This window comes from Pseudomonas sp. K2I15, from assembly GCF_002204795.1.
GTDB lineage: Bacteria > Pseudomonadota > Gammaproteobacteria > Pseudomonadales > Pseudomonadaceae > Aquipseudomonas.
The window spans coordinates 1-52,418 of record NZ_NIXO01000045.1; the positions used below are offsets into that span (position 1 = coordinate 1).

Here is a 52,418-nt window from a genome sequence, read left to right on the forward strand (position 1 = left end):
GCACTGCGGGTGGGCGGGGATTGGAGGGCGGCTTCGATCAGGTCGCCTTCGCTGCGACCGCTGACCGAGATATCGCCATTGTTCAACGTCAGGTGGAATTCGCCGTCGCCCAGCGCCAGGCTCAAGGCTGCGCCGAGGGCAATGGTGGCGTGGCCGCAAAACGCGACTTCGGCGTCTGGTGCGAAGTACCGCACACGCCAGCCATCACCCTGTGGGCAGGCGAATACGGTTTCCGAAAACCCGACTTCATGGGCGATACGCTGCATTTCTGCAGCGTCCGGCAAGTTGTCACCGATCCATACGCCTGCCGGATTACCGCCCTGGTTACCGTCACAAAATGCAGAAATCTTAAGCACGTCCAAAGTCATTCGGGTAACCCTTCCTTAACGGTTCAGTGAGCGGCGATGCTATCCAGCTACAGAGGCGCCAGCAACACCTGCGTCACCCGCCGCTCCTCAACCGCAGCCACGGTCAGGCGCCAGCCTTCATGTTCCAGGCTGTCACCCACCACCGGCAGGCGATCCAGCAGGCTCATCACCAGGCCGGCGAGGGTCTGGTAATCCTCCGTCGCCATCGCCTTGAAGCCAGTGCGCTGACGAATCAGGTTAAGGTTCAAGGCACCGTTGACCCGGAAACCGCCCTCCTCCTCGACGATATCCGGCCCTTCGACTTCACTCGCGTCCGGCAACTCACCGGCGATGGACTCCAGGATGTCGGTCATGCTCAACACCCCGATAAAGTCGCCGAATTCGTTGATCACGAAGGCAATGTGGGTCGATTCCTGGCGCATCTGCTCCAGGGCGTTGAGGATCGAAAAACTCTCCAGCAGGTTGATTGCGCGGCGCGCCAGGTGCTCCAGGTTTGGCTCGTTACCGGCCAGGTATTCCTTGAGCAACTCCTTCTTGTGCACGAAACCCAATGGCTCGTCGACAGCACCGTTGCGGATCAATGGCAGCCGCGAGTAAGACGAATGCATCAGTTTCAGGCGGATAGTGTCGGGATCGTCCGACAGATCTATATAGTCGACCTTGGCCCGGGGCGTCATCAGGGTGCGGATCGGCCGTTCGGCCAGTTGCAGCACACCACTGATCATCACCCGCTCACGCCGGTCAAACAGCGGCCCGCCGTTGGCATCGGGGTTGTCCAGCAGGTCGGCCACCTCTTCGCCCACCTCTTCCACCGCCAGGTTGCGACCGCCGAGCAAGCGCATCACCGCGTGGGCCGTGCGCTCACGCATCGGCCGCGTGCCCTGGGCCGACTTCTTGCGGCGCGCCCGGGCGATCTGGTTGAACACCTCGATCAGGATCGAAAAACCAATAGCCGCGTACAGGTAACCTTTAGGAATGTGGAAACCCAAGCCTTCGGCGGTCAGGGCAAAACCGATCATCATCAAGAAGCCCAGGCACAGCATGATCACCGTCGGGTGGGCGTTGACGAAACGGGTCAGCGGCTTGCTGGCAATGATCATCAGGCCGATGGAAATGATCACCGCGATCATCATCACCGCCAGCTCATCCACCATGCCCACGGCGGTAATCACCGCGTCGAGGGAGAACACCGCATCGAGCACCACAATCTGCGCGACGATCGGCCAGAACATCGCATAGGCGACATTGCCAGTGCGCTCGGTGACATGGCCTTCAAGACGCTCATGCAACTCCATGGTGGCCTTGAACAACAGGAACACACCACCAAACAGCATGATCAAGTCACGGCCCGAGAAGCTCTTGTCGAACACCTCGAACAGCGGCTGCGTCAGGGTCACCAACCACGAAATACTTGCCAGCAAGCCCAGGCGCATCAGCAATGCCAGGGACAAACCGATCAAGCGCGCACGGTCACGCTGCTCCGGCGGCAGCTTGTCCGCCAGGATCGCAATAAACACCAGGTTGTCGATGCCCAGCACCAGCTCCAGCACAATCAAAGTCAACAGGCCGAGCCAGGCCGTTGGATCCGCTAACCATTCCATTTTTCAGTATCTCTTCAGTTTTTCAGAATGCCGGGCACGGCAACGCACGGTCGAGGGACCGGGTAAGGGTAGGCAATCGGAAGACGGGGTGCTTGGCCTGGAGGCAGGCGATCAGCGGGAACGGCGGCAGTGAATGTCTTGGGGAAAGACGACTGGGAGGCTCCGAGAGGGTGTTCATGTAGGTCCTGTTGTCGAAAAAGGACTTGAATCGTACAGGCGAAACGACAATTTCCTACAATGCAAAACTATTACAAGATCTGTAACAGGTAGCGTGTCGACGTAATAGGGCGCCGGATGCGGCCCACGTCGCCTAAATAGAAGCACACCCTGCTTCTGTAGGAGCGAGCTTGCTCGCGATGGGCGTAAACGATGACCCGGGAAGCCTGACACCCAACGGCGCCCTCAGGTTTTTCGCGAGCACGCTCGCTCCTACAGTAAATAGTAAGCGGCTTTAATCAGCACAGCGTCCGCTGCAGCGCCTTTTTCCACTCGCTGTAACGCGCATCCATGGCCGGGTCCACAACCGGCTCAAACCGCTCCCGCTGTCGTTCCAGCCCCACCAACGCCGCATCACTGGCCCAAACCCCCAACGCCCGGCCCGCCAAATGCGCAGCCCCCAACGCCGACACCTCCGGCGACAGGCTACGCACCACCGGCCGCTGCAACAGGTCTGCCAAAAACTGCATCAACCAGCGATTGCGCGTGGCGCCGCCGTCCACCCACAGCTCTTTCAACGGGCTGCCAATATCCTGCTGCATGGCCTCGAACACATCCCGAATCTGGTAGCCGATGGACTCCAGCGAAGCCCGCAAAATATGCGCGCCCGACGTGGCTTCAGTCAGGCCACAGATCAACCCACGCGCGTCCGCCTTCCAATGCGGCGCCCCCAGCCCGGACAGCGCTGGCACGAAGTACACGCCACCATTGTCGGGCAGTTGCGCCGCCTGTTCGGTCAGCGCATCCAGCGACTCACCCGCCACCAGCCGCGAAGCCCATTGCACCGCCGCGCCGGTGTGCACGATGTTGCCTTCCATGCCGTAGGTCGGTGCCGAGCCGTCATGCCACGCCAACGTGGTCGACAAACCGTGGGTGGACGCGATCGGCCCGCTCATCGGCGTCATTAATGAAGAGCCGGTGCCCAACGTTGCCTTGACCAAACCAGGCGCAAACCCGCCCTGCCCGTACAACGCAGCATGAGAGTCACCGATCATCGACATCACCGGAACCCCGGCAGGCAAACGCCCGAAACCTTTGGTCTCGGCAAAGAACCCGGCACTCGGTTGGATCGGGGCCAACGCCGCCGCCGGGATGGCGAACAGGCCTAGCAGCTCTGGGTCCCAGGCGCAGGTGTGCAGGTTGAACAGTTGCGTACGTGCCGCGTTGGAATAATCGGTGGCGAATACACCACTGAGTTTCCACAGCAACCAGCTATCGACGGTGCCCAGGCAGATTTCACCGGCAGCCGCCCGCGCATGGCCGTTTTCAAGGTTGTCGAGAATCCAGCGAAACTTACCCGCCGAAAACATCGGGTCCAGGGCCAGCCCGGTCTTGGCGAGGATGGTCGCTTCATGCCCTTGCTCATGCAGTTGCGTGCACAGCGCCGTGGAGCGCCGGCATTGCCAACTGATGCACGGCGACAATGGTTCACCGGTCTGCCGGTCCCAGGCCACCACCGATTCACGCTGGTTACTGATGGCCAAGGCCGTGACAGGCCGATCAACCTGAGCCAGGCATTCGTCAATGGCAGCCAGGGTGTTCACCCAGATCTGCAATGGGTCCTGCTCGGAGAACCCGGCCTGGGGATGGCTGATGCTCAAAGCCCGTGAGCCTCGGGCGATCACTTGGCCCAGCTCGTTGACCAGCACCGCCTTGGCGTTGCTGGTGCCTTCGTCTATCGCCAGGATCAGCGGAGTATTTTCAGTCATGTGATTCACCGCAACCGAGTGGCGGCCGCCACAATCCCAGCCGCGTCGATGTTATGCAAGGCGCGGGTCGGTTCGCGAGCGCCGGCTGCGGCGTATTCGCCATCGCCGATACCCAGGCGGATTAGCTGGATGCCAAGCCCGGCCTCGGCCAGCACTTCGGCCACCAGGCTACCGAGGCCGCCATTGATGTTGTGCTCTTCTACGGTGATCACCCCGCCCGTGACGCTGAGGGCACTGAGCAACACGTCACGCTGCAACGGCCGGATCGACGACAGGTTGATCACTTGCGCCTCAATGCCCTGCCCAGCCAACACGCGGGCGGCGTCCACGGCTTCATGCACCACCGAGCCCAGCGCGACGATGCTGACGTCTGTTCCCTGGCGCAGCACATCGACTTGCCCCGGCAAAAAGCGATATTCCGCGCCGTGCACGTCTGGCAAAGCTTTGCCATCCAGCCGGATATACACGGGGCCCACGTAACGCAGGGCGTAATCGACAATCTGCCGGCATTCAATAGCGTCGGCCGGGGCAAAAATCTGCACGTTGCCAAAACCGCGCATCACTGAGATGTCATCAAGGCTGTGGTGCGTGCTGGCCAGCGGACCGTAGCTGGTGCCGGCATTCAGGCCGAACATCTTCACGTTGGCCTGGTTGTAGCAAACGTCGACCTTGATCTGCTCATTTGCCCGGGAGATCAAAAACGGTGCGGCATTGCACGTCGCCGCAATCTTGCCGCCCAACGCCAGCCCGGCCGCCACACTGACCAGTGACTGTTCGGCAATGCCGACGTTGATCAACCGCTCGGGAAAACGCTTCACAAACGGCCCGATCTTGGCCGTGGAGGTGGAGTCGCTGACCACCGGCACCACGTCGAGCCCGGCATCGACCGCCGCAATAAAGGCTTCCACCATGACGCTCGCCAAATGTTCACTCGCCATGACTCAACTCCTCCAGTGCTGCGTTGATTTCATCACCCTTGGGCACGCGGTGGTGCCATTCGGGGCGGGCTTCGATAAATGACACGCCTTTGCCTTTGATGGTGTGGGCGATCAGTACCTGAGGGGCGCCAGTCTTGGTCTGCATGGTTTCCAGGGCTTCGATCAACTGGCCGACGTCGTTACCGTCGCACTCGCTGACGCTGAAGCCGAAGGCGGCCCATTTCACGTCCAGCGGGTCCAGGGGCATGATCTCGGCGGTCAACCCGGCCAGTTGCAGCTTGTTCTTGTCGACGATCACAAACAGGTTATCCAGGCCGTATTTGGCGGCGGCCATGGCCGCCTCCCAGTTGGAGCCTTCTGCCAGTTCACCATCGCCGGTCAGCACATAAATGCGCTTTTTGCTGCCGGACATTTTCGCCGCCAACGCCAACCCCACTGCTACGGGCAAGCCGTGGCCGAGGGCGCCGGTGTTGAGTTCGATGCCGGGGGTTTTCTGCCGCACCGGGTGGCCCGGCAGGTGGGAGTTGAAGTGCTGGTAGGTGGCCAACCATTCCTCGGGGATATAGCCGGCTTGCGCCAGGCAGCAATACAACCCGCCCACGCCATGGCCCTTACTCTGGATGTAGATATCGCGCTCGGGGTCTTCGGTACGTTCCGGGCCGGTGTTGAGGATGCGGAAGTACAAGGTGGCGAGGATGTCGGTTTCCGAGAGGTCGGCGCCGGTGTGGCCGCCGGCCGGTGAGTCGGCGTTCAAGCGGATCACGTGGCGCCGGATCAGGCGGGCCTGTTCTTTGATCTGGCGGGCATCGTACTGGAAAGCATTCATGCAGCGGCTCCTTTGAGGCTGACCACGCGAGGTGAAAGTGTCCAAGGCTGCCTTTTGAATATTTATTCAGCCATGACAATATATTTCTATTTAGACGCCGATCCAGCAGCAGGTCAAGGGAGCGAACGGTTGAAAATGAAATAAAAGTGTGAAATACCCCTCGGACAGACGGCGAAAAACCCGCACGCGCTCGTCTATCGCGCAGGTTTCAGGCACGCAAAAGTGCGGTTTTAAGAGGATTCAAGAAAATTAAAGCGCTTGACTTTGACACCGTGCCACTAGAATCTGAATTAACAGTCAGGCATGCATAAATATTCAAAGCCCTTGACGAACTCCAAAAAAAATAAATCAGGAGAACAATGTGGACGCCAAAGCCTCTGTCCATCACCCGGCCGACCTCAAGCCGACCCGCCGCCCGCGCTTGGTGAAACTGCTTCCCAGCAATATCGGCGGCCCGCTGATTGGCCTCGTGCTGCTGGTGCTGGTCTTCTCCTTCAGTTCCGAATTCTTTTTCTCCCTGCGCAACGGCCTGAACATTCTGGATCAAGTCACCGTGCTGGGCATTCTCGCCATCGGCATGACCGCCGTGATTGTGATCGGCGGAATCGACTTGTCGGTGGGCTCGGTGCTCGCCTTCTCCATGATGATGCTCGGCTGGCTGTATCAGGACCAGGCGGTGCCGCTGGGCCTGGCGATTCCCATCTCCATCGGCACCGGCATGCTCGCCGGCCTGGTGTCGGGCGGGCTGATTACCTACGCCAAGCTGCCACCGTTTATTGCCACGCTGACCATGATGTCGGTGGCCCGCGGCCTGGCGAATATCCTCACCGAAGGCCGGCAGATTGTCGGCTTCCCCGACTGGTTCACCAGCCTGGCCACGGTGCGCCACTTCGGCTTTCTGTCGGCCACTGTCGGGTTGTTTTTGGTAATGCTGGTGGTGGCCTGGGTGTTCCTGCGCTTTCGCGCCGGCGGTCGCAACCTCTATGCGATTGGCGGCAGCCCGGAAGTGGCGCGGCTGTCAGGCATCAAGGTGCGGGCGATTACCTTGTGGGTGTACGCCATCAGCGGCGCCCTCGCCGGCATCGCCGCCGTGACCCTGGCCGCCCGCCTCGACTCCTCACAACCGAGTGCCGGCCTGAGCCTGGAACTGGACGCCATCGCCGCCGTAGTGATCGGCGGCGCCAGCCTGAGCGGCGGCGTGGGCAGTATCGGCGGCACCCTGGTGGGTGTGCTGATCATTGGCGTACTGCGCAACGGCCTGAACCTGCTGGGCGTATCGCCCTTTATTCAACAAGTGGTGATCGGCGTGGTCATCGCCCTCGCCGTGACCATCGACACCCTGCGACGCCGCTCCAGCACTGCCCGTTAAACCTGTTCGACAGTTGACACCCTCCAACAATAAAACCAGGAGTCACCGACATGTTCAGCACCAAGAAACTGCTACTGGCCACCGCCCTCGCCGCCGCCACTTTAGCCACCGCCGGCACCACCTGGGCCAAGGACCTGACCATCGGCCTCGCCGTGGCCAACCTGCAGGCCGACTTCTTTAACCAGATCAAGCAATCGGTGGAAGCCGAGGGCAAGGCCAAGGGGATCAAAGTGATCACCGTGGACGCCCAGGGCAATTCCTCGACCCAGGTCAGCCAGATTGAAGACCTGATCACCCGCCAGATCGACGTACTCATCTACATCCCGGCCGGCGCCACTGCCGCCGGTGTGCCGGTAAAAGCCGCCAAGGCTGCCGGCATTCCAGTGATCGCCGTAGACCGCAACGCCCCCGACGCACCGGGCGATACCTTTATCGCCAGCGACAGCGTGGCCGGTGCCAAGGCCCTGGCTGAATATGTAGGCAAGATCACCGACGGCAAGGGCCGCATCGCGGTGCTGCAAGGCCAGTTGGGCACCACCCCGGAAATCGACCGCGCCAAGGGTTTCCAGGAAGGCCTTAAAGCTTTTCCCGGCCTGAAGATCGTTGCCGAACAACCGGCTGAATGGGCCCAGGACAAAGGCTTCGCCGTGGCCCAGGACCTGCTCCAGCGTGACCCGAATATCACCGTGTTCTTCGGCCGTGCCGATGCCATGGCGTTGGGCGCAGCCCAGGCCGTCAAGGTCGGCAACCTGGACCATAAGGTGGTCGTGGTGGGCTTCGACGGCGACGTTGCCGGGCTCAAGGCTGTGGAAAGCGGCGTACTCAACGCAACCATGACCCAACAGACCCAGAAAATGGGGCGACTGGCCGTGGCGTCGGCAATTGACCTGAAGGCCGGCAAAGATGTGCCCAAGGAGCAACTGCTGCCTACCGTGCTGACCACCAAAGACAACGTTGCGCCTTTCCTGCAACAGCACCCGTAAGCCCCGGAGGTCGCCATGCAAGCAGCTCTGGATAATCGCCAGGCGCAACCGGAAACGGTGCTGTGCCTGCGCAATATCGGCAAGGCTTATGGCCCGGTGCAGGTGCTGTCGCAGATCAACGTCGACATTCGCCCTGGCGAAGTGTTGGCGTTGCTCGGGGAGAACGGCGCGGGCAAGTCGACGCTGTCGTCGATCATTGCCGGCCTGGTGCAACCCGAGCCAGGCGGCAGCATGACCTGGCTAGGCGAGCCTTACGCACCGGCTTCACCGGGCGCTGCACTGGGCGCCGGTATTGGCCTGATCCACCAGGAAATCCGCCTGCTGCCGCAACTGTCGATTGCCGAAAACATCTTCGTCGGCCGCCTGCCCATGCGTCACGGGCGGGTCGACCGCGAGTACATCGAGGCCCAGGCGCAGAAGCAACTTGAGCGCCTGGGCTTGAAGGTGCCCGCCTCACGCAAGGTTGAAGGTTTGAGCGTTGCGGCCCAGCAGTTGGTGGAGATTGCCAAGGCGCTGACCCTGAATGCACAACTGCTGATCCTCGACGAACCCACCGCCGCACTGGGTGGCGAGGAAACCGAGCTGCTGTTCCAGCAGGTCGAGCGGCTCAAGGCCGAAGGCGTGTCGTTCATTTACATCAGCCATCGCCTGGAAGAAATCGCGCGCATCGCCGACCGGATCCTGGTGCTGCGCGACGGTCGCCAGATCGCCCTGCACGCCAGCGCCCAAGTGCCGGTGCGTGAACTGGTAGAGCAAATGGTCGGGCGCAGCCTGGAGCGGATTTTCCCCGCCCTGCAACCACCGCAAGCGCGGGTGATGTTGCAGGTCAAAGGCCTCTCCTGCCGGGAATTTGCCTTGCACGGCATCGATTTCAGCGTGCGTGCTGGCGAGGTGTTCGGCATCGCCGGCGTGGTGGGCGCAGGCCGTACCGAGCTGGTGCGCACCATTGCCGGCGCAGCCCAGGACATCAAGGGCCATATGCTGCTGGACGGTGAAATCCGTCGCCTGCGCTCCCCTTGCGAAGCGATCCAGGCCGGTGTGGTGCTGGTGCCCGAAGACCGCAAGCAACAAGGCGTGGTGGTCGAGCATCGCATCGAAGACAACATGATGTACGGCAACACCGACCTGCTGGACAAGCGCGGCTGGGTGCTGCCCGGCCGCCTGCGGGAATTCGCCCAGGCTGCCGCGACGCGCCTCGGTGTGAAAGGCGCGCCGCAGCAACGCATCTCCAGCTTGTCCGGCGGCAATCAACAAAAAGTGATCATTGCCAAATGGCTGGCCCGCAACCCCAAAGTGTTCATTCTGGATGAGCCGACCCGAGGCATCGACGTTGGCGCCCGTGCGGCGATTTATGAAGTGATTGCAGATCTCGCGGCCAATGGCATGGCGGTGATTGTGGTCAGTTCCGACCTGGATGAAGTGCTGGGCCTGTCACACCGGGTGATGGTGATGAGCCGTGGACGGCAGATGGGGATTCTGGAGCGAGGTGCGGCCACCCCGGTTTCAGTGATGGAAATGGCTACGGCTTAACTAATTCGACGTGGAGCAACCCATGCAACTTTTCAGTCTCAAAAACCAGGTCGCCTTCGTCACCGGCGCCGGCAGCGGCATCGGCCAGGCCATTGCGGTCGGCCTGGCCGAAGCCGGGGCCGATGTGGCCTGCTTCGACCTGCCCGGCAGCCCGGGTATCCGCAGCACCGTAGAACGCATCGAGACCCTGGGCCGCCGTGGCTTGGCGTTGGCCGGCACGGTCACCGACCGCAACGCCCTTGACGCTGCCATTGCCCGCACCGAAAAAGTCCTGGGCGACCTCAGCGTGGCCGTCAACTGTGCCGGTATCGCCAATGCCCAGGCCGCCGAAGACCTCGAACTGCAACGCTGGCAATCCACCCTCGACATCAACCTCACCGGGGTCTTCCTCAGCTGCCAGGCACAGGCCGCCGTGATGCTGCCTCGGGGCAAAGGTGCCATCGTCAACATCGCCTCGATGTCCGGCAGCATCGTCAACCGTGGCCTGCTGCAAGCCCACTACAACACCTCCAAGGCCGGGGTGATTCACCTGAGCAAGAGCCTGGCAATGGAATGGGCCGACAAGGGCCTGCGCGTCAATTGCATCAGCCCTGGCTACACCGCCACGCCGATGAACTCGCGCCCGGAAGTGGCCGACCAGGTGAAGATTTTCGAGCAGACCACGCCCATGGGCCGCATGGCCAGCGTTGAAGAAATGGTTGGCCCGGCGATTTTCCTGGTCAGCCAGGCGTCGTCTTTCTGCACGGGCATCGACCTGTTGGTCGATGGCGGTTTTGTGTGCTGGTAACTCACTGGAGCGCTTTAAATGTCTCAACGATTCAGCGGTAAAACCATCGTGATCACCGGCGCCTGCCGTGGCATCGGCGCCGGCATTGCCGAGCGCTTCGCCCAGGAAGGCGCCAACCTGGTAATGGCCTCCAATGACCTGGAGCGCGTGACCTTCACCGCCGGGCAGCTTGCCAAGGAGTACTCGGTCAACACCTTGGCCCTGGCTATCGACGTGACCTGCGAAAGCGATATCGAGAGGCTCTACAGCGAGGCCCATGCACGTTTTGGCAGCATCGACGTGTCGGTACAGAACGCCGGCATCATCACCATCGACCATTTCGACAAGATGCCCCGCGCCGACTTCGACAAGGTGCTGCAGGTGAACACCACCGGCGTGTGGCTCGGTTGCCGGGAAGCGGCCAAGTACATGGTCAAGCAAGGCAGCGGCCGGTTGATCAACACCTCCTCCGGCCAGGGCCGCCAGGGTTTCATCTACACCCCGCACTACGCCGCCAGCAAAATGGGCGTGATCGGCATCACCCAAAGCCTGGCGCTGGAACTGGCGCGGCACAACATCACGGTCAACGCGTTCTGCCCCGGCATCATTGAAAGCGAAATGTGGGACTACAACGACCGGGTGTGGGGCGAAATCCTCAGCACCGACGAAAAACGCTACGGCAAGGGCGAGCTGATGGCCGAATGGGTCAAGAACATCCCCCTGCGCCGCGCCGGCAAGCCTTCGGATGTAGCAGGCCTGGTGGCGTTCCTGGCCTCGGACGACGCGGCTTACCTGACAGGGCAAGCGATCAATATCGACGGTGGCCTGATCATGTCGTAACGAGCGGCGCCGGTTTGGTATCCTCACCGGCTATTGATGTCATTGACTGAGACCGTCATGAGCCAGATCGAAGAACAACGGCTGATCACCAAGATCGCCAGCCTCTATTACGAAGAAGGTCTCAAGCAGTCCGAGATTTCCGAACAGCTGGATTTGTCCCAATCGTTTATCAGCCGCGCCCTGCGCCGGGCGCTGCAGGAAGGCGTGGTGAAGATCACCGTCATGCGCCTGCAGGGCCTGCACCTGGAGCTGGAAACCCAGTTGCAGCGCCGCTATGGCGTGCGCCGGGTGATCGTGGTCGAGGCCACCGAACCGGGCGTTGATGAGAGCATCAAGCAAGCCATCGGCTCGGCCGCCGCGCACTACCTGGAAACCAGCCTGTCGCCCCAGGACCACATCGGCATTTCGTCGTGGAGCAGCACCATTCGCGCCATGGTCGGGCACCTGCACGCCCAGCCCGGTAAACAGGGCGCCCAGGAAGTCGTGCAACTGCTCGGCGGCGTCGGCAACAAAGGTGCGTTTGAAGCGACCCTGCTGACCCAGCGCCTGGCCACCCTGCTCAACTGCCCGGCGTTCCTGCTGCCGTCCCAAAGCATTGAGCAATCGGTGGAGAGCAAGCAGCGCATCATCGAGATGGAAGAGGTCAAGGAGGTGCTCAACCGCTTTGACAGCATCACCCTGGCGATCGTCGGGATTGGCGACCTGGAACCCTCGCAACTGCTGCGCAACAGCGGCAACTACTACACCGAAGACATGCTGCGCCTGCTGGCCGAGCGCGGCGCGGTGGGCGACATCTGCCTGCGCTACTTCGACGCCGAAGGGCGCCCGGTACTGGAAGAAGACGAGGAATTCGTGGTGTCTGTGGCCCTGCCAAAACTGCGCTCGATCCAACGGGTGCTGGGCCTGGCGGGCGGCCCGAGCAAGGTGCAGGCGATTCGCGGCGCGCTCAAGGGCGGCTATCTGGACATTTTGATCACAGATCTGGACACCGCCCAGGCGTTAAATACACCTGGGTAACCTGATAGCCAGCAGTGCCTTCAGGTTTTTCGCGAGCAAGCTCGCTCCTACAGAGGGGCGCGCGTCACACCCTGCCCAAACCGATAAATCGCCAGGCAATACCCGATCAACGCCACCGCCGCCAGCAACCCGCCCGCCGCACCGATCCAGGCAAAACCGAAGTGGCTGCCCACCCAACTGCCCATCAACGCCCCGCCGCCAATGCCGATGTTGTAGATCCCGGAAAACATCGCCATGGCCACATCCGTGGCATCCGGCGCCAGCACCAGCACCTTCGATTGCAGCGCCAGGCCAAAGCCCATGATGGCCATGCCCCAGAACACGCTCAGGGTCACCAGGTACGACACCTCGCCACTCAACGGCAACAACAACGCCAGGCACAGCGCCAGGATAGTCACGGCGGTGATCAGAAAACGATGCGGGTTAAAGCGGTGCACCAGGCTGAACAGCAGCGAACCAATGATGCCCGCGCCGCCGAACACCAACAGGATCAGGGTCACTGTGTTGCCACTCATGCCCGCGACGCCTTCAATGAAGGGTTCGACGTAGCTGTAGGCGGTGAACTGCGCCGTCACCACCATCGCCGTCAGCACATACAACGCCACCAGCGCCGGACGCTTGAACAGCAGCGGCAAACTGCGCAACGAACCGGAGTTCTGGCTCGGCAGCAGCGGCAAGGTGCGCGCCAGCCAGAACACCAGCCCGGCGGCAAACGCGCCGATCACCAAAAAGGTGGTGCGCCAGCCCATGGCTTCGCCCAGCAGGCGGCCCAGCGGAATGCCCAGCACCATTGCCAGCGAAGTACCGGTAGCCAGCAAGCCGAGGGCCTGCACCTGCTTGCCCTCCGGCGCCAGACGCACGGCGAGCGAGGCGGTAATCGACCAGAACAACGCATGGGACAGCGCAATACCCACCCGGCTGAGCATCAGAATGCCAAAGCTGGTGGCCACGCTGGACAGGATATGGCTGGCGATAAACATGCCGAACAGCACGATCAACAGCTTGCGCCGCTCGACGTTGCGGGTCAGCAGCATCACCGGCAGCGAGGTCAGGGACACGATCCACGCATAGATGGTCAGCATCAGGCCGACGCTGGCGATGGGCATGTCGAAGCTCGCGCCGATGGCGCTCAGCAGGCCGACTGGCACAAATTCGGTGGTATTGAACACAAAAGCGGCCAACGCGAGGGCGAAGACCGGTTGCCAGTTGGCTTGAGGTGTTGCGGCGCAAATGCTCATTTACAGGTCGTCGTACTCTTTCGCGCGCGGGTCTTGCCGGCCCGATGCCAGCGTTTGAGCCGCGTCCGAAAAATAGTAACACGCCCGTTTACGGATCGACTTGCCCCATCAGCTCGGGAATCGATTCCGGACGCTTGGCATAACGCTGGGCCAACGCCGCACACACCATCAACTGGATTTGGTGAAACAGCATCAGCGGCAAAATCAACACGCCCATGCTCGCCCCGGCGAACAGCACCTGGGCCATTGGCACACCGGTGGCCAGGCTTTTCTTGGAGCCGCAGAACAGAATGGTGATCCGGTCTTCCTGGCTGAAACCAAAGGCCTTGCCCAGCACCGTGGATGCCACCAGCACCAGCGCCAGCAACACACAGCACGCTACCACCAGGCCGCCCAGTTCCCACAACGGGATCTGATGCCAGATGCCTTCGTTGACCGCTTCGCTGAACGCACCGTAGACCACCAGCAGGATCGAGCCCTGGTCGACGAACTTCAGCCAGGATTTGTTGCGCCCCACCCACTCACCGATCCAGCGGCGGGCGATTTGCCCGGCGACGAACGGCAGCAACAGTTGCACGCTGATTTTCAGGATCGCGTCGACCGTCGAGCCGCCGTCGCCATGGACGTTAAGCAGCAAGGTCACCAGCAACGGCGTGAGGAAGATCCCGAACAGGCTCGACGCCGCCGCGCTGCAAATCGCCGCCGGGATGTTGCCGCGGGCCAGCGAGGTAAAGGCAATCGCCGACTGCACGGTGGCGGGCAACGCACACAAATAGAGCATGCCCATGTACAGGTCTTTGCCGATCAGCGGCGACAGCACCGGCTTGAGCGCCAGGCCCAGCAGCGGGAACAGCACGAAGGTCAGGCTGAACACCAGCAGGTGCAAGCGCCAATGGCCCGCGCCGGCGACGATGGCCTGGCGCGACAGCTTGGCGCCATGCAGGAAAAACAGCAGCGCGATGGCCAGGTTAGTCACCCAGCCAAAGGCCACGGCGGTCTGGCCGCTGGCGGGCAGCAGGGACGCCAGGAGCACCGTGGCCACCAGGGTCAGGGTGAAGTTGTCAGGTAAAAAGCGTGGGCGGGTCATAAGCCAATCTTCCGGGGGTTGCCAAGAGCATCACCGCGACTCTAACGTAACGGCTTGTTACCGACTAACGCCAATGAGCCAGTAAATGCCGCCTAAAGGACATGACAAAACCGTGCGCCGCAGCGTGCCCGGGCTTTCCAGCCTGCCGAGGCCGGTGTATGGCCGCACCGAATCCCTGCCCAACCGCGCGCTGACGCGGCGCCACAGTCACCCGTGGGTGCAGTTGTCTTACGCGATTTCCGGGGTATTGGAGATCCAGACCAGTGCCGGACGCTTCGTCGCGCCGCCCCAGCGGGCCGTGTGGATCCCGGCCGGCATGCCGCACCGGGTGTTCAGTTCGCCCCATACCGAAATGCGCAGCTTGTACCTCGATTGCAGCGTCACTGGCTGGGCGGCCGAGCGCTGCCAAGTGCTGGCGGTGAGCAGCCTGTTGCGGGAGTTGATCCGCAGCTTCAGCGAGTTACCGGTGGAATATGCCGAGGACGGCCCGGACGGTCGGCTGGCCCAAGTAGTGCTGGACCAGTTGGCCGCCGCGCCCCAGGTCGACCTGATGTTGCCGCTGCCCGCCGACAGCCGGCTGCGGCAGATTTACCGCAGCCTGAACCTGCACCCGGAGCAGCAAACCACCCTGGGGCAATGGAGCCAGAAACTGGCGGTGAGCGAAAAAACCCTCAGCCGGCTGTTCCTGAGCGACACCGGCCTGACATTTCGGGCGTGGCGCCAGCGCTTGCGGCTACTGAGCGCCCTCCCCGCGCTGGAGCAAGGTGAACGAGTGACCGACGTGGCATTGGCCTGTGGTTACGAGTCCACTTCGGCGTTCATCAACGCCTTCCGCCAACAGTTCGACGCCACACCGGGCGAGTTTTTCCGCTGACGAACAGGCAAACTATCTTCGCCAGGCCCTCAGGGTCTTCCGCCGGTATCAGGTGCCCGCATGGCAAGGTGAACAGCCGGCCGTCAGCCAGCCGCTCATACAACGAAATGCTGACCCGGGCAGGAATCAACTGATCGGCCACGCCAATAACGACCGCCGTCGGGCAGCGTAGACGCGACACCCGGGACCCGACATCCAGTGACAAATTCAATGCAAGTTGGGCGGCCACACTGGCCCAGTCTACCCGCCGGTAAAATGCCTCAGTGAGCGCCGCAAGCTGTGCCGCCCCCATGGCATTGAAAGTAGCGGTGCAAAAACCCTGCGCCACGATCTGCGTGGCCAGAGCCCTGGGATTGTCATTGAGCAGTCGGCGCCAATGCTCGAAGTTACTGCATACCTGGGGGTCACGTGAGTGATCAAACGGTGCCACCAGGGTCAGCGAGAGAACGTTGCCGGGTGTGGCGCTGGCCACCTCAATCGCCAGCGCGGCGCCCAGCGAATAACCGATCAGATGGACGCGCCCCTCGGCGCAATCCCTGATCTGCGCCGCGATCAACCTGGCAAGCCCTTCCAGGGATTGCGCGTGGGCATCGGCGTGCGCGAGGCGTGAGAAATCAAACGCCAGGATCCGGTGTTGCCCCTGCAGGCAGTTGGCAAACGCTCCCCAGGTGGAGGCTGGGCTCCCGGCAGTGCCATGGATCAGTATCAGGCAAGGCCCAACACCCGCATTCAGCTCAATCAAGTTCAGCATCTGCACACCTTTCCCTACTCAGGACCCGGCTAGATGTTAAAGCGTGCGCGGCCTGCTTCAGGTCAATTTTTCTAAACCCTGATCTCAGATTTTGTGCGTTGAACGCATCCCCCTGCGCGCCCTAAAAAGGACAAAAGGAGGAACGCCATGCAGACGCTTGATTCAACATTCAACTCACAGCAGCTCAGTGCCGACTGGAGCTATCCCACTCCCATCTGGTTTGGTGTCGAACGGGTTACCGAACTGGTCAATGGCTGCGAGCTATTGGGCAAACAGCGCCCCCTGGTGGTCATCGACGCAATGCTGGTGGAGCACCCACTGATTGTAATGGCCCTGGAACAATGCACTCAGGCCGGCATCGACCTGCAGATCTTTTCAGCCTTTCGCTCTGACCCGGATACCGAGATGCTCGAGCGAGGTGTCGGTGCCTTTAACGAATATACTCGGGACATGGTGATCGGAATCGGTGGCGGAAGCGCCCTGGACCTGGCCAAGGCCATCGCCTTCATGGCGGTGCAAACCCAGCCGATCTGGACCTTCGAAAGCCTGCCCAACCTGTGGAAAGCGGCCAACGACAAGCTGCCGCCCATTATCAGTGTGCCAACCACCGCCGGGACCGGTGCCGAAGTCGGCCGGGCGGCAGTCCTGCTGGACCTTGTAGAAAATCGAAAACGGCTGATCTTTCATCCAAAAATGCTCTCCAGCCTGGTCATCGTCGACCCGGCACTGACCCTGACCGTGCCGGCAGCCGTCTCTGCCGCCGTGGGGATTGACGCCTTCTCCCATGCCTTCGAAGCGTATTGCGCCAACGCCTTCCACCCCATGGGTGACGGCATAGCCCTCCAGGCCATGAGTTTGATCAAGCACTGGCTGCCCATCGTGGTTCAGGACACAACCAACCTGCAGGCCCGCTGTTACCTGAGCGCGGCTGCCTTGATGGGCGCGGTGGCGTTTCACAAGGGGCTGGGTGCCGTGCATGCCATCAGCCATTCCATTGGTGGGGTGTATGGCACCCATCATGGTTTGACCAACGGCGTGCTGCTGCCCTACGTGGTCGCTTATAACCGCCCGGTCATTGAGGCCAAGCTGGTGCGGCTCAGCGAGAACCTGAATCTGGCACAGCCTGGCTACGAGTCCTTTGTCGCCTGGCTCAAAGACTTTCTCGCCAGCCTGGGGATTCCCGAGCGCTTGAGCGAACTCATCCACGCCCCCTTCGACGCCGAGTACATCGCACAACTGGCCGCCACGGACCCTACCGCCCGGACCAATCCGCAAGCCCTTTCGACACAGCAGTACAAAACCATTATCGACAACGCGTGGTTCGGATACTGAGCCCGCCCTGGAGGTTATATGTATAAGGACATTGGTCTGTTTATCAACGGTGAATGGATTTACCCCGACAGCGATATACCGTGCATCGACATCATCAACCCCAGCACTCACGAACGGCTCGCACGCTTGGCCTGCGCCGAGGTCAGCCACCTCGATGACGCGTTGCAGGCGGCGCGACTGGCATTTGCGCAATGGCGCTTTTCCAGCGCCGAAGCGCGCAGCAACGTGCTTTACAACGTCTATCGGATCATCCTGAGCGAGGCCGAATCCATCGCTGCCCTGATGACGCTGGATCAAGGCAAACCACTGGCTGAAGCCCTGGCCGAGGTGCGTTTTTGCGCGGAGCATGCCAAATGGCACGCCGAAGAGTGCAAGCGCCTGTATGGCAGGCTGGTACCCGCTCGAAACCCCAAGGTTCGCCAATCGGTGGTTAGACGCCCGGTGGGCGTGTGTTGCGCATTTACCCCCTGGAACTTTCCGTTCAACCAGGCTATTCGCAAAATGTGCGCCGCCGTGGGAGCGGGTTGCACGCTGATCCTCAAGGGGCCCGAAGAGGCACCTTCAGCCGTCGCGGCGCTGGCTGATATCTTTCACCGGGCCGGCCTGCCTGACGGTTGCCTGAACCTGGTGTGGGGCAATCCCGAGCAGATTTCCAGTTACCTGATCGACTCGCCCGTAGTTGCCAAGGTCTCGTTCACCGGTTCTATCGCGGTAGGCAAAAAACTCGCGGCCCTGGCCGGCGCGAAGATGAAGCGGGTCAGCATGGAACTGGGCGGGCACGCCGCCGTGATCGTCTGCGCCAGCAGCAACATCGACAAGGTCTGCACCTTGCTGGTGGATGCCAAGTTTCGTAACGCCGGGCAGATTTGCATTTCCCCCTCACGGTTTTTTATCCATGAGTCAATCATCGATGAGTTCGTCACGTGCCTGCTTGAGAAGACTCGCAAGGTTCGAGTCGGCGATGGCATGGACCCGCAGACGAAGATGGGGCCGATGTGCAACGAGCGCCAGATCAAGCGCCTGCAAGCCATTATCGATGACAGCCTGGCAGCCGGCGCCAACTTGCTGGTGGGCGGCAGCCGGGTTGACGGGCCAGGGAATTTTTTCCAGCCCACGGTCCTCGCCAATGTGCCCCTGAACGCCCGGATGATGCAGGAAGAACCTTTTGGCCCCGTCATCCCGGTCAACCCCTTCAGTGACCTGGCCACGGTAATCGCCGTGGCCAATTCGCTCCCTTATGGCCTTGCCGCCTATGGGTTCAGTGAGGATCGCAATGAATGCGCCACGCTGGCCGAGGGCCTGGAAGCAGGCATGATTTCGCTGAATCACTACGGCCTGGGCATGCCGGAGACGCCCTTTGGCGGCATCAAGGAAAGTGGCTACGGCAGCGAGGGAGGTGCCGAAACCTACGATAACTACCTGTCGACCGTCTTTATCAGCGAGCTGACCCAGTCCTGAGAGGACAGCTCCCCGTTGAAATCGAGGAACCACCATGGACATCATTCTTAGGACCTTTCAAGCAGGCGATTTCGATACCGTCATCTCCTGGATCGATGGGCCGCAGACTCTATCTCTCTGGGCAGGAGCGACCTTTTCCTACCCATTGGACAGGGGCCAGCTTCAGCGTTATCTGGACAAGGCCACCGAGCGCTACCCCTGGCGCCGGCTGTATGCGGTGGTCGACCAGGATGACGAGAAGCTGATCGGGCACTTCGAGTTTTCGGATATCTGGCCCCATCTGTCCCTGCGTTTCGCACGAATCCTGATTGGCGACCCCGCGTCTCGTGGCAAAGGCTACGGCCAGGCTATCCTGGCCGAGGCCTTGAAGCTGGCCTATGCCGAGTTCAACGTGGCGAGAGTCGACCTGGGCGTCAAAAAAGAGAACCTGCTGGCGATCAATTGCTACCGCAAGGCCGGCTTCAAGGACATCGGGCTGTGGCCCGAGGCAATCGAAACGCCGATTGGCTGGATCGATGTTCACTGGATGACCCATACCCGCAAGGAGCAGCAGCCATGAGCCCGATCACCCTTTACGGGCACCCGGAGTCAGGACACAGCTACAAGGTCAAATTGATGCTGGATGTGGCCAAGGTCGAATACACCTACCATCAGGTGGATATTCTCGTTGACCGCCAGGCCCGACCCGAACCTTTCAGGTCGATAAGCCTGGCGCGGTTTGGTGAAGTGCCGCTGGTGACCATCGGCCAGACGCACTACGTGCAATCCAATGCCATTCTTATCGAACTCGCCGACACCCTCGGGTTGTTTGGTGGCAGCGGGCGCAGGGGCACGGTCTCCTGCAAGGAATGGCTGATGTGGGAAGCCAACAAGATCGGGCTATCGCTGCCCCACTTGCGCCTGGCTCGCAACTACTTCCCTGACGACTACCCGCAAGGCGCCGTGCAGTGGCTGGCCAGCCGTTTTCAGGAAGACGTCGGCAGGCTCGACAAGGCGTTGCAGGATGGTCGTCGCTACATCCTGGGGGACGCGTTGTCGATCGCCGATTTTTCTCTGGCGGGTTACCTGTTCTGGAGTAACCAGGCCCAGGTGCAACTGCCCGAGACGGTCGTTGCCTGGTTGGGGCGCATCGCCCGCCTGGAAGGATGGCAGAGCCCCTATGCGTGCCTGTCAGAACAACCGGATTATGAAACCTTTGGCCTGATCAAGGAAGAGTTCGACCCTCGCGCTCACCCCATCAACGCCTGACTCCCTTCAATAGCTGCGCCGGCGAGAAGCCCCGCTTCTCGCCTTTTTTCGTTGCTGCTAATTGATCGATTGGTCCATTTCCTGGGCTGGACGCTCATGCCGTGGCTGGCCCACTGCACAGGCTGGAATACCGACTACCGTGGTCCGGGGAGGCACGGCTTTGAGCACCACACTGTTGGCCCCCACCTTGGAGCCCGCGCCAATCTCGATATTGCCGAGGATTTTAGCCCCGGCCCCGATCATCACACCGGTCCTGACCTTGGGGTGGCGATCCCCACTGTCCTTGCCGGTGCCCCCCAGGGTGACCCCCTGCAAGATCGACACATGATCCTCGACCACCGCCGTTTCGCCGATGACGATGCCGGTACCGTGGTCCAGCAGTACGCCGAGCCCGATCCTGCATGCAGGGTTGATATCAATGCCCAGCACCACATTACATCGAGCCTGCAGGTACAAGGCCTCCAGGCGACGCCCCTGTTGCAGTAATACATGGCCAAAGCGATAGGCCTGCAACGCGACAAAGCCCTTGGCAAACAGAAACACCTCAAGCTCGCTCTGAAACGCCGGGTCGCGCTGCACCACGGCTTCCAGGTCGGCGGCGATAGCGCACACAATGTCCTCCCGGCCGCTGAGTTCATGAAGCACATCATGCATCAAGCGGCGTTCGTGGGGCTCGCTTGGCCCCAGCAGGCCAGCAATACGCGCAGCCATGGCCGAGCCGAGGCCCGCGCATTCCAGCACCGGGCCGATGACCAGGCACCCCAGGTTTGGATGCCGCTCAAGGGCGGCGATCGCTTGCGTGTTCAAGACATGCCACAGCCGCACGGCAAGGGCGCCAACGTCGACCGGATAGTGCGGCGGTGCATCATCATTGATCAGAAACATTGGCATGACCTCCCAGGTCAGCAGCCGAACTCATGGCCGCGAAGCACGTCCGTACGAACGAGGCAAACCAGGCTGCCCCTGAATACAGGATCGCGTCGTTGAAGTCGTAGCGGGATGAATGCAGCGGCGGTTCATTTGCCTGGCGGGCAGCGCCCAAAAACGCGAAAACGCTGGGTATACGCTCGCTGAAAAAAGCGAAATCCTCGGCCGCCATGGTGGCCTGCGCCTGGTCTAGTACCTGCTGTTCGCCGAACACCTGCCGGGCGGCCTCCAACGCCAGGTCGACCATGAACGCATTGTTGATCAGCGGTGGGTAGCTGCGGCGAAAGTCCACCGTCGCCTGGCAACCAAAGGCCTGGCCGATACCGTTGCTCATCCGCTCGATCGCCCCGGCAAGCCGGTCAACCGTCTGACGGTCAAAGGAGCGCACCGTGCCACGGATAATCACGGTGTGAGGGATGACGTTAAAGCCATTGCCTGCCTGGACCTCGGTCACGGTCAATACGGCCCCTTCGAGCGCATTCACCTCGCTTGCCACCATCGATTGCAGCCCCAGGCACACGTGGGCGGCTGCGGTGATCGGGTTGGTCGCGGCATGGGGTTGGGCGGCGTGACCGCCACTGCCCTCCAGGCGAATCTCGAACTTGTTACTCGACGCCATCAGGGGCCCGGACCGGGTGGCAAAACTGCCGGCGGGCAACAAGGGCCAATTATGCAGGCCGGCGATTGCCTGGATAGGAAAGCGTTCCAGCAGGCCATCATCGAGCATGGCTTTGGCACCGGCGTGTCCCTCCTCGGCCGGCTGAAAGACCAGGCACACGGTACCGTTGAAATCGACATGGCGGCTGATCAACTCGGCGGCGCCCAACAGCATCGCCATATGGCCGTCATGACCGCAGGCATGCATGCAGCCCGGGTGCCGTGATACGTGGCCAAACGTGTTTTGTTCAGCGATGGGCAAGGCATCCATGTCGGCACGAATGGCAATGCAGGGGCCTGCCTTGCCTTTGGTGATCACGCCAACGACGCCGGTCCTGGCCATCCCGCGAATATACGGGATCCCCAACGCGTCCAACTCTGCACAGACAGTGTCGCCGGTTTGCGTTTCCTGGTAAGCCAGTTCGGGAATACCATGCAAGGTCTTTCGCAGCTTCGCCAGTCGGTCCACAAAGCGTTGCTGTTGTTTCAGGGTCATCATCATGATGTCGTCCTCCGACGGGTATCATGACCGCTACCGCCCTGATGAAAATCGATTTGCGTTAAACCCAGGCGTGAAAAAAACTAAACCCAGTCAGCCCCCCAACTGAATATCAAACGCGCTCGCCAGGCGCTTGCGGCCTTTGGCAGTGACTGTCAATGCACGCGAATCCAGGGCACGCACGAGCCACTTGTCTTGCACCATATGGCCCAGCAACGCCGCGCCTAAGGTGCCACCTACATGGGCGCAACGCTGGCTCCAGTCCAGGCAGGGAAAGGCAAACCGACGCCGCGCCTGGGTGTCGGGGGTGAGGTCCATGCCCATTCGGGTCAGGTGCTCAATGCCCTTGGGGGTCAGTCCATAGTCGCCCTGCTCTTGGCACATCCACTCGCCCACCAGCAAGGCATCGTGCAACATGACACCCACCTCCCCGGCCAAATGGTCGTAGCAGGTGCGGGCATGGCGCAGATGGCAAGGCGTGGAGGGCTTGAACGCCGGCACCTCAAATGAGGTAATGGACAACAGCCCTTCCAATGCCTTGGCGACATCGGCACTTGCGAGTTGAAAGTAGCGATGCTTCCCTTGGGAAACCAACGTCACCAGCCCTTGCTCCAGCAGTTTCTGAAAATGGCTGGACGCCGTGGAAGGACTCTTCTGCGCGACCACAGCCAACTCGGTGGCCGTACGGGCCCGGCCATCCAGCAAGCAGCACAACATGCGCGCCCTGGCAGGATCGGCAATCGCCGAGGCGACATTGGCCAGGCGCAATTCGGATTGCTCAACATCCATTGTTCGATGCTCCTCGAAGTGAAACGTACACCGCAAGCATAACCTATGAGCCAACATGGAGGAGATGGCGATGAAGAACACCCGTTTTTTTGGACAAACCGTACTGACGTGTACGTTCATCCTGGCAGTGGTCGGCTGGGGCGTAGGTTTTTACGGGCCGCCCATTTACATGCAGGCCGTCATGGACCGTACTGGCTGGCCAATCGCCCAGGTATCGGCAGCCGTCACCCTGCACTTTCTCAGCGGCACACTGGTCATTGCCAACCTGCCGCGGATTTATGCCCGCTTCGGCGTGCCTGCCATTACGTTGCTGGGCAGCATCGTATTGGGAGTCGGGGTGAATATCTGGGCTCAGGCCAACCAGCTATGGGTGTTGTATGCCGGCGCCATCTGCTCGGGCATCGGCTGGGTCACGCTGGGTGCCGCCGCCGTCAATACATTGATCGCCCCTTGGTATGTCAAGGAGCGGCCCAAGGCCCTGGGCAAGGCATACAACGGTGCCAGCATGGGCGGGGTAATCTTCTCGCCCTTATGGGTGTTTTTGATTGAGCGTTTTGGCTTTGGCACGGCGGCGCTGGTGATCACCATCACCGCAGTGGTGCTGATGGGCAGCTTCGCCTTTCTGGTCTTCAACAAAAGCCCGCAAAGCCTGGGCCAGCATCCCGACAACGCCGCACTGCCGGAACCCATCGCAACCAGCGCCAGCGTCACGCCCTGGACTGCCGCACAGACCCTCAAGTCAGCGAAGTTCCGTACCCTGGCCGCCGGTATGTCGCTGGGGCTGTTCGCGCAGATCGGCTTGATCGCGCACCTGTATTCGATCCTGGTGGGACGCATGGGCGCCCATAACGCCTCATTCGCCATGGGCCTTGCCACCGCCAGCGCAATGGGCGGTCGTTACCTCGCCGCACGGCTGATGACCCGGGGCACCGACCGTCGTCAACTGGCCTGCCTGGGCTACGCCATCCAGATGCTTGGGACGCTGATGCTGCTTGGCCTGGACAGTCACCCGGCAGTGGCCTGGGTGGCGGTGCTGTTGATCGGTTCAGGCATCGGCAACGCCACCTCCCTGCCACCGCTGATCGCACAGACCGAGTTCAGCCGCGAACAAACCGCCAAGGTGATCGCGTTAATGGTGGCGATCAGTCAAGCCACTTATGCTTTTGCCCCGGCGTCCTTCGGCCTGATTCGCTCAAGCTTTTCCGAACCGGGCCAGGCAATCATCGCCCTCGTGGTGGCCGCCGTGGTTGTACAAACACTGGCGATCCTGTCGTTTTATCTCGGTTCGACCGCGCGCCCATTCGGCAAAACCGTCTATTGACCCCTCCTCCGGCCAGGCAGTTGCGCTGCCTGGCCGCATACGCCCTACCCTGGATTTAGTCCTCCTTAATCCAGAATTGAATAATTCTGCGTTGTCAATCAACCCTCCCGGAAACACCATCGAGTGAACTTCTCCACTCGCAGGGTGAACCCATGGGTTTTGAAATTTTCAGGAAAATGGATTGGTCCGCACTGGTGCATGAATACGACCTGGACGGAAAACGCCTGCTGCCTTGGGACGGCTACCCCATGCCATTTGCCGCCGGCTGGTGCGTGGTACGGCCCAACACCCGCAGCGAACCCCACGTACAAATCGACCAGGAAATCTTCATTGCCCTCAAAGGTCAGGGTCGGCTGGTCATCGGTGACGCGCAGTACGTGTTTGAAGCCGGCGATATCGCCGCCATCCCGAAACATACCAATCATTACGTGATCAACGACAGCGACGAAGACTTCCACTTCTACGTCGTCTGGTGGGACAAATTCATCGCGGGTGACTACATGAACGCCGATATCGCTCACCTGGAGACCGAGAATGTCTAAATTCATTATCACCATCACACCACCGACGCCCAATGGCGACTTGCACATCGGTCACCTGGCCGGGCCCTTTTTGAGCGCTGACATTTTCACCAGGACTCAGCGGCAAAAAGGCCATGACTGTGTGCTTGTTTCTTACTCCGATGACTATCAGTCCTACATGCTGCGCCGGGGCCGCGAGCAGGGTCGCGAACCGGCGCTGATCGGCGAGGAAAACACCCGCAAGATCAAGATCAGCCTGCAAATGGCCGGTATCGAAATTGACCACTGGATGACCTCACTGGACAACACCTATTTTCGTGATGCAGTGCTGGAGCTTTATCACCACGGCGTCAACAACCACAACATCTATCAGAAAAACGTCCTGGCGCCTTATTGTCGCGCATGCAATACATGGGGTTACGAGGCCTTTGGTCGTGGGCAGTGCAGTAGCTGCGGCCAGGATTCAGACGCAAGCCAATGCGAAGAGTGTGCCTGCGCACCGAACTACCTCTACATGAAGAACTTCAAGTGCAAACTCTGCGGCGGCGAGCATGAGTGGGTCGAGAAAGAACACGCCTACCTGAACATCAGCAAGAACGTACGCAAACTGCGCACCTGGCTCAGCGACAGCGCCGTGCGCCTTAACTCACAGGCCTTTGTCGAGCGGGAGTTGGCGCCCACGCCACAGGACTGGCAAATCACCCGCCATGGCGATGCGGGCCTGGATATCGGCCAGCCCAGCCTGGGCAAAACCCACACATGGTTCATGGGCATGGCTGGGTACATCGCAGCGACTCGAGAACATTTCACCGTCAACCAGCAAACGCCGCAGCTATTCGATGCCTTCTGGCGTGCCGACGACACGACTCTGGTCAACTTCCTGGGCTATGACTGCCTCTACAGCCATGGCATCGCCTACCCCATCCTCCTGGACGGCGGCCCCTACGGCAAAAAAAACCAGCGTCTGTACACCAATATGTTCTTGAAACTCAACGGCCTGAACCTTTCCACCAGCCGCAACCACGCCATCTGGATACGGGATCTGGTCAGCGACTACGACACCGACTCAGTCAGGCTGTACATGGCCCTGCTGGCGCCGGAAGAGCACGAGAGTGACTTTGTTGAAACCCAGTTCGTGACATGGCACCAGGACTTCTACCAGGAGAAGCTCGAAGCCTTGACCGTCGCGGCCACACACGAGTCCCCGGCGTTCTGGCTGGACGGTATGCAACGCAATGAACATAAGCTGTTATGCGAGGTGTACAACCGCTGGTCCACAGTGACCAGCGCCGACAGCTTCTCCAGCCGCAACCTGGCCTCGTTGTCGGTGGAGCTCTACGAGCTGGCTTATTCGCGGCTGCAAGCGCAGAAGCCGCTGTATTACCTGGTGGCGCTGGCGTCATGTATCAGCGCACCGATCACGCCGACCTTGTCCAGGCAAATGCAGAAACGCTGTGGGTTCAACGAGCCGCTGATCCTGGATAACCTGATCAATGCCAACTTCCTTGATTACTCCATCTAGGGAGCACGCCATGAACAACGATTTCGAGGTGGCCGTGATTGGCGGCGGAATCATCGGGCTGACCCTCGCGGCGCTATTGGCAGAACGCGGTGTCGATACCCTGTTGGTGGAGCAGAGCCGCTGTGGTTATGGCGGTGCGACCGCCCATACCGGTGGCATATGCCGCACCTTTGAACCGAACCCGCGGCTGGCGCAATTGGCCAAGCTGGTGGGTCTGAAACCCGGCGAAACCGAAGTGGAGTCGATCTTGCGCGCACATGAGCAGGTAACCGGCGCGCTGTACCGAATGCCCCCGGGGGGTTCGCCAGCCACAGACGCCAGGGTCCAGGCCATCTCGCCTCAGGCCGCCGCCGCGCTGGCCGGCCGCCCGGTGAGCAACGGCGGTACTTACTACCATGAGCCGGGCGCCGCGGTCAGCGACGTGCATGCGACCCTAAGCGCACTGCGTGGGGCCCTGCGCAAACATGGCTGCCTGATTGAGCGCTGCACCGTCCAGCGCCTGGTGGAACAGCAACACACCACCCATGTCGAGATCCACAGCCTGGAAACCGTCTACCGTGCACGATGTGTGGTCAATGCCGCAGGCGCCGGCAGCCCGGCACTCAGCCCGGTCGAAGGGGCAGAGGTGCGCACCATCCCGTACATCAAGTTCCGGGGTTCGTCGGTCCCCGCATTGCCTTGCATCGATTATGTCGACAGCACTTACGTATTGCCGCTCGGCGATAACCTCTTGCAGAGCAGCACCGCGATCCGGCCCGGATTGCTGCAAATAGAGGAAGACCCGCGGCACCTGCGCCTCATGGTCGAGGACTGCAGGCAGCGATTGCGTGGCCTGCTGGGTGATGTAGATGACTACTCACTGCTCTCGATTGACCTGGCCACCGACCTGTTTACCCCTGACGGCTTGCCCAGGCTGGGGCCCCACCGGCCCGGTTCACGCCTGTGGCTGGCAACGGGCCTCAATGGCGTTGGCTACAAATACGCCTATCCGATCGCAACGCGCATCTACGACCAAATAGCCCGACAACGCTGACCACCTTTTTGCAGCCTCTTTGAAACCCACGTCCAGGGAGGGACGACCATGCCTTTTTGCATCGGTATTTCGGCAATTTTCGAAAGCGCCAGAACCGTACATGCCCGCACATTCCTGGCGGCCATCAACCATTTCGTCAACACCCATGACACTCAAGGGCTGTCGTTCATCTTCGAAGACGACGACGCCAGCTACGAGGGTGGCCGTCGCGCAGCACAGCGTTTGATCGCCAAGGGCGCCGACATCGTGGTCGGGCATTTTTCGTCCGACGCCGCAGCGGGCGCCTTGCCGGAGTATCAGCGCCTGGGCATACCCGTGCTGTTGCCGGCAGCGACCAAACAGCAATTGGTCGGGAGCACGGCCATCGCTTTTCGCCTGTGCCCCTGCGACAACGGCTTGATGACGCTGCTGGCCAAGCATTTACTCCAGAGTTACCCAGGCGCCAGCGTGCAGATTGCCCATGATTCAACCGAGCATGGTGAATCCCTGGCCCTGGCCCTTACATCGATTCTGGTCAACTCCAGCGTGGGCATTTGCTCCTCAGTGAAGCACGCCGCAGCCGTGATCTATTGCGGGCGCTTGAACAACAGCATCCGTTACGTCAACGCCCTGTTCAACCAACGCTGTGAAGTGCCGGTTTACCTCACCGACGATGCGCTCTCCAGCTGGTTTATCCAGAACACACCGCCGTCGGACAGCCTGCGCATCGTTGGCTTGTCGACGGGCAATCGTATGCCGTCGGCGTACGAAACTTATTACTTGGAAAGCCTCGCTGCCCTGCAAATCGCCAAGGCCCTGAGCCATGCCGGCGAAATGCTCGATGCCCTGCACACCGCCACCTTCGACACCGTGATGGGCGATGTGCAGTTCAGCGATGGGGAGAACCGAATGGCACGAGCGGCGCTTTGGAAAATCCACAACCAACGCTTCATTCCCTCCACTTCTGCTTGAACACAGGTGCCCCATGCAGGTAACGCCCGACTATTACGAAATGATCAATATCGGTTTTGGCCCCGCCGGCATTGCCTTGGCGTGTGCCCTCGAAGAAACCGCCCAAGGACCGCTGGACACCCGGCAATGCCTGTTTCTGGAAAAGAACGCCAGCTGCGCCTGGCACCCCGAGTTTCTCCTGGACGGCACCGACATCAATCACCACGTCCTGCGCGACCTGGTGACCCCACGCAATCCACAGAGCCGACACTCGTTCGCCATGTACCTCAAGGAACATGGTCGCCTGTATCAATTCGGCCTGCTGGGTCGTCCTGCCAGTCGTAACGAGTGGTCCGACTATGTGGCCTGGGTCGGCAAGGCGTTCGCGCCTTACGTGCACTATGGGGAGGAAGTCGAAGAGATCCGGCCAGTCATGGAGGGCGGCGAAGTCAGGCAACTGTTGGTGGTGACCTCCAAGGGGCATTACCTGACACGCAACCTGGTGCTGTCTACCGGCAGCACGCCCAATATCCCGAGGCAGTTCGCCAGGCTGGACAGCACCCGTGTGATTCACACCTCGCGCTACCTGAGCAGTATCGAGACCCTCGATCGCCAGGCCAGTTGGTCGTTCGCGGTGATCGGCTCCGGACAGAGCGCCGGGGAATCCATCGTCGACCTGTTGAATCGATTTCCCAACGCCCAAGTCACTTCGATCCACCGCAGCAGCGGCTTCAAGATTGCGCAACTGGGCCAGTTTCCCAACCAGGCGTTCCATCCCGACCGCGTGGCCTATTTCCATAAACTGGGCCAGGCCGAGAAGTCGATGATTCTGGAAGAGGTCAAGTCCACCAATTACTCCGGCATTGATGTCGACGAAAGCCAGGCGCTGTATTCGCTGTTCTATGAGGGCCTGGTCAGCAACAAGCCAAAACTGGCACTCCAGATATTCACCCACATCGAATCGGCCTCGCACACCGCCACTCACGTCACCCTGCAAACCTGCGACCCGTACACCCAGGAACGCAGCAGCGTCAGCGTTGACTACGTGATCCTGGGCACGGGCTACACGCAGGACTACATCCCTTCGGCACTCTCGCAACTGCAACCCTGGCTGACACTGGGCAACGACAACGGCGTGCAGGTGGAACGCAATTACAAGCTGGCCACCGACCCGCTGTTCAAACCCGCGATCTTCGTCAACGGCCTTTCCGAGCGCTCCCACGGTATCGGCGAGGGGCAGTCGTTTTCCTTGCTCGCCATGCGCGCCGGCGTCCTGACCCACTCACTGTTTTGAACACCCATAGGTATCGACATGTATAACGCCTCTTCCGATATCGTATTTGACGACGTTTTCCTCACCATCAAGGGCCTGGGCATCCGTTGCGCGTTGAAACTGGACTACTTCAATGCCGCCGGCTCAATCAAGATGAAAACGGCCCTGGGCCTGGTCCTGAGCCTGGAGCAGCAGGGACTGATCAATGAGAACACCACCCTGATCGAGTCCTCGTCCGGCAACCTGGGGGTTGCCTTGAGCATGATTTGCGCCGAGCGCAAATACCGATTCACGTGCGTCTGCGACCCGAATATCTCTCAGTCGAACCTGAAGCTGATGATGGCCCTGGGTACGCGAATCGTTCAGGTCGACACCAAGGACTCCAACGGTGGTTTCCTCGGTACCCGGATCGCCTACGTCCAGCAAAAAATCGCCGCCGACCCGAACTGCCTGTGGCTTAACCAGTATTCCAATCCGGCGAACCCGCAAACCCATGCCCGTACCACCGCTACATCGATCTTCAACAGTTTTACCCGGGTCAACTACCTCTTCGTAGGCGCAGGTACCACCGGGACCTTGATGGGGTGTATCGACTTCTTCAAAAAACACAGCCCCTACACCAAGATAATCGCGGTAGACAGCCTGGGCTCCGTGACGTTTGGCGGGCCGGCCGGCAAGCGTCATATCCCGGGCCTGGGCTCCAGCCAGATGCCGCCGCTGTTTCGCCCCGACAACCTGTATGCCCTGGAAGTGGTCAAGGAGGCTGACACCATCCAGATGTGCCGTTACATGGCCAGGCAGAACGGCCTGTTATTCGGCGGCTCCACTGGCACGGTTCTGGCCGGAGTGATGGCCTGGAAAGACCGCATTCATCCAGACGCTACCGTCGTCGCCATTTCCCCCGATGCCGGCGAGCGTTACCTGGACACCATCTACAACGACGACTGGGTGCGCGCGCGATTCCCGGACTATGACTTCAACCACACCTGCCCCAGTGCCGTGACACGAGACAAGGAACGCTCACATGCCTAGCACCAGCCGTTTGAAAAACCCTGATTTTCACATTGTCCGGGGCACTACCATCCGGGACATCTTCAATCAGTTTCCCACTCTGGCGCTGGACGTCGTCCGGGACACGTACTTGCAGCATCACCGAGGCTGCACGGAAAACCCGGACAGCTACTTCCTGCGTTTCCAGGACCGGCCCGCAGACCGCATTATCGCGCTCCCCGCCGCCAGCCTCGATGGCCTGGACAAGATCGCCGGGCTCAAGTGGATCGCCAGCTTTCCGGGTAATACCCGGCACAACCTGCAACGCGCTTCGGCCACGTTGCTACTCAATGACCTGGAGACGGGTTATCCCGTCGCGCTGCTGGAAGCGTCGATCATCAGTGCCGTTCGCACGGCAGCCTCCGCGGTCCTGTCGACCTTTTACCTACTGGGGCGGCGGACCGAAATCCCGCGGCTGTCGTTTGTCGGCGCCGGGGTTATTTCACGGACCATCCTCGAACAATTCAGCACTCACCAGTGGTCTATCGGCGAGGTTCTGATCCACGATACCGACCCGGACTCTGCCGCGGCCTTCAAGGCCCATGCCCAAGCGCTGGGGCTTGATTGCACGCTGGTAAAACACCTCGAACATGCCCTGGAAGCCAATGTGGTGGTACTGGCCACCAATGCCTCGCAGCCCTATATCGATGAGCAGTACTCACTAAAGGCCGGCACCGTGCTGCTCAATGTGTCCCTGCGCGACCTGGCGCCCGGCCATATCCTGGAGGCCTTCAATGTGACCGACGACACGGAACACTGCCTCAAGGCCAACACCTCATTGCATGTGACTGAACAACAGGTAGGCCATCGCGACTTCATCCATTGCACCCTGGCACAACTGATGCTCGGGGAATGCACGCCCGACCAACGCCGCCCGTTGATTTTTTCGCCGTTTGGCCTGGGTGTGCTTGACGTGGCGCTGGGTAAAAAAATCCTGAACATCGCGCTTGCCCAGCACCAGGCAATGCCCGTCGATGACTTCTTCGAATCCACCGTCCGCTGGAGTTGAGCCATGCGAATAGCACTTGTCGGGATAGGCGCCACAGGCTTGCTGGCATTGGCCAAAACCTTTTCCATGGCCAAGCGTCATCCCCAGGTATCGGTCACGGTACATGCCTTCGATGTCCAGGCTGCGGGCCAGGGCGTTCACCGCATCGACCAGGCCGATTACCTTCGCCTCAATACCGTGGCGGGTCAACTGTCGATGTTCGAGGACGACGACTTCTCACTGTTTCCCAGGCACTCGTTCCGCCCCACCCTCTATGATTGGTTAGCGCGCGAACATCCGGGGGCCATCAGCGGTGCACAGGATCGCTTTGCGTATTTGCCGCGCAAATACCTGGGCTTGTACCTGCAGTGGTTTTTCACCCAATTGCTGGAACACACGCCCGGCAACGTCAGGTTCGAATCCTCGTGCAGCTTGATTCACGCAGTTGAGGACGAGCCGGATGGGCGCTTTCGACTGCTCGCTTCGCCGCCCGTGAGCGGAGCCTACGATACCTTGCTGCTGTGTACCGGGCATGGCGTACTGTCCGGCAACACATCTGCCATGCCAGGCATCAAGCCCTACCCCTTGCCCGGCGCCCTTGAAGCCATCGCCTGCGATTCAACGGTGGCCATCCAGGGGGTCGGGCTGACGGCCATGGACGTTGTGGCCGCCTTGACCACAGGCCGGGGTGGCACTTTTGAGCGAACCACCGGCGGGCTGAAGTACTTGCCTTGCGGTCATGAGCCGGTCATCAACCTGTACAGCAACTCCGGCATGCCCTACCGGGCGAGGCCGGAAGTCGACGACGCAGTGATTCGCCACCAGCCGTTGCTGCTCACTCGCGCGGCTATCGACCAAATACGACGCGGCACACCAGACCAGAAAATCGACTTTGAAAAACAGTTACTGCCCCTGCTTCATCAGGAAATGGCAGCGGCCTACTACTGCGCCTGTGCAAGCCAATATGAAAACAGCGTCGATGGCTACCAGTCGCAATACCGGAAAGCCCGGGCCCGACTGCAACAGGCACTGGCCGCCGGAAACCTGCCCGGTCTCTTCACTCGTTTGGCCGAAGAATATGGTGCCTACCTCCCCCATCAGGTCCTGCCATGCAATCCACCCGATGACCTGACCGACAGTAGCTACCCCCTGTGGTTTGTCGCCCAGTTGCAAACGGATATCCAGGAGAGTACTGAAGGCTGCCGACACAACCCGTTGAAGAAATCCCTGGAGATCTGGCGCGACCTGCGAAACGAGCTGTGTTATGCCATCGATCATCAAGGATTGAACCGCGACGCCCATCATGTTTTTTATACGCACTACTGCCCGTTGATCAATAGACTGGTGGCCGGGCCACAAAAAGAACGCCACGCAGAGTTGGTGGCATTGATTCAAAGTGGCCACGTTAATATCCTGCCTGGCTACGACGCCACCGACAGTTTTAATCCGGTTACACGGCAGTACACCCTTACTCTCAAGAAACCCGTAGAGCAACGGTTTATATTCGACCACCTGATAAAAGCCAACATCAGCGCGCGGCATGCCCAACATGAACTGCACGCCCTGCTAAGTTCGATTATCGAAGACCCAGGCGCACTTTCCCGCCAGGCCTATAGCGATTTCTCAACCTACAATCAACCGGACTTTGTACATTCACACTTACGAAAGCGAATCTATGTATTTGGTCCGACACTGGAAGGCTCCAGTTATTACAACCACTACGTGCCCTCCGGCAGCCGCTCACGTATTTCATCGACACTGGAAAAGTGCCTGAACAACGCCATTCATTACTACAGCCATTGTTTCAGCAATACCTTTTAGGAAAACAAACACCCAGCTTACATTTTGGGGCACCAGGAAATAATATTTTTACGCACTTGCATACATATAACTTTGAGATTAGCGTACACAAAACTCCAACGAACACCCGCGCTCACCTCTTCATTCATGAAGCGTATTAAATGATTAAACTTCGCTGCGGCCTGGCCTCAAACGCACCATATTAGCGCAACCAATGACCCTCTATATGGGAATATCGATGTTCTACAAACCCCCTAGTCCCTGATCGCCATTTCGCCGCTTCAGGGCGAGTACTTTAATATACAAGAACGTCTCCACCCCGGCCGAGCGCAGAGGCCGAGACCTGTCTTGGCAAAAAATAACTCTTTGAATAGCAGCATGGGTTTCGCAGTGATAGAACTACAACAAGGGACTGAACGATGAGCAGATCAATGCCACTATCATCGCTCCATATATTTGTAGAGGTTTGTAAACATAACAGCATGAAAAAGACTGCCGACATACTGTGCGTTACTCCTGGCGCCATCAGCCAGCAGATAAAAAGTCTTGAGGACCGGATGTCCGTAAAACTGTTTGAGCGATCCCATCGAGAGATAAGCCTGACCAGCGCGGGCAGGAACCTTATGGACCAGTTGGCCGTCTCGTTCAACAACATTGAGGCGGTATGGGAGGACTTCGAGCTGTTTCGAAGCAAGTCTGCCCGGCTATCGGTCAATACCACCGTGTCCTTCGCCAGTTCCTGGCTGATTCCACGACTCACTCGGTTTCAACAGCGTTGGCCAGACTTCGAAATCAACCTGTCCACCTCCCATCACCCGGCAGACCTCCGCCGCGACGGCATCGACATTGCGATCCGCCATGGCCAGGGCATCTACCCGGGCCATCACAGCGAAAAACTGTGGGCGCCCAAAGTGCTGCCGATAGCGCACCCCGGGTTGCTGAAAAAGGATCGACGGATTCAGGCACCTGCCGACTGCCTGTGCTACCCGCTGCTTCAGGACGCCAGTCGTTCGAACTGGAAGCTGTGGCTCAAGACTTACGGAGTCGAGGATAACCGTTCACGGCGCGGTTCCAGCTTTACCGATGATCACCTGCTGATCGAAGCAGCCATAGCGGGCCAGGGTTTGGCACTGGTCAGTGATGTGTACGCACGCCCTGCCATTGAGGCTGGATTGGTGGTGCCAGTCCTTGAGGCCTCATCGCAAACCGAGGAGGCTTATTACCTGGTGAGCACGCAGGAACAAGCGGACGATTGGAAGATAAACATCTTCAAGAACTGGATAAAAGCGGAGGTCGGCCTGTTTTTCAAGACAACCGAACTCTCCCCCCATTCCCGACAAGCTGATTACGTATGCGAATAAGCATGCACTGCATAATCGGATCATTACCGTGTCAAAAACCGCTGGGGCATCAGCGGTTTTTCATCTCGGGCGCTGTTTCAACTACCGTCGCCGCCATGGGCCTCTTCAAAGAAGTAATCCTTCCAGCTCCCCGCCTTGTTTTTCAGCACGCCCAGTTCCTGCAATTTCTCGGCATAGATATAGGTACGCTGCGGCACGATGGTGAAGTCGATTTCCGGGTCCTGGACGATGTTCTCCACCAGCGCCAGCGGTAACTTCGACTGTTCTACACGAATGTAGGCCTGGGCCGCTGCCGGCTTGTCGGCCTTGATGATGGTCTCGGCCTCGGCCAACGCGTCATAGAACGCCTTGTAGGTCTTGGGGTTTTCGTCGTGGAATTTCTCGGTGGTGTACAGCACGTTGAACGTGGCCGGGCCGCCGAGAATGTCGTAGGAACTCAGCACTTTGTGCACCTTGGGATTCAACAGTTCCTGGTACTGGAACGGCGGGCTGGAAAAGTGCGCGTTAATCTCCGAACCACCGGCAATCAGCGCGGCGGTGGCGTCCGGATGCGCCAGGCTGATGGAGATGTCATCGAACTTTTTGTAGTTGTCATTCCCGAATTGCTTGGCGGTTTCGATCTGCAAGGTGCGCGACTGGAAGCCCACGCCCGCTGCCGGTACGGCGATGCGGTCTTTTTCGCTGAAGTCCTTGAGGGTCTTCACGTCCGGGTTATTGGTCAGCAGGTAGTTGGGCATCGACCCCAGCGAAGCGATGGCCTTGACGTTCTGCTTGCCCTTGGTGCGGTCCCATAGCGTCAGCATCGGCGGCACACCCGCCGATACCACGTCCAGCGCGCCAGCCAGCAGCGACTCGTTCATCGCGGTGGCGCCGGAGATGCTGTTCCACTCCACCTTGATGTCCAGGCCCTGCTCTTTGCCGTGCTTCTCGATCAGGTTCTGGTCACGAACCACGTCGAGGATCAAGTAGCCGATGCCGAATTGCTGGGCGATGCTGATCTTGCCTTCGGCCTGGGCGCCAGGGCTGAGCAAAACGCCGGTCGCCGCCAGAGCAGCTGCCAGCAGAGTCAATGAGGGACGCTTGACGGTCATGAGGGGGTCTGCCGCATTAATGAGAAGGGCAGCGAGCGTAGCGACGAACGGGCACGCGGAAAAAGAACATCGGGATCTATGGATATGCGAAAAACACTGCCTGCCGGTGCCTTCGGCTGGTATCGTGCCGCCCTTGAAAAAACCGCTGCGAGGAAATGGACCTTGAACACTGACGAAAAAATGACCGGTGACTTGTTCGAGGTGGATAAGCGCCTGTCACTCAAGCCCGTGGTGGACTTCAACACTTACCTGCGCAGCGCCTTCGGCGATGGCCCCTGCACCTGCATCCGCTGCGTCGCCAGCGAAGGCAACGAGGCCGGTTACGAGTTCCAGCACACCTTCGATTTCGACGCCAAGAAAGTCCATCGCCGCTTCGCCTCCACCGCCGGCAGCGACGTGCTGTTGATGCTGAAGAAGGCCTGGCTGTCCTACACCAAGGCCGAACTGCCGTTGAGCGGCACGCTGGCGCTGGACACGGTGAAAGAGTTTGTCGAGCCGCAGTTGCACAAACGCGTGGCACCGCTGTTCCTGGCCAGTGGGCTGGTCAAGGATGTGGAAGGTGAGTTGAGGATGCAGCCGCAGGCAGTCGCCTGACGGCACGGTCTCGGTGGGGATTGGCTTACAGGTCGGTAATCGTGGTGCCTGCGATGGTTTCGGCAAATCCAACACCGAACACTTGCCCCGGCGTTGCGAAACCCGGTTGGCGTTCACCGGCCAACACCCGACGTGCCGCTTCCACCGCCGCCAACGGAGTGTAGGTGTAGCCGTTAACGGTCTCGATCACCGAACGCGCCACGCGGCCATCGGCCCCTGTGACTTGCGCCACTGCCCGGGCACGATGCGCCTCGCGCTGTTGCAGGCTGGGGCCGTCGGGCAGCTGTGACAGGTCACCTTCGGGAAACGCATCGCCGCTGATGTGCACGAACATGGCGATATTCGGAATACCCGTGGAATGCCACGCTGTGACCAGGTCACCAAAGGACAGCGGTGCGCACAGCACCGGGCCATCGCCAAAATCCAGGAGCTGTGGCTGGGCATCCGCGGTAGCGATGAGTTGCCCGTCCACCCGCGCCAGGAGCCCCGCGCCGATGATTTCACCGACGCTCATGGCCGAACCCCGGGACATGGAACCGGCGACCTGTAACGCTACTGTCAGCGACTGCGGGGTCTGCACCCGACGCGCCACGTGCATCGCCAGGCAATCCGTCGGCACCACATCCCAGCCAACCCCGGGCAATAGCAAGACGCCCGCCTCGGCTGCCCCGGCACCCAGTTGTTCTGCCAAGCGGTAAACGTTGATTTCGGCGGTGATGTCCAGGTAGTCGACGCGTGCCGCGATACACGCCTGCATCAGCGCGCCCGCCGTCTGCGCAAACGGCCCCGCGAAGTTCAACAGCACGTCTATGCCATCCAGGGCATCACCTGCGAGGGTGTCCGGGGTGAACACGCGGTACGGCACGCCCAGTTGCGCAGCCAGCGGTGCCAGGCGTTGGCTATTGCGCCCGGCGATCACCAGGTCCAGCCCTTGCGCCTTGGCGTTTTCGGCCGCCATGCGCCCGGTGTAGCCCGTGGCGCCGTAGATCATTAAAGTTTTCATTGGGCGTGCTGCCAGTTCTTGTAGACGAATTCCAGGCTGTAGCCGTCGAGGTCCAGCACGTTGGCGGCGTAGTAGTTCGGGTCATAGTGCAAGCGTGCGCCGGGGGGCCCATTGTCGACGGCGCCGGCATTCATCGCCGCCTGGTAGGCCGCATCAACCTCGGCGCGGCTTTTGGCGACAAAACCCACATGCACCGCCCTGCCCTCAACCACGCCCTCGCGCAACCAGAAGAATATCCGCCCATTGGCGCCGAACCCCTTGAGGTCCGGATGGCCTGGCGGGCCGTCCTTGCCGTCGTAGTCGTGGCGCGTGGTGATGCCCAGCGGTGTCAGTGCGCCATGGTAAAAATCGATCGAGCGTTGAATGTCACTGACCGATAAAAAAATGTGATCCAGCATGCTGTAGCCTCGCTCTTCAGATGATGTAACCGCCCGCGACCTCGATCGTCTGGGCATTGATCCAGCGGCCGTCTTCCGACAACAACATCGCGATAACACGCGCCACATCCTCAGGTTCGCCGACTCGGCCAAGAGCCGTTTGTGAAGCCAGCAGCGCTTCGAATTCATCATTAAGCCCGCCGCCCAGCTCGGTACGGATTGCCCCTGGCGACACGGCATTCGCCCGGATCTGCCGCCCGCCAAACTCCTTGGCCATGTAACGGGTGAGTACGTCCAGCGCGCCCTTGAAGGCTGCGTAAGGTGCAACGCCGGCGGTAGCCACGCGGGTCGTCGCGCTGGTCAGGTTGACGATGCAGGCATGCGCTTGCAGCAACGGCAGCAAGGCTTGAGTCAGGAAAAACGGGCCTTTGAGGTGCACATTCAACAGGCCGTCGAACTGGGCCTCAGTGACCGATTCCAGAGGATTGAACAGGCCATAACCTGCGTTATTCACCAGGCCACTCAAGCCGCTCTCGCCCCAGGTGGCCGATAACGCCTGTTTTACCGCCTCGCCAAAGCCCTCAAAGGAGCTGACGTCAGCCACGTCCAATCGCAGCGCGACTGCCTTGCCGCCCGCCGACTCAATCTTCTGCACAACCGCCTGGGCAGCTTCTGGATGGCTGTTGTAAGTCAGAATCACGCCCATGCCGTGCCGGGCACATAACGCTGCGGTGCTGGCACCAATGCCACGGCTACCGCCGGTAATGAGGATAACGCTCATGTCTTGCTCCACTGCTTGCTCAAATGAGTCACCACAGTAGGCGCGTGCGCCTGCCCCGACGCAGCCGTTCCTGCTCGAAACCTGCCTGTTTCTGCTTTTTGCTTGCACAGTGCACACCCGGGCGCTCAGCATGGCCGGCATGAACACACAACTGATCGAACTGCGTGCCTTGGCCGCCAAGGCCGAAAACCGCCGGACTGAAACGGGCATCCCGCGCGTGGCCATGGTCCAGGGCGCGATTCCCGAACACATGCTGGCCGCCGTGTATGACCCGATGATCAACCTGATCCTGCAGGGCAGCAAATCCATGACCGTGGGCGATCGCACGCTGCGATATGACCCGGCGACGTATTTTGTGATGTCCATCGAGCTGCCAGCGGTTGGCACCGTACACCCGGCGGCCACCGGCGAACCTTATCTGGCGGTCAGCCTGACACTGGACCCGACCGTGCTCGCGACGCTGCTCGGCGACTTGCCCAAACCTGCCGGACGCTACGACCACGACGCGGGATTTTCCGTGGCCGCCGTCACCCCCGAACTGATGGACGCCTGGCTGCGCCTGTTGCGGCTGATGGGCAACCCTGAGGCAATAGCCGCCCTCGCGCCGGTTTACGAGCGCGAAATTCTCTACCGCGTGCTGCAAGGGCCCCACGGCTGGATGCTGCGTGAAATAGCGGCACCCGACACGGCCATGGCCCGGGTGAGCCAAGCCATCCAGTGGATCCGCCGGGACTTTGCCGAACCGATCCGGGTGGAAGCCCTGGCACAGAAAGCCGCGATGAGCGTGTCGGCCTTCCACCGGCACTTCAAGGCCGTCACCAACCTGAGCCCGTTGCAGTATCAAAAACGCGTGCGCTTGCTGCAGGCCCGCACGCTGATGGTCGCCAGCGCCAAAAACGTCACCAGCGCCGCCTTCGAAGTCGGCTATGAAAGCGCTACCCAGTTCAGCCGCGATTACGCCCGGGTGTTCGGCCTGCCGCCGGCGCGGGATGCAGCGCGAATCCTGGGGGAAAACCGCGGCCCGAGGGCGAACTGACCGCAACGTGCTAGCCTGCCAGCGCACGCCCGCACGACAAGGAATTGCCGATGGCAGAGCCAAGCAAGAAGATGAGCCTGATGGGCCTGACTACCCTGGTGGCGATCAACATGATGGGCTCGGGCATCATCATGTTGCCCGCCAGCATGGCGCAGTTGGGCGCGATTTCGCTGCTGTCCTGGGTGATCACCGCCGTGGGCTCGATGGCAATCGCGTACTGCTTTGCCCAATGCGGCCTCTTCTGTACGCGCACGGGCGGCATGTCGGCTTATACCGAAGAGGCCCACGGCAAGTCGGGGTTCTTCCTGTGTTCGTTTCTGTATTTCCTGTCGCTGATCATCGCCAACGTGGCGATTGCGATTTCGGCGGTGGGCTATCTGTCGTCCTTCATCCCGTGGCTGGGCAGCGGGCCTATCCCATTGTTTATCGGCACCCTGGGGCTGATCTGGCTGACCACCGTGGCCAACTTCGGCGGCCCGCGCCTGACCGGCCGGATCGGCGTGATCACGGTGTGGGGCGTGATCATTCCCGTGGCCGGTTTGAGTGTGATCGGCTGGTTCTATTTCAAGGCTGGGGTGTTCAGCGACGCCTGGAACCCCAACCAACTGCAACTGTGGGACGCCATTGGCGCCAGTATCCCGCTGACCCTCTGGGCGTTCCTCGGCATGGAATCCGCCGCCCAGGGCTATGACGCCGTCGAAGACCCCAAGCGCACCGTGCCGCTGGCCTGCCTGCTCGGTACCCTGGGCGCGGCGCTGGTGTATGTGCTGTCGACCAGCGTGATCCAGGGCATCGTGCCCAACGCCGAATTGGCCGAGTCTTCTGCGCCGTTTGCCCTGGTGTACGCGCAGATATTCACGCCGCTGGTGGGCGACATCATCATGGCGCTGGCGGTGGTGGCGTGCATTGGCTCGCTGCTGGGCTGGCAATTCACCCTGGCGCAAACGGCCAAGATGTCGGCGGACCAACGTCTGTTTCCGCGCTTCTTCAGCCGGGTCACCCGTGCCCACGCGCCGGTGCTGGGGATGATCGCCTGCGCGGTTTTGCAGAGCCTGATTGCCTTGTCAACCATCTCGCCCACCGCCAGCGCCCAGTTCAGCAAGCTGGTGAACCTGGCGGTGGTGACTAACTTGATCCCTTACGTGATGGCGCTCACCGGGCTGCTGGTGATGATGCACAAGGCGCGGGTGCCACGGTCGGTTTATGCACGCAATACCACGGTGTTGCTGATTGCCGTGGGGTACTCGTTGTATGCGATTTATGCGTGCAATGAAGAGGCGGTGTTTGGCGCGACGCTGGTGTTGGCGTTTGGGTATCTGTTGTACGGGTTTCTGGCCCGGCGATTCGTCACCACCGATGCTGGGTGAGGTGAATGGATTGTTGGTGCGGTAGTTGGGTGTATATCCGTTATTTGGGTGATGGCTTCGATTGGTTCCGCTCTTACAGCGGCTCACTTTTGAACAGCGCAAAAGTAAGCAAAACGCTCTTGCCCCACCACTCGGCACCTCGCTTAGGCTCGGTGTGCCCTCAGCTCCGGTAGCACGAAGCGGGCCGCCGCGACGGGGCGTCCCTGCCCCGTCGCGGCTAAACCGGCGTCCTGCCGGTTTACCCGCTCCGTACTACCTGCGTTCGGCCAGCGTGGTTTAACGGGGCGCCTAAGATCAAGATCAAAAGCAGATCAAGAACACAGCGGCCTACCGGCCGGCTTGAGTGGTGTAGAGCAAAAGCAAAATCAAAAACAAAAGCGGGCACGGTCCAAATGTGGGAGCGGGCTTGCTCGCGAAGGTCGTTAACGATGACGCTGACATCCTTAATGAACGCGGTGCCCTCAGGTTTTTCGCGAGCAAGCTCGCTCCTACAGAGGAGCGGCTTTTGATCTGCGGGCCCCCCTCAACCACGATGGCCGCAAGTAGGCACGGTGCAGCGGGTAAATCGGACGCCGGTTTACCGGCGCTGGGCCAGGGATGGCCCATCGCAGCGACCCGCGGAATCGGGCCTTCGTTCCGGCATGCCGAGCCTAGGCGAGGCACCGAGTGGTGGGGCAAAGACCCATTGGTTACTTTTGGCTGGGCCGGCATTCCGGGCGTTTGCCAAAAGTGACCCGCTTTAAGAGCGCAACCATAGGAAGCCGTTACCGCAGCAACGGATATGTACTCAATCAATCAAACCACTCCCTCCGTTCGAGAAACGTATTCCGAATCATCTCCACCACCCACCCCACCTCCTGCGCATGCCTTACCTCAGCACTCACCCCCATCCAGACCTGCCGCTGCATCCCCTCCAAAAACACCCCGTCCAACGCCGTCAACCCCCGGTCAAAACAACTCATATACCGCGGCAACAACCCAATACACGCACTGCAGCGAATCATCTCCAGCATCAACGGATACGCCTGCACCTGCACCACCCCCGCCAAACGCTGCTCCACCAGACTGTTCCAGGGCCGCAACGCCTCCACCTGCCGGTCGGGCTGCCACTGCACCAACATATAATCCGCCAGGTCCTCGATACTGTCCGGCCGCACCGCCAACCGCGAGTAACGCTTGGCAATGTGCGGCGAATAATCCAGCCGCGCCAACACCTCAGGCGCACCAATGCCAAAGCTCGGCCCAGGCCCCGGCGACTCCATCCCCGACAACCACACCACCACATCCGCATCCAGCGCCCGCAACGCCAACTCACTGTCGATGGAAATGATCTCCAACCGCACACTCGCATTACGCCGCAGCAGCGCAATCAGGTCACGCCCCAAAATGTCATGCAGGATCGACTCGGCAACCGCCAGCCGAATCAACGGTTGTTCCAGCACCGGCAGGCGCCGCTCATGGGCCAGGGCAATCAGTTGCGCCTGCAACTGCTGCCCCTCGCGACTGAGGGACAGAACATTGCCCTGGTAGCTGAACAGCGAGCGGCACAGTTGCTCCTCCAGTTGCGCCAGGCGCTTGCGCAATTGCGTGGCCTTGATGTTGAGGCTGCGCGCGGCCTGCATGAAACAACCGCAGCGCGCACTGATCAGGAAATACTGCGCCACCTCGGGCTCGATGGTGGCAGCCAGGGCCAGCCAGGCCTCACGGGACTCAGTCAGCGCGCGGTAGGGCGTGGTGCCGTGAGGTACAGCCGGGTCAAGAAATACCATGGGAGACTCCCTGTCTTGTGGGTACTGTGCATCCAATGCGGTCAGGCGTTTTTACTCCAGCACCTTGTTCAACTCGGCGCCGTCGATACTCAAGGTAGCGGTGTTGAGCATGCCTTCAAGGTAGGCCTTGGCGATTTGCTCCTGGCGTTGCGCACGCAAGGCCTCGGTCAGGCGTTCGCGCAGTTCATCGAGGGTGGCGGTGCGCGCCGGTTGTTGTCCGGTGAGTTTGAGCACGTGAAACCCTGCCGCACTTTGCACCGGCTCTGACACCGCGCCGGGCTTGAGCCGCGCCACCACACCGCGCATTTCGGGCACCAGTTGCTGCAACGGTTGCATTCCGGAATCGCCGCCGCGCTTGGCGCTGTCGGGGTCCTGGGAGTATTGGCTGGCCAACGCCGCAAACTCACCCGGCGCAGCCTGGGCCCTGCGGCTCAATTCCTGGGCCTGGCGGCGTACGGTGTCGATGGTTTGTGGGTCGCTAGCGGCGAGGAAGATCTGGCTCACCCGGTACAACGGCGGCGTCACCCATTGCGCTTTGCCGCTGTCATAGGCTTGCTGCAACTCGGCAGCGCTGGGGTAATCGGCCGGCACCTGGCTGACCGACAGCATGTAGTCACGAAACACGATTTGCTCGGTGGCGGCGCGGGTTTGCTGCTCCACTTCCGGGCGCTGGCGCCAGCCCTGGGCGTCGGCCTGTTCGAGCACGGCCTTTTGCGCCAGGCGCGAACGCAGCCAGGTTTCCAGGGCGCCACGATTGCCGCGCAGTTGCTCGCGGGTTTCCACCGGCAAGGTCGCCAGCACCGACTTGAGTTCAAGCAGGTCGATCTGCTGGTTACCCAGGCGCGCCACCGCCGGCCCGTCCGGAATAGCCACCGGCGCCGGCTGCTGGGCCGCCACCGGGTCGCTGCCCGGGCGCAGGCTCAACCCCACCGCGACCACCAGCAACACCAGCGCACCAGCGCCGACCACAAGGGTTGGTTTCTTCACAGGGCAGGCGCCTCTTCGCGGGCGTCGACGGCAGGCGCAGCTTCAGCCTGGGCCTGAAGCTGCGCGGCTTGCTGGCTGTATTCGCGCAGGTAAACGATAAATTCCTGCAGCAGGCGGTCCCACAATTCCAACTGGCTGCGCAGGTGCGTAGCGCCGACACCGGCCACCACCACGTCCATCTCCATCAGCAAAAACTCACCCTGCAACGACAGCCGCGCAAAGCGTCGCGACGCGTTCCACACCTGCGCCAAGCCATCCGGCAACTGGCCCTGCACCCGCAGCGCGCAGCTGTAGGTGAAGTCCACATAGGCGCCCTGCTCCTCCGCCGGGTTGCCGAAACGCACGGCAAAACCGATGCCCTGGCTGGCGCTGAGCAACTGTACGATGCCGTTCTGTTCAGTCTGGTTGACCCGGTAGCCGGCTTCTTGCAGCAGCTCGGTCAGGCTCTGGGTGGTCACGCTGGTAATCAATTCGCTCATGGTCGTCTCTTCCTTGTTGATCAATGGTTGGCTGCGGCCTGGGGTGCATCAAAACGGCTCTTGTACAGATCGTCGCCAAAGCCTTGGGCGAGTTCTTCGAACTTGACCCGCGCACCGCTGGCAAACGGTTGGCGGATGCTCATCACTTCGGCCACGTCGATTTTTTCGTAGGCCGCCAGCAACTGCTGCGCCACGCCGTACATCTGTTGATTCTTGGCTGAACATTGCTGCACTTGTGTGTCACGTTCCGTCAGTTGTGCCTGCAAGCGCGCCCGTTCGGTTTCCTTGCCCCGGGCGATCACCAGTAAATCTTCATAGGCCTTCTTGAACTTGCCGACCTGTTCATTGCTGGCGCTCACCTGGGCCTGGGCCTGGCTGTGCAGGTTCTGTTGCTGACCGACCAACTGCTCGGCAACGCCACGGGTCTTTTCCAGCTCGGCGGTCAGTTGCTTGATCTGCGCCTGGGCCTGCTTGGCCTGGCCCTCGGCGGCGATGCGCGCCGCGCTGGCCTGGGCCTGCTCGCTTTGCAGCGCCTGCAACTGCTGGGTGGTGCTGCGCAGCTGGGTACGCAGGCGCTCTTCCATGCCTTCAGCCGAAGCGCCAGTGGTGACGAGCAGTAAAAGCAGGCCGCAAATTCGCGTGTTCATGAGCTTTCTCCGGCGCATCAAAAGCGCGTGTTGAGTTCCAGTTGCATGACATCCACTTCAAACGGCGCGCCATACACTTCGGAGGCACTCAGCCAACGGGCGCTGGCGTAGATGTTTTTGTCGAGGCCGTAGTTGGCGCCGATGAAATAGCCCTTGGCGTTGGTGCCGCCGAGGTGGAACGAGGAGTCATTGAAACCGTCGGGCAAGGCGTCTGGCTGGATGTACTTGTAGCCAGCCAGCACGTTCCAGTCGCCCTTCTTGCGCATCTCCAGCGCACTGCCGAGGGTGAACTGCACCAGCAACGCGTTGCCGCCGCTTTCAAACTGGCCATCGCTGTTGATGTTGTTGACGATCTGGCCTTCGCTGCGCTTGAGCATCTCGCCCTTGTCGTACGCCAGGTTGTGAATGAAGTTGGTCTGGCTGCGCAGCTTGAGGTCTTCCGGCAGATCGCTGTCCCATGCCAGGTTGAGGTCCAGCACGTTGAACTTGGAGGCCAGGCCGACGAATTGCGGTTGCGGCGTCAGGCCCGGTGTCGCCGGATTGGGGGCGATGTCTCGCAGCAGGAATACGCTGTTGCCCTTTTGCATAAAGGCCAGGCGCGTGCCGTCGGTGTCGCACGCCGGCTGGCCGGACCACGGCGAGCAAGGGCTGGAGCGTTCGCCCTGGATGTCGCCGAAGTGGTAGTAGGCCATCGAGCCTTTCAGGCTGTTGCTGCGGTTGATCTTCCAGTCGGCGCCGATCTGCCCGCCGAACATCCATTTGTTTTCGCTTTCGTCCTTGTCGAAACCGTTGGTGGTAGCGGTGTCGGGGCTGTACTCCACCGGGAACGCGCCGAGGGTGCCGAACAGGCCCCAGTCGCTGTTGAGCTTGTGGTTGAAGATCGCGGCCACGCCGTCGAAGTTGAGGTCGCCGGAATACATCATGTCGGTGGAATAAAACGGGTTGGCGAAACGCCCGGCCGTCAAGGTCATGTAGTCGGTGGTCTTCCAGGTGAGGTAGCCCTGGTCGAGCCAGATGTCTTTCTTGCCGAAGCCGCCGCCCAACGTCTGGGTGGTGGAGACCGGGTTGTTGTCGTTGCCGGTGCCGAGGCGAATGCCGGCGGTCCATTCGGGCGAGATCACCGCTTTCATGCCCAGGCGGGCACGCAGGCGGAACAGGTTTTCGCGGTCTTCACGGGTGTTGAGCAACGGCGGCAGTTGGGTGTTGGTGCTCTTGTTGACGTCGTAGGGCCCGCTTTGGTTGACCTTGGCATAGTCGACGATTTCATTGCTGTTGTTGCCCGAGAAGTAGCGCGACTCATCCCGCAGGCGAATGTCACCGTCGAAGCTGATGCGCGAGACCCATTCCGGAAAGGTGTTGGGCTGAGCCCAGTTTTCCTGCTTGGCGGTGGCCATGACCTCGGCCTTGACCTGGTCGCGAATCTGGTCACGCACCGCTGCCGGCACGTACTGCACCCGCACGTCTCCGGGGGTCGCTGCCGGGCCTGCCGCCACCGCAGTCGCGGTGCTGGCCTGGCGTGCCTGCTGGGCTTCTTTCTCGGACTGGGCGATCAGCCCGTCGGCCTGTTCCTGCTTGAGCACGCCTTGCTGCACCAGCAGGCGGATCAGGTTGATCGTGGCGTTTTCCGAAGGCGCGGCAGTGGCTGCCGTCGCCTGGCCGACCAGGGTCGCGATGACCATGCCGACCGCCAGGGTCAATCGATTCACGTGGGAAATCATCTGCACACAACTCCTGTAGAAAACTGCAAAAAATGGGTTCGATCAATCCGGGCGCCGACCCTTGAGGGACAGGCGTACCGGCAGGGTCATTGAGGCGGGTGTGCGTTCTTTCAGGCGCGGGGTGGCGCGCAACGCGGCCAGTACCTGGGCGTCGGTCTCGGCGTCACCGCTGGACTTGGCCAGCTCCACACGGGTCACCGCGCCGTCTGCGCTCAACCACAGGTCGGCCTGCACCGTGTAGGCCTTCTTGCGCAGCTCCGGGTCTTCGCGCAGCAGGCGCTGGAACACCCCGGCCAGGTACTGCTTGAACGTGCCGGTACCAAGCCCGCCACCGCCGGAACCGGCCATGCCGCCGCCCTTGCCGGCACCGATGTTGAAACCGTCAGTGCCAGACTGCGCGTCACCGTCGATCTGCATCGGGTTGGCCAGGTCGTCTGCCGGAGAAGGCGGTGCTTCTTCCTCGGGCTTGACCTCGTCCGGAGTCGGCGTGGGTTCCGGCTCGGGGACTTTCTCCTGCACCTCGGGCTCCGGCTCCTTGGGTTTTTCCGGCGGCGGTGGCGGCGGTGGCGGCAACGGAATAATCGTCGGCACCTTCGGCGCTTCGCGGCGCACGCCACTCATGTCATTGGCCCACTGCCAGAGAAACCAGGCAGCCACGGCGCCCAGCAGCAGGCCAACGCCCCACTTCAGCGGGCGCAACGGCGGCTTGTTTTTTACCGGCATCGGCGTGATCGGCATCTGTGCGGTCATGGGTCAGCCCTGGCTCGGTTTGCCGGTGACCAGCCCGACCTGGGACAGCTCCAGCCGACGCAGCAAGTCGAGCACTTCGATGACCTTCTGGTACTGCACCATGGCGTCGCCGCGCACGATCACCGGGAAGTCCGGGTTCAGCGCCTTCTCGATGCGCAGGCGTTCTTCCAGCTCAGACAAGGTCACAGGATAAGCGTCGAGAAACACCTGGCCGCCGTCGTTCACCGAGATCGCCTTGGTCTTGGCCTCGGACAGCGACACCGAAGCGCTGGCCTTGGGCAGGTGGATCTGGATCCCCGACACCTGAGCGGTGGCGGTCAGGATAAACATCACCAACACCACCATCAGCACGTCCACCAGGGGCGTGATGTTGATGCTGTCGACGGGTGCGTCATCGTCATCGTCGTGGGAGGCATTCACGGAAGCCATGCTGATTCTCCTCAGGCCGGTACGCTGGCGTGCTGCTCGCGACGATGCGCGGCCTCACTGTGTTGGCTCTCGCCGTGCATCTCCGCCAGGCGGGTGATGAACTCGTCGACGAATACGCGCATGTCGGCGCTGACTTCCTTGTTGCGGGTAATCAGGCGGTTGTAGCCAAACAGCGCCGGGATCGCGACAAACAGGCCCATGGCCGTGGCCAGCAAGGCGGCCGCCATGCCGGGGGCGATGGCGTTGATGTTCACGTCACCGGCCATTGCCGTGCCGAGAAACACCACCATGATCCCCAGCACAGTGCCGAGCAGGCCGATGTACGGGCCGCCGGCGATGGCGTTGGACAGGGTCGACAGCTTGGCCCCGAGCAACTGGTTTTCCCGGGTGCGTACGCCGTCCATGGAGCAGCGGATGGCTTCGATGGTCGCCGCCGAGACCGACGAGGTATCGGCGCCCTGGGCACGGCGGGTGCGGATTTCTTTCACCGCCACCAGGTACAGGCGCCACAGCGAGGAATGGCCCAGGCGCTCGGCCAGTTGATGGTCATCGGCGAACATTTCCAGGCGCGTGCCGATCTGCGCAAAGTGCTCGCGGAAGATCTCGTTGGCACTGCTGACGCGGCTGACCTGGCGGTTCTTGCGAACCATGATGAACCACGACTGGACCATCATCCCCACCAGCACCAGGATGATCACCCAGGCGTCCACCGGCACCGCCTTGAGCAGGAAGCCCAGGCTGCCGAAACCGAAGCCCGACTGTTCTTCATCCACCCCATAGGCCACCAGTTTCGACTCGGCGCCCTGGGCCGTGGCATCGGCCAGTAACAGGGCGGCCGGGCGCGCGACCTTGGACAGGCGCAGCTCGTCCATCGCCCCGGCAAACGGCAGATGAGCGCTGGCGGCTTCCGGCAGATCGGCACCGATGGCCAGTTGCGAATTGAACGCCGGCATCGCCACCGCCAGGGTCGCGGTCTCGCGGCCATTGACGTACAGCGAGACCTTGTCGCCCTCGGCGGTGAACGCCAGGTGCTGCCACTGGCCGGGGTTCAGCGGTTGGGTCGAGACCGCGCGCTGGCCGTCGATTTCAATAAACGGCATGCCCTGGTTCAGGCCCAGCAGCAGGCTGTGGGCGCCTTCGCGACGGGCCATGACCACTTGCTCGCCGCTGGCCTGGTCCAGACGCAGCCAGGCACTGAAGGTAAAGGCGCTGCCGGCGCTGTGTTGCAGCGACGGGCTGGCCGGCAGCAGCAACGGCTGGCCGCCGAACTGCAGCGCGCGGCCGATTACGCCGTCGATGCTCGCACCGGTGGCGTTCACGGCCGTGTTGCCGTAGGCCGTGGTGTCCCGAGGCGGCGTGCCGTTGGCGCCGTCGAAGTGGTAGAGCGCGGTGTAGTTCGGGTCAAAGGTCAGTTGGCCGTTAGCGGTGGCCGAGGCCTTCTGGTTGCCGTAGTACATCCACAGGTCCTGGCGCTGGCCGCCTTCGACCTTGGGCACATCGACCCAGATCAGCGCCATGCCCATCAGCGGGTCGAAGCTTTCGATCTGGTGGTTGAACACGGTCTTGTCGTCGGCGCTGACAAAGCGCAGGTCGGCGCCGTCGTCCTTCACCCCGTCAAAGGTGAAATTGCCGGTGTGCAGGCGCACCAGCAAGGCGGTGCGGCCCAGGGCCTGGTTGATCGCCGCGCCTTGGGCGGTGGTGTCGACGGTGATCTGTTTACGGTAGTGCCAATCGTCCTGCCACCAGGCATGGGCGGTGGCCGGGAGCGCGAAGCCCAGGCAGATCAACAGGCTCAGAAATAGGCGTTGCATGTAAGGAGTCTCCGAAAAAAGGGGTCAGAAAGTCGCCTGCACACTGAAGTGCAGTCGCGAGTCCTGTTTCTGGGTGTTTGGGCCATCGAGCAGCGGGTAGCCCCAATCCAGGCTGCCGGACAACCACTTGCTCAAACTGGCGCGGGTGCCCAGGCCGACACTGGCCAGGCTGTATTCGTCTTCCTGCTCGGGCAGCGGGTCATGCAGGCGCAGGCGCGCGCCTTCGGCAAACGCGTAGAAGCGCCACTCCTGCACGTAGCTGCCGAGGAACTTGGCCAGCGACGGTGTGCGCAGCTCCTGGGACAGCAGGTAGCCTTCGTCACCGGTGCGCTCGGCGGCGAGGTAACCGCGTACCGAGGTGGCGCCGCCGGCGGAATATTGCTCGTTGGACACCAGCGGCCCCGAGGCCAACTGGAAGCCGGCCTTGGACGCCGACTGCCAGTCGTTGCCGAAGGTGTAGGTGTAATTCAGGTCGCCCTTGAGCACCGCAAAACTCGGGCTGGCCTTGTCGCGCTTGTACTGGAACTCTTCGGCGTCGCTGCCGTAGCCGAAGAACGCGCGAGTGCCGACGATCAGGTTCAAGCCAAGACCCAGCTGGGATTGCTCGGTGTAGCGGTAGCCGTTGTAGCCGAAGGTCAGCGGCGCGTACTTGAGCGGGATATCGTCCGTGCTGCCGCCAAACTTCATCTGTTCCTTGAAGTCCTTGAAGTCCACCCCGGCCGAGAACGAGTTGGCCCAACTGCCACTGGCCGGCAGGCTGTAGATCGCCGAAACGCCGTAGGAGTGGCCCTTGCCCAACACGTTGCTGCCGCCGATGGTGGCGATGTTGCTGTCGGACTGATAGCCGGAGAATTGCAAACTCCAGCGATCACTCAGCGGCGCGGTGTAGGAGCCCGACCAGACCTTGGCGTTATCGCTGTCCTGGGGCGCCGTGAAATAAGTCAGGGAAATGCTGTGGCCCAGTTGCCAGAGGTTGTCGTAACCCAGGGTCGCGACGCTGCGCAGCTCTTTGGTGTCAGCGCTGTAGTCGTTGTTCAGGCCGAGGCTGGCGTGCCACGGGTTCTGGTCTTCCACCTGCAAGTCGACGTCCATGGTGCCGGGGCGCTGGCCTTCGCGTACCAGCGGCGTGACCTGGCGCCCGGCGCCGCGGTTGAGGCCGGCGAGCTGGGTTTGCACGCGGGCGAAATCCGGGACTTCGCCTTCCTTCAGGCCGGGTACTTCTTCGCGGATTTCCACCGGTGAATAATGCTTGGCGCCTACCACTCGTACGCGGCCGACCTTGGTTTCGCTGACTTGCAGGTAGACGATGCCGTCGTCGACCTTTTGCTCCGGCAGTTCGACGAACACCGACTGGTAGCCGCGTTCCTGATAGATCTTCTGCAAGGCATCCCGGGCGCCTTCGATATCGGCCAGGGTCTTTTGCGGGCCGAGGAACGGGTACACCGCCTCTTCGATGGCGCGGGCATCGAGCACGGTATTGCCGCGCACGAAGTACTCGTTGACGTCTACCAGCCGTGCCGGAGCCTCGCCTTCGGCCTGCGCCGGTTGCGCCAGTGCGCCCAGCGTCAGCCAGCACAGCGCCAGCGTTGATTTGAACAGATGCTCCACACCGCCCCCTGGTTTACTAAGAATGATGGCCATCGCCGTTTGCCCGGCGTTTGGCCTGTTCAATTGCTGGATATCGAGGTGTTGCCGTGCCGGGCGAGCCAGGTGTGCAGCAGGGCGAAGTTCAGGGAGAACTCCGGCATGTGCAGCAAGGCGCCACAGAACACTTCACCGATGATTTTCTGGATCAGTTGCACCGCCCGTGGGTTGCCCAGGAACGTGGCGATGTCGCGTTGCAGGAGGTTGATGCCCCAGACTTTCTGGTTCAGGTCGAGGCCGACGAACCAGCGGAACAGCAGGTTGTAGTTGAGTTGTTCGTGCAGTTGCTGTTCGTTGGGGACCGCGTACAGGAGTTGCAGCAGCAGGATCTGCAAGACGGTCTGGGGGGCGATCTGGGTACCGGGTTCGTCCTGGAGCAGGTCGCGGTGGTGGTCGAGGATTTCGTCGATCTGCGGGCGCAGCAGGACCAATGAATGGCCTGCGGGGATATAGCTGGAGACTTCCTTGAGCGCGCCTTGCCAGTCGTCCTGGGAGACGATCCATACCCACGGTGCGCCGTAGCGGTAGACCGAGACCGGCTTTTTGCGCGCGGCTTCGACGATCTTTGACAGGCGCTGGTCGAGCTCCTGCATGCCGACTTTCGAGTAACGTTCCATAGTTCCCATTCGCCCCACTCCTGGCATCCTGCTTGCGGCTCTGGCATCGCCTGTTTGGCGTTCTTGAGCGCGTTACATAGCCAAGACCGGGGGCACCGGGGACTACCGAACTTTTGTCATAAAAGCTTCTTTTTTGGGGCGGGGGTTGGGGGGCATATCCGTTATTTTGGTTAGGGCTGATATGGGTTCCGCTCTTACAGCGGCTCACTTTTGAAAAGCGCAAAAGTAAGCAAAACGCTCTTGCCCCACCACTCGGCACCTCGCTTGGGCTCGGTGTGCCCTCTCTCCGGTAGTACTACGCGGGCCGCCGCGACGGGGCGTCCCTGCCCCGTCGCGGCTAAACCGGCGTCCTGCCGGTTTACCCGCTCCGTACTACCTGCGTTCGGCCAGCGTGGTTTAACGGGGCGCCTAAGATCAAGATCAACAGCAGATCAAGAACACAGCGGCCTACCGGCCGGCTTGAGTGTGGTGAAGCAAAATCAAAAACTAAAGCGGG

At 61.1% G+C, this 52,418-nt stretch carries 49 protein-coding genes and 1 pseudogene; 25 read left to right on the forward strand and 25 right to left on the reverse strand.

The genetic code is table 11. From position 1 onward, the window contains the following. Both CEC48_RS22685 and CEC48_RS22690 read right to left on the reverse strand, forming a co-directional pair. A partial coding sequence (locus tag CEC48_RS22685; RefSeq protein ID WP_141099708.1) for a PhzF family phenazine biosynthesis protein occupies positions 1 to 368 on the reverse strand: 368 nt, incomplete at its 3' end. 47 nt (positions 369 to 415) lie between these two features. Beyond that, positions 416 to 1,969 (reverse strand): TerC family protein, encoded by a 1,554-nt coding sequence (locus tag CEC48_RS22690; RefSeq protein WP_088425785.1) that lies wholly within the window; start codon positions 1,967 to 1,969, stop codon positions 416 to 418. 356 nt (positions 1,970 to 2,325) lie between these two features. On the opposite strand from CEC48_RS22690, the pseudogene CEC48_RS31940 reads away from it, so the two are divergent. Continuing rightward, a pseudogene (locus tag CEC48_RS31940) lies at positions 2,326 to 2,406 on the forward strand (outer membrane lipoprotein carrier protein LolA); the annotation flags it as partial. 18 nt (positions 2,407 to 2,424) lie between these two features. On the opposite strand, the gene CEC48_RS22695 reads toward CEC48_RS31940, so the two are convergent. From CEC48_RS22695 to CEC48_RS22705, 3 genes are read right to left on the reverse strand one after another with little or no spacing between them, the layout of a single operon-like run. Continuing rightward, complete coding sequence (locus tag CEC48_RS22695) at positions 2,425 to 3,894, reverse strand: FGGY family carbohydrate kinase (protein WP_088425786.1); 1,470 nt, start codon at positions 3,892 to 3,894, stop codon at positions 2,425 to 2,427. 5 nt (positions 3,895 to 3,899) lie between these two features. After that, complete coding sequence (locus tag CEC48_RS22700; RefSeq protein ID WP_088425787.1) at positions 3,900 to 4,832, reverse strand: transketolase family protein; 933 nt, start codon at positions 4,830 to 4,832, stop codon at positions 3,900 to 3,902. Further along, on the reverse strand, positions 4,822 to 5,658 hold the full coding sequence (locus CEC48_RS22705) for a transketolase (RefSeq protein WP_088425788.1): 837 nt from the start codon (positions 5,656 to 5,658) through the stop codon (positions 4,822 to 4,824). The genes CEC48_RS22700 and CEC48_RS22705 overlap by 11 nt, the downstream gene beginning before the upstream one ends. Positions 5,659 to 6,019: 361 nt before the next feature. On the opposite strand from CEC48_RS22705, the gene CEC48_RS22710 reads away from it, so the two are divergent. Genes CEC48_RS22710 through CEC48_RS22735 form a run of 6 tightly spaced genes read left to right on the forward strand, consistent with a single transcriptional unit; the run spans position 6,020 to position 12,163 of the window. After that, positions 6,020 to 7,027, forward strand: a complete 1,008-nt coding sequence (locus CEC48_RS22710; RefSeq protein ID WP_076016330.1) for an ABC transporter permease — start codon at positions 6,020 to 6,022, stop codon at positions 7,025 to 7,027. Between the two features lie 50 nt (positions 7,028 to 7,077). Beyond that, complete coding sequence (locus tag CEC48_RS22715; protein ID WP_088425789.1) at positions 7,078 to 8,010, forward strand: sugar ABC transporter substrate-binding protein; 933 nt, start codon at positions 7,078 to 7,080, stop codon at positions 8,008 to 8,010. A 15-nt stretch (positions 8,011 to 8,025) separates the two neighbouring features. Next, complete coding sequence (locus tag CEC48_RS22720; RefSeq protein WP_088425790.1) at positions 8,026 to 9,540, forward strand: sugar ABC transporter ATP-binding protein; 1,515 nt, start codon at positions 8,026 to 8,028, stop codon at positions 9,538 to 9,540. A 22-nt stretch (positions 9,541 to 9,562) separates the two neighbouring features. Next, entirely contained in the window at positions 9,563 to 10,327 is a 765-nt protein-coding gene (locus CEC48_RS22725; RefSeq protein ID WP_088425791.1) for an SDR family oxidoreductase, read from the forward strand. An 18-nt stretch (positions 10,328 to 10,345) separates the two neighbouring features. After that, a complete protein-coding gene (locus CEC48_RS22730; RefSeq protein WP_088425792.1) occupies positions 10,346 to 11,146 on the forward strand; it encodes an SDR family oxidoreductase in 801 nt (266 codons plus the stop codon). A 57-nt stretch (positions 11,147 to 11,203) separates the two neighbouring features. Further along, positions 11,204 to 12,163 carry a sugar-binding transcriptional regulator gene (locus tag CEC48_RS22735; protein ID WP_088425793.1) on the forward strand — a complete coding sequence of 320 codons (960 nt, stop codon included), beginning with the start codon at positions 11,204 to 11,206 and terminating at the stop codon, positions 12,161 to 12,163. 47 nt (positions 12,164 to 12,210) lie between these two features. Here the strand turns inward: CEC48_RS22735 and CEC48_RS22740 are convergent, their stop codons facing one another. Then, positions 12,211 to 13,401: a sugar transporter gene (locus CEC48_RS22740; RefSeq protein ID WP_088425794.1), complete on the reverse strand. Its 1,191-nt coding sequence runs from the start codon at positions 13,399 to 13,401 to the stop codon at positions 12,211 to 12,213. Between the two features lie 88 nt (positions 13,402 to 13,489). Further along, positions 13,490 to 14,488 (reverse strand): bile acid:sodium symporter family protein, encoded by a 999-nt coding sequence (locus CEC48_RS22745; RefSeq protein ID WP_088425795.1) that lies wholly within the window; start codon positions 14,486 to 14,488, stop codon positions 13,490 to 13,492. An 85-nt stretch (positions 14,489 to 14,573) separates the two neighbouring features. On the opposite strand from CEC48_RS22745, the gene CEC48_RS22750 reads away from it, so the two are divergent. Continuing rightward, positions 14,574 to 15,362, forward strand: a complete 789-nt coding sequence (locus CEC48_RS22750) for a helix-turn-helix domain-containing protein (protein ID WP_088425796.1) — start codon at positions 14,574 to 14,576, stop codon at positions 15,360 to 15,362. Here the strand turns inward: CEC48_RS22750 and CEC48_RS22755 are convergent. Then, positions 15,310 to 16,113: an alpha/beta fold hydrolase gene (locus CEC48_RS22755; protein WP_088425797.1), complete on the reverse strand. Its 804-nt coding sequence runs from the start codon at positions 16,111 to 16,113 to the stop codon at positions 15,310 to 15,312. The two genes, CEC48_RS22750 and CEC48_RS22755, sit on opposite strands and share 53 nt — an antisense overlap. A gap of 147 nt (positions 16,114 to 16,260) precedes the next feature. On the opposite strand from CEC48_RS22755, the gene CEC48_RS22760 reads away from it, so the two are divergent. Genes CEC48_RS22760 through CEC48_RS22775 form a run of 4 tightly spaced genes read left to right on the forward strand, consistent with a single transcriptional unit; the run spans position 16,261 to position 20,151 of the window. Beyond that, complete coding sequence (locus tag CEC48_RS22760) at positions 16,261 to 17,445, forward strand: iron-containing alcohol dehydrogenase (protein WP_088425798.1); 1,185 nt, start codon at positions 16,261 to 16,263, stop codon at positions 17,443 to 17,445. A gap of 18 nt (positions 17,446 to 17,463) precedes the next feature. Further along, the gene (locus tag CEC48_RS22765) at positions 17,464 to 18,903 is read left to right on the forward strand and encodes an NAD-dependent succinate-semialdehyde dehydrogenase (RefSeq protein WP_088425799.1); all 1,440 of its coding nucleotides are present in this window, start codon (positions 17,464 to 17,466) and stop codon (positions 18,901 to 18,903) included. A 34-nt stretch (positions 18,904 to 18,937) separates the two neighbouring features. Next, on the forward strand, positions 18,938 to 19,462 hold the full coding sequence (locus CEC48_RS22770) for a GNAT family N-acetyltransferase (protein WP_088425800.1): 525 nt from the start codon (positions 18,938 to 18,940) through the stop codon (positions 19,460 to 19,462). Further along, positions 19,459 to 20,151 (forward strand): glutathione S-transferase family protein, encoded by a 693-nt coding sequence (locus CEC48_RS22775; RefSeq protein ID WP_088425801.1) that lies wholly within the window; start codon positions 19,459 to 19,461, stop codon positions 20,149 to 20,151. The genes CEC48_RS22770 and CEC48_RS22775 overlap by 4 nt, the downstream gene beginning before the upstream one ends. Before the next feature lie 57 nt (positions 20,152 to 20,208). On the opposite strand, the gene cysE is transcribed toward CEC48_RS22775, so the two are convergent. The 3 genes from cysE to CEC48_RS22790 form a co-directional block, all read right to left on the reverse strand. Next, a complete protein-coding gene (cysE, locus tag CEC48_RS22780) occupies positions 20,209 to 21,036 on the reverse strand; it encodes a serine O-acetyltransferase (RefSeq protein WP_088425802.1) in 828 nt (275 codons plus the stop codon). Further along, positions 21,020 to 22,237, reverse strand: a complete 1,218-nt coding sequence (locus tag CEC48_RS22785) for an amidohydrolase (protein ID WP_088425803.1) — start codon at positions 22,235 to 22,237, stop codon at positions 21,020 to 21,022. Before CEC48_RS22785 ends, cysE begins: the two co-directional genes overlap by 17 nt. A gap of 90 nt (positions 22,238 to 22,327) precedes the next feature. Next, positions 22,328 to 23,023: a helix-turn-helix transcriptional regulator gene (locus tag CEC48_RS22790; protein WP_088425804.1), complete on the reverse strand. Its 696-nt coding sequence runs from the start codon at positions 23,021 to 23,023 to the stop codon at positions 22,328 to 22,330. 70 nt (positions 23,024 to 23,093) lie between these two features. Between CEC48_RS22790 and CEC48_RS22795 the strand changes: the two genes are divergently transcribed. From CEC48_RS22795 to CEC48_RS22840, 10 genes are all read left to right on the forward strand, one after another. Further along, entirely contained in the window at positions 23,094 to 24,344 is a 1,251-nt protein-coding gene (locus CEC48_RS22795) for an MFS transporter (protein ID WP_088425805.1), read from the forward strand. Between the two features lie 152 nt (positions 24,345 to 24,496). Beyond that, positions 24,497 to 24,886 carry a cupin domain-containing protein gene (locus CEC48_RS22800; protein WP_088425806.1) on the forward strand — a complete coding sequence of 130 codons (390 nt, stop codon included), beginning with the start codon at positions 24,497 to 24,499 and terminating at the stop codon, positions 24,884 to 24,886. Next, positions 24,879 to 26,387, forward strand: coding sequence for a methionine--tRNA ligase (locus tag CEC48_RS22805; protein WP_088425807.1), 1,509 nt, complete (start codon positions 24,879 to 24,881; stop codon positions 26,385 to 26,387). The genes CEC48_RS22800 and CEC48_RS22805 overlap by 8 nt, the downstream gene beginning before the upstream one ends. Positions 26,388 to 26,397: 10 nt before the next feature. Then, entirely contained in the window at positions 26,398 to 27,420 is a 1,023-nt protein-coding gene (locus CEC48_RS22810; protein ID WP_176438768.1) for an FAD-binding oxidoreductase, read from the forward strand. 48 nt (positions 27,421 to 27,468) lie between these two features. Continuing rightward, positions 27,469 to 28,371, forward strand: a complete 903-nt coding sequence (locus CEC48_RS22815; protein ID WP_088425809.1) for an ABC transporter substrate-binding protein — start codon at positions 27,469 to 27,471, stop codon at positions 28,369 to 28,371. A 13-nt stretch (positions 28,372 to 28,384) separates the two neighbouring features. After that, positions 28,385 to 29,644: a SidA/IucD/PvdA family monooxygenase gene (locus CEC48_RS22820; RefSeq protein ID WP_176438769.1), complete on the forward strand. Its 1,260-nt coding sequence runs from the start codon at positions 28,385 to 28,387 to the stop codon at positions 29,642 to 29,644. An 18-nt stretch (positions 29,645 to 29,662) separates the two neighbouring features. Further along, entirely contained in the window at positions 29,663 to 30,655 is a 993-nt protein-coding gene (gene sbnA / locus CEC48_RS32265; protein WP_088425811.1) for a 2,3-diaminopropionate biosynthesis protein SbnA, read from the forward strand. Continuing rightward, entirely contained in the window at positions 30,648 to 31,682 is a 1,035-nt protein-coding gene (gene sbnB / locus CEC48_RS32270; RefSeq protein WP_088425812.1) for a 2,3-diaminopropionate biosynthesis protein SbnB, read from the forward strand. The genes sbnA and sbnB overlap by 8 nt, the downstream gene beginning before the upstream one ends. Positions 31,683 to 31,685: 3 nt before the next feature. Beyond that, on the forward strand, positions 31,686 to 33,482 hold the full coding sequence (locus CEC48_RS22835) for an FAD/NAD(P)-binding protein (RefSeq protein WP_088425813.1): 1,797 nt from the start codon (positions 31,686 to 31,688) through the stop codon (positions 33,480 to 33,482). Between the two features lie 410 nt (positions 33,483 to 33,892). Further along, positions 33,893 to 34,822, forward strand: coding sequence for a LysR substrate-binding domain-containing protein (locus CEC48_RS22840; RefSeq protein ID WP_256579764.1), 930 nt, complete (start codon positions 33,893 to 33,895; stop codon positions 34,820 to 34,822). Positions 34,823 to 34,899: 77 nt separating this feature from the next. On the opposite strand, the gene CEC48_RS22845 is transcribed toward CEC48_RS22840, so the two are convergent. Then, entirely contained in the window at positions 34,900 to 35,913 is a 1,014-nt protein-coding gene (locus tag CEC48_RS22845; protein ID WP_088425815.1) for an ABC transporter substrate-binding protein, read from the reverse strand. A gap of 162 nt (positions 35,914 to 36,075) precedes the next feature. On the opposite strand from CEC48_RS22845, the gene CEC48_RS22850 reads away from it, so the two are divergent. Beyond that, positions 36,076 to 36,507, forward strand: a complete 432-nt coding sequence (locus CEC48_RS22850) for a hypothetical protein (RefSeq protein ID WP_088425831.1) — start codon at positions 36,076 to 36,078, stop codon at positions 36,505 to 36,507. Between the two features lie 25 nt (positions 36,508 to 36,532). Here the strand turns inward: CEC48_RS22850 and CEC48_RS22855 are convergent, their stop codons facing one another. From CEC48_RS22855 to CEC48_RS22865, 3 genes are read right to left on the reverse strand one after another with little or no spacing between them, the layout of a single operon-like run. After that, positions 36,533 to 37,510, reverse strand: a complete 978-nt coding sequence (locus tag CEC48_RS22855; protein ID WP_088425816.1) for a trans-acting enoyl reductase family protein — start codon at positions 37,508 to 37,510, stop codon at positions 36,533 to 36,535. Then, positions 37,507 to 37,908 (reverse strand): VOC family protein, encoded by a 402-nt coding sequence (locus CEC48_RS22860; RefSeq protein WP_088425817.1) that lies wholly within the window; start codon positions 37,906 to 37,908, stop codon positions 37,507 to 37,509. Before CEC48_RS22860 ends, CEC48_RS22855 begins: the two co-directional genes overlap by 4 nt. 16 nt (positions 37,909 to 37,924) lie before the next feature. Beyond that, complete coding sequence (locus CEC48_RS22865) at positions 37,925 to 38,668, reverse strand: SDR family NAD(P)-dependent oxidoreductase (protein WP_088425818.1); 744 nt, start codon at positions 38,666 to 38,668, stop codon at positions 37,925 to 37,927. A 139-nt stretch (positions 38,669 to 38,807) separates the two neighbouring features. Between CEC48_RS22865 and CEC48_RS22870 the strand changes: the two genes are divergently transcribed. Then, positions 38,808 to 39,704 carry an AraC family transcriptional regulator gene (locus CEC48_RS22870; protein WP_176438770.1) on the forward strand — a complete coding sequence of 299 codons (897 nt, stop codon included), beginning with the start codon at positions 38,808 to 38,810 and terminating at the stop codon, positions 39,702 to 39,704. Positions 39,705 to 39,754: 50 nt separating this feature from the next. Beyond that, entirely contained in the window at positions 39,755 to 41,071 is a 1,317-nt protein-coding gene (gene potE / locus CEC48_RS22875; RefSeq protein ID WP_088425819.1) for a putrescine-ornithine antiporter, read from the forward strand. A gap of 791 nt (positions 41,072 to 41,862) precedes the next feature. On the opposite strand, the gene CEC48_RS22890 is transcribed toward potE, so the two are convergent. From CEC48_RS22890 to CEC48_RS22935, 10 genes are read right to left on the reverse strand one after another with little or no spacing between them, the layout of a single operon-like run. Beyond that, on the reverse strand, positions 41,863 to 42,840 hold the full coding sequence (locus tag CEC48_RS22890; RefSeq protein ID WP_088425822.1) for a LysR family transcriptional regulator: 978 nt from the start codon (positions 42,838 to 42,840) through the stop codon (positions 41,863 to 41,865). 51 nt (positions 42,841 to 42,891) lie between these two features. Next, entirely contained in the window at positions 42,892 to 43,827 is a 936-nt protein-coding gene (locus tag CEC48_RS22895; RefSeq protein ID WP_088425823.1) for a peptidylprolyl isomerase, read from the reverse strand. Further along, positions 43,824 to 44,306 (reverse strand): YbjN domain-containing protein, encoded by a 483-nt coding sequence (locus CEC48_RS22900; RefSeq protein WP_088425824.1) that lies wholly within the window; start codon positions 44,304 to 44,306, stop codon positions 43,824 to 43,826. The genes CEC48_RS22895 and CEC48_RS22900 overlap by 4 nt, the downstream gene beginning before the upstream one ends. Positions 44,307 to 44,326: 20 nt before the next feature. After that, the gene (locus CEC48_RS22905; protein WP_088425825.1) at positions 44,327 to 44,953 is read right to left on the reverse strand and encodes a DNA repair protein; all 627 of its coding nucleotides are present in this window, start codon (positions 44,951 to 44,953) and stop codon (positions 44,327 to 44,329) included. A 17-nt stretch (positions 44,954 to 44,970) separates the two neighbouring features. Further along, positions 44,971 to 46,671, reverse strand: coding sequence for a putative porin (locus CEC48_RS22910; protein WP_088425826.1), 1,701 nt, complete (start codon positions 46,669 to 46,671; stop codon positions 44,971 to 44,973). 42 nt (positions 46,672 to 46,713) lie between these two features. Continuing rightward, on the reverse strand, positions 46,714 to 47,421 hold the full coding sequence (locus CEC48_RS22915; protein ID WP_088425827.1) for an energy transducer TonB: 708 nt from the start codon (positions 47,419 to 47,421) through the stop codon (positions 46,714 to 46,716). Between the two features lie 3 nt (positions 47,422 to 47,424). Then, complete coding sequence (locus tag CEC48_RS22920) at positions 47,425 to 47,850, reverse strand: biopolymer transporter ExbD (RefSeq protein ID WP_088425828.1); 426 nt, start codon at positions 47,848 to 47,850, stop codon at positions 47,425 to 47,427. Between the two features lie 11 nt (positions 47,851 to 47,861). After that, on the reverse strand, positions 47,862 to 49,661 hold the full coding sequence (locus CEC48_RS22925) for a DUF2341 domain-containing protein (protein WP_088425829.1): 1,800 nt from the start codon (positions 49,659 to 49,661) through the stop codon (positions 47,862 to 47,864). A gap of 24 nt (positions 49,662 to 49,685) precedes the next feature. Continuing rightward, positions 49,686 to 51,269, reverse strand: coding sequence for a ShlB/FhaC/HecB family hemolysin secretion/activation protein (locus CEC48_RS22930; protein WP_088425833.1), 1,584 nt, complete (start codon positions 51,267 to 51,269; stop codon positions 49,686 to 49,688). Positions 51,270 to 51,328: 59 nt separating this feature from the next. After that, positions 51,329 to 51,922, reverse strand: a complete 594-nt coding sequence (locus CEC48_RS22935; RefSeq protein ID WP_088425830.1) for a transposase — start codon at positions 51,920 to 51,922, stop codon at positions 51,329 to 51,331. Positions 51,923 to 52,418 lie beyond the last annotated feature (496 nt).

Coding starts and splice junctions, on each gene's coding strand:
- CEC48_RS22690 (WP_088425785.1), bottom strand. CDS start 1,969: ATGGAATGGTTAGCGGATCCAACGGCCTGGCTCGGCCTGTTGACTTTG.
- CEC48_RS22695 (WP_088425786.1), bottom strand. CDS start 3,894: ATGACTGAAAATACTCCGCTGATCCTGGCGATAGACGAAGGCACCAGC.
- CEC48_RS22700 (WP_088425787.1), bottom strand. CDS start 4,832: ATGGCGAGTGAACATTTGGCGAGCGTCATGGTGGAAGCCTTTATTGCG.
- CEC48_RS22705 (WP_088425788.1), bottom strand. CDS start 5,658: ATGAATGCTTTCCAGTACGATGCCCGCCAGATCAAAGAACAGGCCCGC.
- CEC48_RS22715 (WP_088425789.1), top strand. CDS start 7,078: ATGTTCAGCACCAAGAAACTGCTACTGGCCACCGCCCTCGCCGCCGCC.
- CEC48_RS22720 (WP_088425790.1), top strand. CDS start 8,026: ATGCAAGCAGCTCTGGATAATCGCCAGGCGCAACCGGAAACGGTGCTG.
- CEC48_RS22725 (WP_088425791.1), top strand. CDS start 9,563: ATGCAACTTTTCAGTCTCAAAAACCAGGTCGCCTTCGTCACCGGCGCC.
- CEC48_RS22730 (WP_088425792.1), top strand. CDS start 10,346: ATGTCTCAACGATTCAGCGGTAAAACCATCGTGATCACCGGCGCCTGC.
- CEC48_RS22735 (WP_088425793.1), top strand. CDS start 11,204: ATGAGCCAGATCGAAGAACAACGGCTGATCACCAAGATCGCCAGCCTC.
- CEC48_RS22740 (WP_088425794.1), bottom strand. CDS start 13,401: ATGAGCATTTGCGCCGCAACACCTCAAGCCAACTGGCAACCGGTCTTC.
- CEC48_RS22745 (WP_088425795.1), bottom strand. CDS start 14,488: ATGACCCGCCCACGCTTTTTACCTGACAACTTCACCCTGACCCTGGTG.
- CEC48_RS22750 (WP_088425796.1), top strand. CDS start 14,574: ATGCCGCCTAAAGGACATGACAAAACCGTGCGCCGCAGCGTGCCCGGG.
- CEC48_RS22755 (WP_088425797.1), bottom strand. CDS start 16,113: ATGCTGAACTTGATTGAGCTGAATGCGGGTGTTGGGCCTTGCCTGATA.
- CEC48_RS22760 (WP_088425798.1), top strand. CDS start 16,261: ATGCAGACGCTTGATTCAACATTCAACTCACAGCAGCTCAGTGCCGAC.
- CEC48_RS22765 (WP_088425799.1), top strand. CDS start 17,464: ATGTATAAGGACATTGGTCTGTTTATCAACGGTGAATGGATTTACCCC.
- CEC48_RS22770 (WP_088425800.1), top strand. CDS start 18,938: ATGGACATCATTCTTAGGACCTTTCAAGCAGGCGATTTCGATACCGTC.
- CEC48_RS22775 (WP_088425801.1), top strand. CDS start 19,459: ATGAGCCCGATCACCCTTTACGGGCACCCGGAGTCAGGACACAGCTAC.
- cysE (WP_088425802.1), bottom strand. CDS start 21,036: ATGTTTCTGATCAATGATGATGCACCGCCGCACTATCCGGTCGACGTT.
- CEC48_RS22785 (WP_088425803.1), bottom strand. CDS start 22,237: ATGATGATGACCCTGAAACAACAGCAACGCTTTGTGGACCGACTGGCG.
- CEC48_RS22790 (WP_088425804.1), bottom strand. CDS start 23,023: ATGGATGTTGAGCAATCCGAATTGCGCCTGGCCAATGTCGCCTCGGCG.
- CEC48_RS22795 (WP_088425805.1), top strand. CDS start 23,094: ATGAAGAACACCCGTTTTTTTGGACAAACCGTACTGACGTGTACGTTC.
- CEC48_RS22800 (WP_088425806.1), top strand. CDS start 24,497: ATGGGTTTTGAAATTTTCAGGAAAATGGATTGGTCCGCACTGGTGCAT.
- CEC48_RS22805 (WP_088425807.1), top strand. CDS start 24,879: ATGTCTAAATTCATTATCACCATCACACCACCGACGCCCAATGGCGAC.
- CEC48_RS22810 (WP_176438768.1), top strand. CDS start 26,398: ATGAACAACGATTTCGAGGTGGCCGTGATTGGCGGCGGAATCATCGGG.
- CEC48_RS22815 (WP_088425809.1), top strand. CDS start 27,469: ATGCCTTTTTGCATCGGTATTTCGGCAATTTTCGAAAGCGCCAGAACC.
- CEC48_RS22820 (WP_176438769.1), top strand. CDS start 28,385: ATGCAGGTAACGCCCGACTATTACGAAATGATCAATATCGGTTTTGGC.
- sbnA (WP_088425811.1), top strand. CDS start 29,663: ATGTATAACGCCTCTTCCGATATCGTATTTGACGACGTTTTCCTCACC.
- sbnB (WP_088425812.1), top strand. CDS start 30,648: ATGCCTAGCACCAGCCGTTTGAAAAACCCTGATTTTCACATTGTCCGG.
- CEC48_RS22835 (WP_088425813.1), top strand. CDS start 31,686: ATGCGAATAGCACTTGTCGGGATAGGCGCCACAGGCTTGCTGGCATTG.
- CEC48_RS22840 (WP_256579764.1), top strand. CDS start 33,893: ATGCCACTATCATCGCTCCATATATTTGTAGAGGTTTGTAAACATAAC.
- CEC48_RS22845 (WP_088425815.1), bottom strand. CDS start 35,913: ATGACCGTCAAGCGTCCCTCATTGACTCTGCTGGCAGCTGCTCTGGCG.
- CEC48_RS22855 (WP_088425816.1), bottom strand. CDS start 37,510: ATGAAAACTTTAATGATCTACGGCGCCACGGGCTACACCGGGCGCATG.
- CEC48_RS22860 (WP_088425817.1), bottom strand. CDS start 37,908: ATGCTGGATCACATTTTTTTATCGGTCAGTGACATTCAACGCTCGATC.
- CEC48_RS22865 (WP_088425818.1), bottom strand. CDS start 38,668: ATGAGCGTTATCCTCATTACCGGCGGTAGCCGTGGCATTGGTGCCAGC.
- CEC48_RS22870 (WP_176438770.1), top strand. CDS start 38,808: ATGAACACACAACTGATCGAACTGCGTGCCTTGGCCGCCAAGGCCGAA.
- potE (WP_088425819.1), top strand. CDS start 39,755: ATGGCAGAGCCAAGCAAGAAGATGAGCCTGATGGGCCTGACTACCCTG.
- CEC48_RS22890 (WP_088425822.1), bottom strand. CDS start 42,840: ATGGTATTTCTTGACCCGGCTGTACCTCACGGCACCACGCCCTACCGC.
- CEC48_RS22900 (WP_088425824.1), bottom strand. CDS start 44,306: ATGAGCGAATTGATTACCAGCGTGACCACCCAGAGCCTGACCGAGCTG.
- CEC48_RS22905 (WP_088425825.1), bottom strand. CDS start 44,953: ATGAACACGCGAATTTGCGGCCTGCTTTTACTGCTCGTCACCACTGGC.
- CEC48_RS22910 (WP_088425826.1), bottom strand. CDS start 46,671: ATGATTTCCCACGTGAATCGATTGACCCTGGCGGTCGGCATGGTCATC.
- CEC48_RS22915 (WP_088425827.1), bottom strand. CDS start 47,421: ATGACCGCACAGATGCCGATCACGCCGATGCCGGTAAAAAACAAGCCG.
- CEC48_RS22920 (WP_088425828.1), bottom strand. CDS start 47,850: ATGGCTTCCGTGAATGCCTCCCACGACGATGACGATGACGCACCCGTC.
- CEC48_RS22925 (WP_088425829.1), bottom strand. CDS start 49,661: ATGCAACGCCTATTTCTGAGCCTGTTGATCTGCCTGGGCTTCGCGCTC.
- CEC48_RS22935 (WP_088425830.1), bottom strand. CDS start 51,922: ATGGAACGTTACTCGAAAGTCGGCATGCAGGAGCTCGACCAGCGCCTG.